The sequence below is a fragment of the Aerococcus viridans genome (assembly GCF_002083135.2).
Lineage (GTDB): Bacteria > Bacillota > Bacilli > Lactobacillales > Aerococcaceae > Aerococcus > Aerococcus viridans_C.
The window spans coordinates 346,028-403,698 of record NZ_NBTM02000001.1 but is presented as its reverse complement, the minus strand read 5'-3'; the positions used below and the strand labels follow the sequence as shown (position 1 = coordinate 403,698).

The 57,671-nt window shown below is 40.4% G+C and carries 56 protein-coding genes and 1 pseudogene (2 of these 57 running past the window's edge); 48 read left to right on the top strand and 9 right to left on the bottom strand.

Translation table 11 applies throughout. The annotated features are described in order from the left end of the window. The 6 genes from A6J77_RS01990 to A6J77_RS01965 all read left to right on the top strand — a co-directional run. A protein-coding gene (locus tag A6J77_RS01990; protein ID WP_149315328.1) for a DUF4153 domain-containing protein crosses the window boundary here: on the top strand, positions 1-1,215 show its 3' portion. Its footprint begins 543 nt before the window's first position; only the last 1,215 of its 1,758 coding nucleotides appear in the window; its start codon lies off the left edge, out of view; the stop codon is at positions 1,213-1,215. 279 nt (positions 1,216-1,494) lie between these two features. Then, positions 1,495-3,588, top strand: coding sequence for a transglycosylase domain-containing protein (locus A6J77_RS01985; protein ID WP_083067855.1), 2,094 nt, complete (start codon positions 1,495-1,497; stop codon positions 3,586-3,588). Between the two features lie 168 nt (positions 3,589-3,756). Beyond that, complete coding sequence (locus A6J77_RS01980) at positions 3,757-4,140, top strand: YlbF family regulator (RefSeq protein WP_026465470.1); 384 nt, start codon at positions 3,757-3,759, stop codon at positions 4,138-4,140. A gap of 247 nt (positions 4,141-4,387) precedes the next feature. Further along, positions 4,388-5,665, top strand: a complete 1,278-nt coding sequence (locus A6J77_RS01975) for a metallophosphoesterase family protein (protein WP_225968949.1) — start codon at positions 4,388-4,390, stop codon at positions 5,663-5,665. Between the two features lie 2 nt (positions 5,666-5,667). Further along, entirely contained in the window at positions 5,668-8,415 is a 2,748-nt protein-coding gene (locus tag A6J77_RS01970) for an ATP-binding protein (RefSeq protein ID WP_083067854.1), read from the top strand. A gap of 24 nt (positions 8,416-8,439) precedes the next feature. Continuing rightward, positions 8,440-9,483, top strand: coding sequence for a 3'-5' exoribonuclease YhaM family protein (locus A6J77_RS01965; protein WP_083067853.1), 1,044 nt, complete (start codon positions 8,440-8,442; stop codon positions 9,481-9,483). Between the two features lie 391 nt (positions 9,484-9,874). On the opposite strand, the gene A6J77_RS01960 is transcribed toward A6J77_RS01965, so the two are convergent. After that, positions 9,875-11,215 (bottom strand): ISL3 family transposase, encoded by a 1,341-nt coding sequence (locus A6J77_RS01960; RefSeq protein ID WP_083067782.1) that lies wholly within the window; start codon positions 11,213-11,215, stop codon positions 9,875-9,877. A gap of 301 nt (positions 11,216-11,516) precedes the next feature. Here A6J77_RS01960 and A6J77_RS09335 point away from each other — a divergent pair, with 301 nt between their 5' ends. The 4 genes from A6J77_RS09335 (at position 11,517) to A6J77_RS01945 (ending at position 14,088) form a co-directional block, all read left to right on the top strand. Further along, entirely contained in the window at positions 11,517-11,660 is a 144-nt protein-coding gene (locus tag A6J77_RS09335; RefSeq protein WP_193756626.1) for a hypothetical protein, read from the top strand. Between the two features lie 50 nt (positions 11,661-11,710). Then, positions 11,711-12,133 carry a hypothetical protein gene (locus A6J77_RS01955; RefSeq protein WP_227645100.1) on the top strand — a complete coding sequence of 141 codons (423 nt, stop codon included), beginning with the start codon at positions 11,711-11,713 and terminating at the stop codon, positions 12,131-12,133. Positions 12,134-12,155: 22 nt separating this feature from the next. Then, positions 12,156-13,733, top strand: coding sequence for a bifunctional metallophosphatase/5'-nucleotidase (locus A6J77_RS01950; RefSeq protein ID WP_083067851.1), 1,578 nt, complete (start codon positions 12,156-12,158; stop codon positions 13,731-13,733). A gap of 130 nt (positions 13,734-13,863) precedes the next feature. Next, positions 13,864-14,088, top strand: coding sequence for a hypothetical protein (locus A6J77_RS01945; protein WP_127885811.1), 225 nt, complete (start codon positions 13,864-13,866; stop codon positions 14,086-14,088). Between the two features lie 72 nt (positions 14,089-14,160). Here A6J77_RS01945 and A6J77_RS01940 read toward each other — a convergent pair whose 3' ends face one another. The 3 genes from A6J77_RS01940 to A6J77_RS01930 all read right to left on the bottom strand — a co-directional run bounded on the left by A6J77_RS01940 (position 14,161) and on the right by A6J77_RS01930 (position 16,200). Further along, complete coding sequence (locus tag A6J77_RS01940) at positions 14,161-15,285, bottom strand: peptidylprolyl isomerase (RefSeq protein WP_083067843.1); 1,125 nt, start codon at positions 15,283-15,285, stop codon at positions 14,161-14,163. 116 nt (positions 15,286-15,401) lie between these two features. Then, positions 15,402-15,764: a YtxH domain-containing protein gene (locus tag A6J77_RS01935; protein WP_083067842.1), complete on the bottom strand. Its 363-nt coding sequence runs from the start codon at positions 15,762-15,764 to the stop codon at positions 15,402-15,404. Between the two features lies 1 nt (position 15,765). Next, the gene (locus A6J77_RS01930; protein WP_083067841.1) at positions 15,766-16,200 is read right to left on the bottom strand and encodes an HIT family protein; all 435 of its coding nucleotides are present in this window, start codon (positions 16,198-16,200) and stop codon (positions 15,766-15,768) included. Positions 16,201-16,415: 215 nt separating this feature from the next. On the opposite strand from A6J77_RS01930, the gene A6J77_RS01925 reads away from it, so the two are divergent. The 4 genes from A6J77_RS01925 to trmB all read left to right on the top strand — a co-directional run bounded on the left by A6J77_RS01925 (position 16,416) and on the right by trmB (position 20,304). Next, on the top strand, positions 16,416-17,162 hold the full coding sequence (locus A6J77_RS01925; protein WP_083067840.1) for an ABC transporter ATP-binding protein: 747 nt from the start codon (positions 16,416-16,418) through the stop codon (positions 17,160-17,162). Continuing rightward, a complete protein-coding gene (locus A6J77_RS01920) occupies positions 17,149-18,408 on the top strand; it encodes an ABC transporter permease (protein WP_227645099.1) in 1,260 nt (419 codons plus the stop codon). The genes A6J77_RS01925 and A6J77_RS01920 overlap by 14 nt, the downstream gene beginning before the upstream one ends. A 126-nt stretch (positions 18,409-18,534) precedes the next feature. Further along, the gene (locus tag A6J77_RS01915) at positions 18,535-19,353 is read left to right on the top strand and encodes a phosphotransferase family protein (protein ID WP_083067838.1); all 819 of its coding nucleotides are present in this window, start codon (positions 18,535-18,537) and stop codon (positions 19,351-19,353) included. A gap of 309 nt (positions 19,354-19,662) precedes the next feature. Next, the gene (trmB, locus tag A6J77_RS01910) at positions 19,663-20,304 is read left to right on the top strand and encodes a tRNA (guanosine(46)-N7)-methyltransferase TrmB (RefSeq protein ID WP_083067837.1); all 642 of its coding nucleotides are present in this window, start codon (positions 19,663-19,665) and stop codon (positions 20,302-20,304) included. Positions 20,305-20,352: 48 nt separating this feature from the next. Here trmB and A6J77_RS01905 read toward each other — a convergent pair whose 3' ends face one another. Next, positions 20,353-20,703 carry a hypothetical protein gene (locus A6J77_RS01905; RefSeq protein ID WP_083067834.1) on the bottom strand — a complete coding sequence of 117 codons (351 nt, stop codon included), beginning with the start codon at positions 20,701-20,703 and terminating at the stop codon, positions 20,353-20,355. Between the two features lie 397 nt (positions 20,704-21,100). Between A6J77_RS01905 and ytpR the strand changes: the two genes are divergently transcribed. From ytpR to A6J77_RS01880, 5 genes are all read left to right on the top strand, one after another. Further along, the gene (ytpR, locus tag A6J77_RS01900; RefSeq protein WP_227645098.1) at positions 21,101-21,736 is read left to right on the top strand and encodes a YtpR family tRNA-binding protein; all 636 of its coding nucleotides are present in this window, start codon (positions 21,101-21,103) and stop codon (positions 21,734-21,736) included. Positions 21,737-21,914: 178 nt separating this feature from the next. Next, positions 21,915-22,664: a hypothetical protein gene (locus tag A6J77_RS01895; protein WP_227645097.1), complete on the top strand. Its 750-nt coding sequence runs from the start codon at positions 21,915-21,917 to the stop codon at positions 22,662-22,664. After that, complete coding sequence (murC, locus tag A6J77_RS01890) at positions 22,657-24,000, top strand: UDP-N-acetylmuramate--L-alanine ligase (protein ID WP_083067825.1); 1,344 nt, start codon at positions 22,657-22,659, stop codon at positions 23,998-24,000. Before A6J77_RS01895 ends, murC begins: the two co-directional genes overlap by 8 nt. Positions 24,001-24,081: 81 nt before the next feature. Then, the gene (locus tag A6J77_RS01885) at positions 24,082-25,059 is read left to right on the top strand and encodes a magnesium transporter CorA family protein (RefSeq protein WP_083067824.1); all 978 of its coding nucleotides are present in this window, start codon (positions 24,082-24,084) and stop codon (positions 25,057-25,059) included. A 97-nt stretch (positions 25,060-25,156) separates the two neighbouring features. After that, a complete protein-coding gene (locus tag A6J77_RS01880) occupies positions 25,157-26,059 on the top strand; it encodes a UTP--glucose-1-phosphate uridylyltransferase (protein WP_083067823.1) in 903 nt (300 codons plus the stop codon). 56 nt (positions 26,060-26,115) lie between these two features. On the opposite strand, the gene A6J77_RS01875 is transcribed toward A6J77_RS01880, so the two are convergent. Then, positions 26,116-27,426, bottom strand: coding sequence for an alkaline phosphatase (locus tag A6J77_RS01875; protein ID WP_083067822.1), 1,311 nt, complete (start codon positions 27,424-27,426; stop codon positions 26,116-26,118). Between the two features lie 132 nt (positions 27,427-27,558). Between A6J77_RS01875 and A6J77_RS01870 the strand changes: the two genes are divergently transcribed. The 5 genes from A6J77_RS01870 (at position 27,559) to A6J77_RS09330 (ending at position 32,245) form a co-directional block, all read left to right on the top strand. Beyond that, positions 27,559-28,566 (top strand): nucleoid-associated protein, encoded by a 1,008-nt coding sequence (locus tag A6J77_RS01870; RefSeq protein WP_227645096.1) that lies wholly within the window; start codon positions 27,559-27,561, stop codon positions 28,564-28,566. A gap of 49 nt (positions 28,567-28,615) precedes the next feature. Continuing rightward, a complete protein-coding gene (locus A6J77_RS01865; protein ID WP_048726803.1) occupies positions 28,616-28,798 on the top strand; it encodes a hypothetical protein in 183 nt (60 codons plus the stop codon). A 414-nt stretch (positions 28,799-29,212) separates the two neighbouring features. After that, the gene (locus A6J77_RS01860; RefSeq protein ID WP_083067817.1) at positions 29,213-31,015 is read left to right on the top strand and encodes a M3 family oligoendopeptidase; all 1,803 of its coding nucleotides are present in this window, start codon (positions 29,213-29,215) and stop codon (positions 31,013-31,015) included. A 115-nt stretch (positions 31,016-31,130) separates the two neighbouring features. Then, on the top strand, positions 31,131-31,727 hold the full coding sequence (locus A6J77_RS01855) for a uracil-DNA glycosylase family protein (protein WP_083067815.1): 597 nt from the start codon (positions 31,131-31,133) through the stop codon (positions 31,725-31,727). 365 nt (positions 31,728-32,092) lie between these two features. Then, the gene (locus tag A6J77_RS09330) at positions 32,093-32,245 is read left to right on the top strand and encodes a hypothetical protein (RefSeq protein ID WP_158320207.1); all 153 of its coding nucleotides are present in this window, start codon (positions 32,093-32,095) and stop codon (positions 32,243-32,245) included. A gap of 17 nt (positions 32,246-32,262) precedes the next feature. On the opposite strand, the gene tnpA is transcribed toward A6J77_RS09330, so the two are convergent. After that, entirely contained in the window at positions 32,263-32,685 is a 423-nt protein-coding gene (gene tnpA, locus A6J77_RS01845) for an IS200/IS605 family transposase (RefSeq protein ID WP_083067812.1), read from the bottom strand. A gap of 100 nt (positions 32,686-32,785) precedes the next feature. Here tnpA and A6J77_RS01840 point away from each other — a divergent pair, with 100 nt between their 5' ends. The 3 genes from A6J77_RS01840 (at position 32,786) to A6J77_RS01835 (ending at position 34,542) form a co-directional block, all read left to right on the top strand. Beyond that, complete coding sequence (locus tag A6J77_RS01840; protein ID WP_265331437.1) at positions 32,786-33,820, top strand: transposase; 1,035 nt, start codon at positions 32,786-32,788, stop codon at positions 33,818-33,820. Positions 33,821-33,840: 20 nt separating this feature from the next. Continuing rightward, the gene (locus A6J77_RS09545; protein WP_415749487.1) at positions 33,841-33,927 is read left to right on the top strand and encodes a hypothetical protein; all 87 of its coding nucleotides are present in this window, start codon (positions 33,841-33,843) and stop codon (positions 33,925-33,927) included. A gap of 111 nt (positions 33,928-34,038) precedes the next feature. Further along, positions 34,039-34,542 (top strand): MFS transporter, encoded by a 504-nt coding sequence (locus tag A6J77_RS01835; protein ID WP_227645095.1) that lies wholly within the window; start codon positions 34,039-34,041, stop codon positions 34,540-34,542. 94 nt (positions 34,543-34,636) lie between these two features. Here the strand turns inward: A6J77_RS01835 and A6J77_RS01830 are convergent, their stop codons facing one another. Then, positions 34,637-35,593, bottom strand: a complete 957-nt coding sequence (locus A6J77_RS01830; RefSeq protein ID WP_083067811.1) for a glutathione S-transferase family protein — start codon at positions 35,591-35,593, stop codon at positions 34,637-34,639. 462 nt (positions 35,594-36,055) lie between these two features. Between A6J77_RS01830 and A6J77_RS01825 the strand changes: the two genes are divergently transcribed. The 7 genes and pseudogenes from A6J77_RS01825 to A6J77_RS09265 all read left to right on the top strand — a co-directional run. Beyond that, positions 36,056-37,333 (top strand): bifunctional folylpolyglutamate synthase/dihydrofolate synthase, encoded by a 1,278-nt coding sequence (locus A6J77_RS01825; RefSeq protein ID WP_083067809.1) that lies wholly within the window; start codon positions 36,056-36,058, stop codon positions 37,331-37,333. 42 nt (positions 37,334-37,375) lie between these two features. Continuing rightward, positions 37,376-37,933, top strand: coding sequence for a GTP cyclohydrolase I FolE (gene folE, locus A6J77_RS01820; protein ID WP_227645179.1), 558 nt, complete (start codon positions 37,376-37,378; stop codon positions 37,931-37,933). Positions 37,934-37,966: 33 nt separating this feature from the next. Further along, positions 37,967-38,806, top strand: a complete 840-nt coding sequence (gene folP / locus A6J77_RS01815; RefSeq protein WP_102950007.1) for a dihydropteroate synthase — start codon at positions 37,967-37,969, stop codon at positions 38,804-38,806. Between the two features lie 12 nt (positions 38,807-38,818). After that, a complete protein-coding gene (folB, locus tag A6J77_RS01810) occupies positions 38,819-39,229 on the top strand; it encodes a dihydroneopterin aldolase (RefSeq protein ID WP_083067806.1) in 411 nt (136 codons plus the stop codon). Positions 39,230-39,231: 2 nt separating this feature from the next. Continuing rightward, positions 39,232-39,738: a 2-amino-4-hydroxy-6-hydroxymethyldihydropteridine diphosphokinase gene (folK, locus tag A6J77_RS01805; protein WP_083067805.1), complete on the top strand. Its 507-nt coding sequence runs from the start codon at positions 39,232-39,234 to the stop codon at positions 39,736-39,738. A 292-nt stretch (positions 39,739-40,030) separates the two neighbouring features. Beyond that, positions 40,031-40,564 carry a dihydrofolate reductase family protein gene (locus A6J77_RS01800; protein WP_083067802.1) on the top strand — a complete coding sequence of 178 codons (534 nt, stop codon included), beginning with the start codon at positions 40,031-40,033 and terminating at the stop codon, positions 40,562-40,564. A 43-nt stretch (positions 40,565-40,607) separates the two neighbouring features. Further along, positions 40,608-40,754, top strand: a pseudogene (locus A6J77_RS09265) (class II fructose-bisphosphate aldolase); the annotation flags it as partial. A 231-nt stretch (positions 40,755-40,985) separates the two neighbouring features. Here A6J77_RS09265 and A6J77_RS01795 read toward each other — a convergent pair. Continuing rightward, complete coding sequence (locus A6J77_RS01795) at positions 40,986-41,657, bottom strand: histidine phosphatase family protein (protein WP_083067801.1); 672 nt, start codon at positions 41,655-41,657, stop codon at positions 40,986-40,988. A 275-nt stretch (positions 41,658-41,932) separates the two neighbouring features. Between A6J77_RS01795 and A6J77_RS01790 the strand changes: the two genes are divergently transcribed. The 14 genes from A6J77_RS01790 to A6J77_RS01725 form a co-directional block, all read left to right on the top strand. Continuing rightward, positions 41,933-43,192, top strand: a complete 1,260-nt coding sequence (locus A6J77_RS01790; protein ID WP_083067800.1) for an ArgE/DapE family deacylase — start codon at positions 41,933-41,935, stop codon at positions 43,190-43,192. Between the two features lie 200 nt (positions 43,193-43,392). Further along, entirely contained in the window at positions 43,393-43,938 is a 546-nt protein-coding gene (locus A6J77_RS01785) for a dehydrogenase (protein WP_069285608.1), read from the top strand. Continuing rightward, positions 43,928-46,612 carry a DNA polymerase I gene (gene polA / locus A6J77_RS01780; RefSeq protein WP_153045822.1) on the top strand — a complete coding sequence of 895 codons (2,685 nt, stop codon included), beginning with the start codon at positions 43,928-43,930 and terminating at the stop codon, positions 46,610-46,612. The genes A6J77_RS01785 and polA overlap by 11 nt, the downstream gene beginning before the upstream one ends. Before the next feature lie 171 nt (positions 46,613-46,783). Then, positions 46,784-47,638, top strand: a complete 855-nt coding sequence (gene mutM / locus A6J77_RS01775) for a DNA-formamidopyrimidine glycosylase (RefSeq protein WP_083067798.1) — start codon at positions 46,784-46,786, stop codon at positions 47,636-47,638. A gap of 18 nt (positions 47,639-47,656) precedes the next feature. Beyond that, entirely contained in the window at positions 47,657-48,265 is a 609-nt protein-coding gene (gene coaE / locus A6J77_RS01770; RefSeq protein WP_083067797.1) for a dephospho-CoA kinase, read from the top strand. A 79-nt stretch (positions 48,266-48,344) separates the two neighbouring features. After that, on the top strand, positions 48,345-48,857 hold the full coding sequence (gene nrdR / locus A6J77_RS01765; RefSeq protein WP_083067796.1) for a transcriptional regulator NrdR: 513 nt from the start codon (positions 48,345-48,347) through the stop codon (positions 48,855-48,857). A gap of 22 nt (positions 48,858-48,879) precedes the next feature. Then, the gene (locus tag A6J77_RS01760) at positions 48,880-50,430 is read left to right on the top strand and encodes a DnaD domain protein (RefSeq protein WP_083067795.1); all 1,551 of its coding nucleotides are present in this window, start codon (positions 48,880-48,882) and stop codon (positions 50,428-50,430) included. 2 nt (positions 50,431-50,432) lie between these two features. Next, on the top strand, positions 50,433-51,377 hold the full coding sequence (gene dnaI, locus A6J77_RS01755) for a primosomal protein DnaI (RefSeq protein ID WP_083067794.1): 945 nt from the start codon (positions 50,433-50,435) through the stop codon (positions 51,375-51,377). A 111-nt stretch (positions 51,378-51,488) separates the two neighbouring features. Next, the gene (gene amaP / locus A6J77_RS01750; protein WP_083067793.1) at positions 51,489-52,061 is read left to right on the top strand and encodes an alkaline shock response membrane anchor protein AmaP; all 573 of its coding nucleotides are present in this window, start codon (positions 51,489-51,491) and stop codon (positions 52,059-52,061) included. Positions 52,062-52,105: 44 nt separating this feature from the next. Continuing rightward, a complete protein-coding gene (locus A6J77_RS01745) occupies positions 52,106-52,312 on the top strand; it encodes a DUF2273 domain-containing protein (RefSeq protein ID WP_227645094.1) in 207 nt (68 codons plus the stop codon). A 94-nt stretch (positions 52,313-52,406) separates the two neighbouring features. Then, complete coding sequence (locus A6J77_RS01740) at positions 52,407-52,859, top strand: Asp23/Gls24 family envelope stress response protein (protein WP_083067791.1); 453 nt, start codon at positions 52,407-52,409, stop codon at positions 52,857-52,859. Positions 52,860-53,287: 428 nt separating this feature from the next. After that, a complete protein-coding gene (gene thrS / locus A6J77_RS01735) occupies positions 53,288-55,216 on the top strand; it encodes a threonine--tRNA ligase (RefSeq protein ID WP_083067790.1) in 1,929 nt (642 codons plus the stop codon). Positions 55,217-56,295: 1,079 nt separating this feature from the next. After that, positions 56,296-57,501, top strand: coding sequence for an acyl-CoA dehydrogenase family protein (locus tag A6J77_RS01730; RefSeq protein WP_083067789.1), 1,206 nt, complete (start codon positions 56,296-56,298; stop codon positions 57,499-57,501). A gap of 131 nt (positions 57,502-57,632) precedes the next feature. Continuing rightward, positions 57,633-57,671, top strand: partial view of a LysR family transcriptional regulator gene (locus A6J77_RS01725; protein WP_083067788.1) — the 5' end (the start) only. 864 nt of this gene lie beyond the right edge of the window; only the first 39 of its 903 coding nucleotides appear in the window; the start codon lies at positions 57,633-57,635; its stop codon lies beyond the right edge, outside the window.

The window sequence follows — 57,671 nt, the reverse complement described above, 5'->3', positions numbered from 1 at the left end:
GATATCTTTTCGGTACTTATATACATTTTCTTCCCTTGGTACATCTTGTCTCAGCAGTCAGTATTCTCCCGACCTTTTGTCGAAGAAGAAGGTAAGATGTCATCTGATGTCAGCAAATTCTTAGATGTCCTTTTAACCAAAATATTTATCCCAATTGTAACGGTGTATACGGTGATTATTTTCATCTATTTCTTCTCGACATTGGGTAATTGGACGGATATTACGATTGAAATTGTGATGGTGTCCTACTTGGTGGTGGGCTGGATGGTTCTCTTCTTAGTAGCAGCGATTGAACGGGCTTATGTGGTCCGGTTTACTCAAATTTATGCGGTGGCAGTTCTGATTGCCTCGGTATTTCAAATTTACCGGTCAGTCATCTATTCTAATGTATATGGGGTGACCATGAGTCGGTATATGTTGATTCTCTTCTGCTCGATTTCAGCTGTTGGAGCGATTTTATACCTGATGAAAAATGAGTGGTTGCCGCTGGTGCTTGCGGCCGGTTTATTTGTGGCTATGATGCCACCAGTTGATGCGATTTCTGTGTCAGTGGCTAGCCAAGGGGAAATAGTCAATGATATTATTACTGACTATCCTGATTTGGTAACGGACGGCCAATTGCAATTAACGCCTGAAAATGTGGAACAGTTGGATGAAACGACGGCCCAGAAAATGAAGCAATCGCTGAGATATTTAGATAAGTACAATGAATTAGGGCGGGTGTCGTCGATACCAGAAGATTTTGATGTCTACCAGGACTTGCGGGCCTTTGACGGGGTTCATACGGACGATGATTATGACTATGACTATTCAGATAGTTATTATTTCTCAGCCCACTTAAACTTTGATGAAGGGTCTTCAACTGCTTTTACAAGTAGTGGTGGCGGTGAATTGGTCTTATTGAATGCTTACGATAGCCCGGTGACTTTCACTGCTTTAGGTAAAAATTTTAACCATGAAATGATGGACGTGACTAGGTTACAAGTGACCGATAAGGATAGCGGTGAAGCCTTAACCTTTGACCTATCTGGTCTTGAGGATTTAACGGAAGCGGAGAATATTTCTTTAACGATTGACCAAGCGACATTTAGCCAAGAATCTGATTCTTATACGGCTACCTTGGTGGTCCAAGACTTCTCTATCTATTCGTCAAGTGGTGTGGATAGTGACCGGACGGGGTCAGGCTATTTTATCTTGATACTGTCTGAAAAATAAATGTTAATTTGAATGAGGGCAAGTAGCTGGCAATTTTTGTAAAAGAAAATGCTGGTTACTTTTTTTGCTATCTTACTAAATTTATGTTAATAATCGCTTTATCCTATTGTGCTTTGTTTTGCAGCGTGCGAGAATAGGTTAAAATGTTCGACTGATCGCTTTTTAGGCAAGGCATTTTTTGCAATATCCAACCAGAGTCCGAGTGATTGTATGGGATTTCTGGTAAAATAGTAATGAAAAATGGAAAATACTGTAGACAAATAAGATAGGAAGAAAACAATGCGAAATAATTTTGAATCGAATGATCGAGATATGTATTCGGATGATTCAAATCCCACTTTGTGGCAAAAGTTCCGCAGTTTGTGGCAACGATATCGGATTACCCGATGGTTGATTTTGATCATCTTGGCTTTTGGATTTGTCTTGGAATCCTATTTACTGATAGGTGCCAAAACGACTGATGTGAGTGACTTGCCGGCAAAACTACAAGTGACAACGGAGTTTTACGACCAAGACGGCGAGTATGCTGGTGAAATTTCCAATGATGCCGGTACCTATGTTGAATTGGCAGATATATCGACCAATATTCAAGATGCGGTCATTTCAACAGAGGATAAACGATTTTATGACCACCAGGGATTTGATCCTATTGGGATTGCCCGTGCGGCTTTTGGTTATTTAACAAGTGGACAAATTGTCGGAGGTGGGTCAACCATTACCCAGCAATTAGTGAAGAATGCTTTTTTGGACAATGACCAGTCCCTAATGCGTAAGTTAAAAGAGTTGTTCTTGGCTTTTGAAATCGAGAAGAATTATACAAAAGATGAAATTTTAGAAATGTATTTAAATAATGCCTACTTCGGTAACGGTGCTTATGGGGTAGAGGATGCTAGCTTGAAATACTTTGGGGTGTCAGCATCCGAGGTGACTGTTGATAATGCAGCGGTCATTGCCGGTGCCTTGAAAGGACCAACCCTGTATAACCCAGTGGATGATTATGATGCGACGGTGGAACGCCGTAATACCATTTTACAATTAATGGCCGATAATGAATTCATCACACAAGAGGAAGTCGATGCCGCGATCAATACAGAATTGGTGCAAATGAACAATGACACCTCTAGCGATACCTATGCTTATCCTTATTACTTCGATGCGGTAATCAATGAGGCAATCGATAAATACGGCTTATCTGAAGAAGATATTATGAACGGTAATTACAAGATTTATACCAACTTAAATCAAACTTACCAAACGGAACTAGAGGCTTCATATGAGAATACATCGCTATTCCCAACGTCGCCATCTGGTGAATTGGCCCAATCAGCGTCCGTTGCGATGGACCCAGCAACTGGTGGGGTAATGGCCTCAGTCGGTGGTACCGGCGACTATTCATTTAGAGGCTTTAACCGGGCGACACAAATTTCAAGAAGCCCAGCTTCAACCATCAAACCATTATTGGTTTATGCCCTAGCCTTGGAAAAAGGCTACACTGCTCAATCTGTCATCCCTGATGAAGTACAGTCTTACGGGACCGATAACTATACGCCTGAAAACTGGAACTTTGAATCTGTGGGGGAAATTCTACTATGGGATGCCGTGGCTAAGTCGAAAAATACGTCAGCTGTTTGGTTGATGAATGAGCTCGGTGTGAATGCAGCTGTATCCAAATTAGATGACTTTGGGATTCCATATAGTGATGCCGATAAGAACTTGAGTTTAGCTTTAGGTTCATTCAGGGATGGCGGGGTATCGCCACTGCAAATGGCCTCTGCCTATTCTGCTTTCGCTAACGGTGGGGTGCGTTCTGAAGGTCAATACATTACCCGAATTGAAGACCAACAAGGGAATGTGGTTGTAGAGGAACAAGAACCGGTTCAAAACCAAGCAGTATCAGAAGAAGTAGCAGACGAGATGACTGCTATTCTAATGTCTGTTTATGATGAAGGGGGTACTGGTTCAACTATGGAACCTGAAGGATACAAGATTGCTGGTAAGACAGGTTCAGCTGAATCTGCAAACTTCTCTTCAGGGAACAAAGATGAATGGGATATTGCCTATACACCAGATGTGGTCATTGCCACATGGTTTGGATTTGATGATACCGATGAAGATACTTACTTATGGTATCAGTCAGAAGGATCATCTAAATTGGCCTTCTCAGACATCCTAGATGGCGTCTTGAATGCTAGCCCAGGAACTGAATTTACGGTGCAATCAGCTTATGATGAATATAATCAAATTCAATCTGAAGAAGCTGCAGCATCTGAAGAGTCATCGTCTGAGGTACCAACTTCTGATAGTGAATCAGAGGGCGGATCAGTCCTTGATTCTGTACAAGAATTCTTCCAAGGATTATTTGGCGGACAATAGGCCACCCCTTTTGGCTTTCAATGATTCTGAAAGCATGTTATATTGGAAAATGTAGTTGAAAAGAAGCGGCGCGACATTAAGTCGCCTGACGCTCGATTTGATAACTATTGTTAAATAGCAACTAAGGACGTGACCCAGTTGTCACATACCTAAGAACATTTTTGAGGAGTGAACATTTTGTCAAATATTTACGATACAATTAACCAATTAGAACGCGACATTCGTGAAGAAGCAGCTTATAAAGATTTAGTAGCAGCTGTTGAAGCATTAAAAAATGACCAAGAAGCATTCGATATCTACACTGAATTCCGTGCATTACAATCAAGCTTCCAATTCAAGGCTCAATTAGGGCAAGAAATTACTGAAGAAGATGAAAAAAATGCCAATGAATTACAAGAAAAATTAGCGAACAACGAAGTAATTTCTAGCTTGATGGATAAAGAACGTGCTTTAAACACTTTAGTTGAAGACATTAACAAAGGTGTTTCTGGTCCAATCAACGAAGTATACCAATCATTAGCAGAACAAGCAGAAGGACAAACAGAAGCGTAGTTCTAGTTGATTGGCAAAAATTAAATTAAAAGCGAAGCTAGTTTAACAGAGGCTTCAAGTTTAAAAGAGGGCGAGATGATCATCTCGCTCTTTTTTTATGGTTATTTTGCCAAGTTTTAGATTCTTTAAAATCCTTTAAGACGGCGTCATCTTTCACAAGTTTCTGGTCTGTATGTTAAAATAAGAATAAGGCAATTTAACAATTTCTAAGCAAGATGCCAATAAATTTATGAACGGAGTAATCAATATGGTGAGATTTATACACACAGCAGATTTGCATTTGGACCAGACCTTCAAAAATTTACCAATCAAAGACGATTACTTGCAATATGCTTTATCAGAAGCAACTTTAAATTCATTCGACAACTTAATTCAAACAGCGATTAATGAACAAGTAGACTTTTTCTTAATTGCCGGTGATATCTACCATGGGGCGCGTGCCACTTTGCGTGCGCAATTTGCCTTTTCCAACGGGATGCAACGGTTAGCTGACGCGGATATTCCAGTATACATGATTTACGGTAACCACGACTTCGATGCTGACGCTGATCACCGCTTGAAATTACCTAAGAATGTCTATATTTTCGGGGCTGAACCTGAAACGAAATACCTATCAACACCAGCTGGGGAAAGTGTGGCTATCACAGGTTTCTCTTATGATCAGCAATGGATTTCAGAAGACCGTTCAGAGGCCTATCCGAATCGTGACACCTTAGTCGACTACCACATCGGGTTGCTACACGGAGACAATTCATCTACTGATGGGCAAAAGCGGTATGCACCTTTTAACCCAAGTCAATTAGCTAGTCACGGCTATGACTACTGGGCGCTTGGTCACATTCATAAAGGACAAGTGATCTATGAAAATCCTGCTATGGTGTACCCAGGAAACATTCAAGGGGCTAGCTTCAAGGAAGACGGGGCTAAAGGCGCCTTAATCGTTAACTTAGCTAAGGGCGTCCCAGCTGAATTAGAATTTATTGAAACAGCTGAATGGCAATTTCAACATTCAACTCGTGATTTAGGTCCAGTTAACAGTCTGGATACCTTACGTAACAACATTGAAACGGCCTTGCATGAACATATCATGTTCGCAAAAGATGAGGCAGTCAATGTAATTTCTCGCATGACCTTCCTGACAGACGGAAATGAAGAGGCGCTTTACTGGTGGAATACCTATGCGGAAGAGTTATTGGAACAATTACAATGGTCTCTTCGCAATCAAAATGCCAGTCGTGAACAGAAAGTCTACTTGGTTTCACTTGATATTGAGGTGAAAGATCAGGCTGTATGGTCACCTTCACCAGTCTTCAACGAGAGCATGAAACAAGCCTTCGAAAATATTGTCGAAGACACTGACCAATACCAAAAAGTCATTGAAGACCTTGAGAAGAACGGACAATGGCAGCGACTAATTGGTTCTGCAATCGACCCAGACCAATTCAAGGCAGATATTTTGGCCAAGGCGAAAGAGAAAATCATTTTAGAGCAAGCAAGTTATAGCCAGGAACAAAGGAGATTTTAGCCATGCATATTCAACGCTTTGAGATTTTTGGGTATGGAAAATGGGTTGACCAATCCTTCCAGCTAACACCCAATTTAAATATTTTTTCTGGTTTGAATGGGTCTGGAAAAACCACCCTAATGTCATTCCTATTAAGTGTCATGTTTGGTTTCCCAAACACACGCCGTAAAAATGCTAGAAATTATGATACCAATGATAATATCAAATACGGAGGCCGTTTATACCTTACAAATACTAAATACGGGGATGTCATGATTGAACGAACCAAAACAAATGGCAAACAACAACTGACTTACACAATTAACAAAGGGGAGAAACAAGTCACAAACGATGTTTCTTTCTTGTGGAATGATTTAAGTAAGACAGATTACCTTGCCTACTTCGGTTTTTCAGAAGATGATTTAATGGACTTTGTGTGGGATGATGAAGAAGACTTTGCTAAAAGCTTGATGTCAATTGGGATGTCGGGACGCCAAGTCTTAACCGATATCACCCCTCATATGGCTAAACAGGCTGAAGAAATCTACAAGCCAAACGGTAAGAACCCAGTCTTAAACCAAAAGATCCAAGAGATTGAAACAGCTGAAGGCAGACTAACAAAGGCGCAAGATAAGGAAGCAGCTTACTTTGATTTACGCCAATCATATGAGCAAGAATCTAGTCGTTTAAGCCGTCTGCAAACCAGCTTAAAGGACGCAACAAGTGGTGAAATTCAACTGGAATTAGCCAACCAACAGTCTACATCAATGAACGAATATCTACAATTGCATGATGAACTGGAATCATTTGAATTTGTGGACTTTGAACCTGAATTGGCCAATAAATGGTTACAACATGAAAATCAAAGCCAACACATTACCCAACAATTGGCCGAATTAACGGACGAAAATGATGGGCTAGCAGCAGATGATCAAACTGCTGCAGGCAATTCTTCTGGTATGGACTGGATTTTGAACCATCCAAATGTCAGTGAACAAATGGTGGTTGAAGCCCGTGCCTTTAGAGACCGTATGCGTCAGAACGAAGAATTCAGTCAAGAATTGATTGAACGTCGTTATGAGAAGCAACGGTTAATGTCCTTACTTGGTGCTGAAGAAATGGCCGAGTTACCGGATGAATTATCCGCAGATGAAAGATCTTACTGGCAACAACGATACAAAGAATTAGAAAACAAACGCATTTTCTATAACCATAGCCAAAGTGATATGACAAACTTATCTGAAAAGGCTAGCTCTTTGGAAAATGAATACACTCAGTTATCTTATGAACGGGATGAACTTGAGGCTAATGGCCGACAAGATGACCGTTGGATCCGCTTATTTGGTAGTGTCCTTGCAGGAATGGGGATTGTCTTACTCGTTGCTTACTTTGTGACGTCAATGACCTTCCTATTTGGTGCTGGTGTGACAGCGACTATCGCAGGTATTATTATTTTGATTATTGGTATGATGGTACAAAATGCCAAGTTAAAACAATATGAAGATAAACTTGAAGCCTATGATTTAGATTTAGAAGACATTCAATCTGAATTAAACGAAGTCCACCGCAACAAAGAAATTCAAGAAGAACAATTAGCCCATTTATCTTATGAATCAACCGATATTGTGACTGAATTAGATAAATTATTAGCAGAAAAAGGTGGTTCTTCAAATATTTCTTCTCAAGTATGGTTAGAAGATACTTATGTAGATGAAATATTTAACCTAGACCACAAAATCCAACAGTTAGAAATGACCCTTGGTGTCTCTAACTTTGGTAAAGCCCACGAACAACAATGGGCTGAATATGCTAATTCACTAGAAGTTGGGGAAATCAGCGAAGATGCCTACTTCCAACAATTTGAAGATGACTATTTAGCTTTAAGACGTCAACAAGCGGACCAAGACTATGCTTCATATGAAGAACAAAGTCGTGCTAACCGTCGTCAACAATTACAAGCAGAACTATCTGCTATTAAGGCTGACCAAGAGCGAATCCTTGATCAATATAATTACCGGTCTGGTGACGAGTTACTAGCAGCCATTGACCAGCAAAAACAAATGAAACAAAAACAAAATCGTCATGATATCTTAGCTAACCACTTAGACTTAAACTTGGCCATCTACTTACAACAAGACCGTCCAGTCGACCAACAATTAACTGACTTACGTCAAAAGATTGCGGACATGGAAACAGAAATTGCGGACCTAACTCGGTCAACTGCTGACAAACGTAGCCAAATCCAGGAGATTGCTAGCGAGGGTATGGCACCAGATTTATTGCAAGCTTATCAAGCACAAGTGGATGAAGCTTATCAATTGTCTGTTGAATGGGCAGCCAACAAGTTGGCCATTGCGACCTTTGAAAAGGCTACTGTTGGGGAATCGTCAGATGTCAAAGAACGTGTTTTAACAAACGCATCGCGGTTCTTGGTTGATTTATCGGATAGCCGTTTTACCAATTTAGCCTTTAGTGAAGAGGGGATGACGGTTCGTCTAGCGGATGATTCTGAAGTGTCTGTAAACCAATTGTCTCGCGGGGAGAAAGCCTTATTATTCGTGGCTATGCGGTTCGCCTTTATGGATGCACAGCTTGGTAACATTGAATTACCGATCATTATTGATGAAGCCTTCTCACATTTAGACCGTAAATACCGGTCAAACATTTACCGCTTCTTACAAAAATTTGCGGCATCGCACCAAATTATTTTCTTCACGGTTGATGACACCTTGTTAGACCTTGTAGAAGCGCCAGCGCAACACGTACTCTAGACGTGTGCGATAGAAAGGATACACATGGACAACTTACAACTTTTTGATGTGGCTTTAGACCAAAATTTCGATATCTTTGTATTGATTAAAGTTGCCGAAGTACGGGAAGACCGTAACGGTAAAAAGTACATCTCATTCACATTCCAAGACCGCTCTGGCTCAATCGAGGGTAAATTCTGGGGGGCAACTGACCAAGATATTGAACAATATACTTCTGGCCAAGTTGTTGCCTTAGCGGGTAAACGAGAACTTTATAACGGTAAACCACAAGTTCGTATTAATGGTCTTCGCCTAGCCAATGATGGGGAACCGAATGATCCCTCTGACTATGTTGAACGTGGGCCAATGACCAGAACGGAAATGGTGAACGAAGTATTGGCTGCAGTGGAAGGTTTTGAAAATACCACCATTGACGCCATCGTTCGTTACCTATTACGTGAAGTGTCATGGGATTTCTTTACCTACCCAGCAGCGAAGAAGAACCACCACGCCTATGTCGGTGGTTTAGGCTTTCATACTATTTCAATGCTTCGCTTAGCCCAAGCCGTTGTCAGCCAATACGATAACATCAACAAAGACTTATTGTATGCTGGTGTGATTATTCATGATATTGGTAAAACAGTTGAATTCACTGATCCGATGTCTACTGAATATACTGTTGAGGGGAATCTTATTGGACATATCTCAATTGTCGAAGAGATGATAACTCTTGCCGTTGATAAATTAGGGTTCGACCAGTACAGCGAAGATGTTGTTTTGTTGAAACATATGGTATTAGCCCACCACGGTAAACAAGAATGGGGTAGCCCAGTGTCACCGCATTTATTAGAAGCTGAAATCCTACATCATTTAGACAACTTAGATGCTTCTATTCAAATGATGACAACTGCTTTGGACCATACAGAACCTGGCGAATTTTCAGCCCGAATTTTCGGTATGGACAACCGAGCCTTCTATAAACCTAAAGGGCAAGTTGCTAGCGAAGAAAATCAAAATCAAGAGACAGAAAACGAGGAAATTACCCTAGATTTCCAAGGGTCAAATGATGACCTACCATTTTTTGAATAAAGCATTATAACATGAGAACCAAGTATTTACCTGCAAGCAATCAGGTAAATAGGTTCTTTTACAAATAGTGTTGGTAAATAATTTTAAAGCACACGAATACGTTTTTTAGTTTTTAATAATAATTAAGAAATCAATAAAGTTAAATGCCATGCACGCTGTGATGTGTTTGGCTTTTTTCTTGCCTTTAGGCAAGGGAAGTGACCAATGGGATAACATTTCTAACAAATGGTGTTTTGTCCTTCAGTGTACGTTCCTTAAAAGCCGTGGCACCAGCGAGAGCCAAGGTCTCTCTGCTTTGAAATCGAGCCTTAGTCTCGATTTCATGCTTGTTCACGGCTAAGGACGTACACTTTCAGTCCTCTTTATTCAAAAATATACCACTATCCCTGGGTTAGCTTGCCATCCCATCAAATGTATAAGGTTTAGGATTGGATGGTTTGTAATTTAATTTGAATTGGACTAAAATTCTTGCACGTAAATGATGGAAGTTCGAATATCCAAAACCTGTTCGTTTAATTAATTTAATTTTATTATTAATACCTTCGGTAGGACCATTTGATACAGTATATTTTAAAGCGTTATGTATATAAGGCAAGAATTTGGCTAATGTTCTGATAGTTCTTCTCGTACGACTTGGCAAAGTTTGGTTCTTAGTCCCACGTAGGATTTCATTGAAAATATTGATATCATGAGTTGAAATGGCATATTTTAGTTCATTCATCAGGGTATAAGTAACTAAAAGTTCGTGTGAGATACTCAAAAGATAATCAACAATACGTTGTTCTGATATCGCTTCACCAAATTGACGAACATAATGTGTATCCGTGAAATTTAAATCTTCAGCGTTCTTTAACAACAATTTCCATTGTTTTTTGAGTTTATTGTAGTCCGATGGACGGCTTGTTTTGATAGCATTCATCACTTTAATACGAATAGAATTGATTGTTTCATTCAACAGCTTTACTATATGGAATCGATCAACGACAATCTTCGCATTAGGGAAACATGTGCGGATGACCTCTAGATAAGGTGTATATAAATCAATCGAAACTGTCTTCACGCTGCTTCGAGCAGTCCAGGTAAAAGAAGAAAAGTAATCGATGAGCGACGCTTGTTTTCTATCAACGACAATATCAATTAGCCTTCTATTATGCGTGTCCACAAGGACAGCACTCATCGCATTGGCTACACGATTAGTCGATTTAAACTCATCTACACCGAGGTGATTCGGGAGATAATTTCCCTTAGGTGATAGTCCCATACTTGCTTTCATTAAAGTTCTGGCCACTGTTGGAGAAGAGACATGATAACGTTTAGCGATTAACCGCATAGATTGCGTTTCAACCAATTCGGAGCTAATTTGACTTTTAATGGTTTTAGAAATACAGCAAAATTTTTCAACTAATGGTGTTTCAGCGATAAAAGTTTGTGCACAATGTTTACAATAAAAGCGTTGCTTCTGTAATTTAAGTAAAACAGGATTAGTAGCTGTGTTCGGTAATCGAATGATAGCTGGTTTAAAGCCATGTTTGATGATATCTCGATTACCAGTATTCTTTACACCACAGTGCATACAAGCCTTAGGCTTGTACGTAAGAACCCCATGTAAAACGAAATGATTTATTTCATGATACTTTTCAAGTGGCAACAGATGCATAGATTTTGGTATTGTAATATCAATATTATTGTCGTAAATACCGCAAAGTTGTTTTATAATAGATGTATGGGACATGATTTTCCCTTCTTTCTGTATTCGTAGTGGTTTACACGCATTAAGGATATCATGTCCTTTTTGCGTACACAAAAATAGTGTCAATGAGATTCAATATGAATTCTCACCAACACTATTTATTATAGAACCGGTAAATACTTGGTTTCTTTTTTTTGCATAAATTTCGTGTAAATTTCGAATTTACGCAAACAATAACCCAATTCTACAGCAATTAACATGGGCGTGATATTTTGTACTACTGCGAAAGAAAGGGATCTATTCGCGGTTTAAAAATTGTTAGGACTATAAAGAGGTGACTAGGATGCAAGTAAAATTCCTGCCAGCTGAGGTTGAAGTTTACTTGACCAAAGATTCGCTCACCTTATATGAAGCCTTGATTGAGGTAGTCGATGAAGTGGCGCCAGTAGCCAAATTACATGGGGTCGACAACTGGTCCTTGAACTAGCTTATGCCAAGGTCTAACATGCCTTTTACCCGGATGCGGATTTTCTGATATTGTCCGACGATATGTCAAATGATGCGGGTTCTAGTCTGGAAAATAAACTGGACTATATCAACCTAAAATCACTGAAAAAAGACCCAGAATTGTATCTTTTACAAAATGCTTTTGAAAATATTTTAATCTTGGCAGACTTAAAAACAGCGATTTACCTGCAAACAAATGGGGAACCAATAGGGGGATATATGCCAGCTTATAGCCAAATGATTGCTTATTTACAAAGTAGAGACATCCCCTTCGTGTCATTTGAGGTCAGTGGTCACGCTAGCCAGACGGATTTACTCTATATCGCCAATCGAATTCGGACCAAAAATATCATGCCTTGGCATACATTCAAACCAGATTACTATGGTAAACTAGTAGCAAATTTAGGGTTGCAAGATGTATATCCGAAATATAAGAAAAGCTATATAGTTTAAGGAGGGGATTCTCATCAAACAGGTGACAATTTTTCAAACGAGTGATATTCACGGGTATATCTATCCTACAAGTTACTTGACTAGAGAAGAAAACCAGCCATTTGGTCTGTTAAAGGTCAATGAAAACTACTTAAGGGAGAAAGGTCGCTTGGCCGATAAAAGTAGTTTGCTGATTTCTACAGGAGATATAATTCAAGGATCGCCACTAACCCATTACCTACAAAAGCACCGCCACTCAGCGGCAGCCATTGTAGAAAATATGAATCGGATGGGTTATGACATGGGGGTGCCGGGAAACCATGAATTCAATTACGGGCAAGAATACCTGTTGAATTCATATCAAAACGCACAATTTCCCATTCTATGCGCCAATATTTTAGACGACGCTGACCAACCATTTTTCGGTCAACCCTATAAAATATTTGAACGCAACGGGATTAAGATTGCCGTTTTGGGCCTAACCACTCAATACATCCCCCACTGGGAGCGTCCAGCCCATATTACTGGCTTGCAGTTTAGGTCAGCAGTTGAAACCGCCAAGGAATACGTGCCCATGTTAAGCAGTATGGCTGACGTAGTCGTTGTCGCTTACCACGGAGGCTTTGAGTGTGATCTAGACACCCTTGAAACAGTAGAACAAGGCGCTGGGGAAAATGAGGGCTACGCCTTAACCCATGAAGTGCCAGGGATTGATGTCTTATTAACTGGCCACCAACACAATGAAATTGCCCGCGTCGTGAATGGTGTGGCGGTTGTCATGCCAGGGGACAAAGGCCGTCATCTTGGTAAAGTTACATTAAACTTAAACCAATACGATGGCGATGACCACTGGACCTTAGTAGATGCAGTGCCTGAATTAATAAGCACGACCGTGGACACACCAATTCAAAAAGAAGCCGACGCAAGATTAGCGGACTTACAAGCAGAAATTGAAAACTGGTTGGACCAACCGGTAGGGACCATTCAAGGAGACATGAAGATTGAAAGTGTCGATATGGCTCGCATCCATGATCATCCATACGTCGAATTTGTCCACCGGGTACAGAACTATTACGGGCAAACAGAAATCTCGGCGGCAGCCTTATTTAATAATGATGCCAAGGGTTTTCCAAATGTAGTAACCGTCCGTGACATACTCAATAATTACCCATTCCCTAACACCCTAGCAGTGGTTAAAATCACCGGAGCAGAATTGAAAGCAGCTATCGAGCAATCAGCGGAATTTTTTATTTTGAATGAAGACCAAGAAATCATCATTTCTAAAGATTGGCTATATCCCAAACCAAAACCCTATAATTACGACATGTATGAAGGGGTTGATTACATCATTGATGTATCAAAACCAATTGGTCAACGGGTAACCAAATTAAACTACCACGGCCAACCATTAGATTTAGAAGCTGAATTCGAAGTGACCCTCAACCAGTATCGGGCTGTAGGCGGCGGTGACTATCAGATGTTTGATTCATCAAAAATTGTCCGTGAAGTCAACCTGGAGATGAACCAATTAATCTCTCACTACCTTGAAACACATCAAGAAATCCAAGCTACTTGTAACAACAATTTCCAGGTGGTGAACGGCAATAATTGTCCAGCATAGAAAGAACGGGATACCCCGATAAAGGGGTATTCCATTTTTTAATATGCCAGCTAAAAATATGCGAATTAAACCTAAATGTGATATGGCGGATTTAGATAGATTAAACGCTAAAGAAAGAAGGCATAACAAGATGGTTAAAGTTCTTTACGTAATGAGTCCAGACGTATTCGATGCAGTTTACACACCAGCAACCCGTACAGAAATTCAGTCCCTTATTGACATCAACGATGAAGTAATTGATTTAGGCAAAATGGTAACCGACGACCAAGTTGAATTCTTCAGGGCAGACAGTTGTCTACTTCAAAATAGTTTGCAAATATCACTACTTAAAGTTCAGCCGAAGGCTGATGAATAATATAGAAGAATTAGTCATCAAAAAAGCCCATCCGAAACCGGATGGACTTTCCATTTAGGTATGTCTGTTAGCTTATTCAGCTGAAGAGGATGCTTCGTTTGAAGCTGCTTCTGATGATTCAGAAGATTCAGTTGATGATTCCTCTGTGCTAGATTCTTCTGAAGTTGATTCTTCACTAGAAGACTCAGCAGATTCAGATGTTCCTGAGCTTGTTGCTGCAGATTCGCTAGCAGCTGATTCACTTGCTGCGGCAGCTGACTCAGCTTCAGCATCTAATGATTCTTGTTCTTCTTCAGTGATGATCACGTCATCTAGCGCAGTCTTCAAGTCATCGTCTTTAATGTCGATATTGTGAGCTGTCATGATGTCAGAAACGATACCAGCAACTAATGTAGAATCAGTTAATTTTTCAGCAGTAATAGATTCTTTCAGTTGTTCAGTTTCGTCTTCTAGACTACCTTTTTCAGGTTTTTCGTCCATCTTGATGATGTGGAAACCGTAGTCAGTTTCAACTGGTGTAGTTGTGTACTTGCCTTCAGCTAGTTCTTGTGCTGCAGCGTAGAATGTTTCATCCAAACCAGAATCAGCATTTACTTCACCTAATGAACCACCTTTTTCAGCAGATGCTGTATCTGTTGAATTTTCAGTTGCTAATTTAGCAAAGTCTGCACCATCATCTAATTGGGCAATCAAGTCATTAGCAGTTTCTTCATCATCCACTAAAATGTGTGAAACAGTGAATGAAGGTGTGTATTCATCGTAAGCTGTTTGAATTTCTTCGTCAGTCACTTCGATGTATTTAGATACAGATTCACTCATTAATTTGTAGTAGTAAACTTGGTGTTCGTAGTCTTCACGGTCTGAGAAACCAGAAGATGCTAATACAGTATTGAATTCGTCTTCTCCGCCATAAGTAGCGACTAGCGTTTCAACTTCAGTTGTTGCTTCTTCTTTTAATTCTTTAGCTCGGTCATCGCCGACTTCGTTTACGAATACTTCTTCCATAATTAATTCTTGCAATACGGTGTTACCGTATGTTGATTTTAATTCGGCTTGTAGTTCTTCGTTGGTTACTTCAACACCATCACCAGTTGCAACGGCGCTTGAACCATCACTTGAGCCAGTTGAGCATGCTGCTAGGGCAACAGTACTTAATAAGGCAATTGAAGTAAGTTTGAATTTCTTACTAATCATCATTTTCTCGATTCACTCCTGTCAAATCTTCATAATACAAGTCTTAATATAGCATACCAAAAATGCTATACACAATGATTCAGAAGATTAATCAAGAAATCTTCATATTTAAAACATCATTAAAAATCAGTGTTTTTCTCGTTAGCATGGATATCCGCTGCTGATAAGTCATTTTGTAGTTTTGCCACTTGTTTTTGAATTTCTGAAATTTGTGGGACTGCTGATTGGTTGAAATCATTAATTGCTAGTGTGATTTCGTCGCGGGCAACTTTTGCAGAAGATAAGCCTTGTTGAGCTAAATCTGTAACTGCATTTTGTGCTTGAGCGATTGAGCCAGTTAGATCATTGGCTGCAAAAGTGACATCGTCTAAATAGTTTTTCAAACGTTCTCTATTTTCAGTACCTGAGTGTGGTGTTTTTAATAGGGCGTAGCCTGCACCAGCAATGGCACCAAATAGAATACCAGTAATAAATTTTTTCATATTATCCCTCGATTCGTTGGTTGATTGTGTTGGTAATGTTCTTCAAGTCTTCATCAGAGTATGTGCCTTCTTGGGCTGGTTCCCATTTTAAACCAAAGCCGTCACTTTCCCCGTTGTATCTAGGGATTAAGTGGACGTGTGAATGGAAAACAGATTGGTAGGCCATCTCACCGTTGTTGTTTAAAATATTTAAACCGTGCATATCTGGGAAGGCATCTTTTAATGCGTTGGCAACTAATGGGATGCGCTTGAAGACTGCGCCGGCGTCGTTTGATGAGTAGCCGAAAATGTCTTGAATGTGTTTTTTAGGTACTAGTAAGGTATGGCCTTTTGTGACTTGGCTCATATCTAGGAAGGCTATCACCACTTCGTCTTCGTAGACTTTGTTCGTGGGGATTTCACCGTTTGCAATTTTACAGAAGATACAATTATCCATGAATAGTCCTCGCTTTCAATATTGGGTTAACTTTGGCCGTGTTAATTCATCGCATTTACTTGAAAATAATGTTAAATTAAAGGCTATAATTGTATTAATTTTAACATAAATGATAGGAAGGGAACAATTTCAGTGCTATGCTAGATTGGAAATGATTTCTTTACCATTAAACTTAAATGCTAGATTAAATCTAGATCAATAAAAGGATGAACAAAATGACATTAACAGTTAAAGGACTTACCGGGGGCTATTCTAGTCAACCTGTATTAAAAGATATTAATTTTGAAATTGCATCAGGTGAAATTGTTGGCCTGATTGGGTTAAATGGTGCGGGTAAATCGACTACCATTAAACATATTATCGGCCTGATGCGAGCGATGAAGGGGGAGATTGCCATTGACGGTCATCAATTAACTGATGACGCCAATGCATACCGTCAATCCTTCACTTATATTCCGGAAATGCCCGTACTATATGAAGCCTTAACGTTACGAGAACATATTGAATTAACGGGGATGGCTTACGGTTTAGGGAAGGAAGAGGCACTAGGAAATGCCCAACCTTTACTAGAAACTTTTCGTTTAGATAAACGGTTAGATTGGCTGCCAATTCATTTTTCAAAAGGGATGAAGCAAAAGGTGATGATTGTTTGTGCCTTCCTAGTGGAGACGTCGTTATATGTGGTGGATGAGCCGTTTCTTGGTTTAGATCCACTGGCTATCCATGATTTTATCGATACTTTGAAAGCCAAACGTGATGCGGGTGCGTCGGTATTGATGACTACTCATGTCTTGGCGACAGCTGAACAGTATTGTGACCGATTCTTATTCTTGGCGGACGGTGAGTTAGTGGCGGCAGGTACTTTAGATGAAATCCGAGCGCAATATCAAATGCCAGGAGCTACTTTAGATGACCTATATCTACGTCTAGCGAAGGGGGCAAATGACCATGCGTCTGCTTGATACTTACCAGAAACGTCGGCAAGAAGGGCAAGATTTATTTCTTAAGAATGCTAAATATATTTTTAATGACCATGCCGTAATCGTCCTCTTCTTCCTATTTGGCGCATTGGCTTACCAGTATGCCAATTGGCTGTCAGGTTTGTCGCAGGGGTTGGTCGGGGTTTGGGTCCACTTGATTTGGTCGGTTCTGATGACGGTTGGGGTATTTATTACCGGTGTGGCTTCACATATTGTGGCAGCAGACTTGGTCTTTCTCTTACCTATGGAGTCGAAATTCACAGACTGGTTTCGGTCAGCCTTGAACCACTCCTTACTACTGCCTAGTGCTGTGATTATCCTGATGATTGCTGCTTCTTATCCACTGCTGATGGCTATGGTGGGCTATTCGATATTTGAGTTGATTGTCTTGGCCGTAATTTTGATTTGCTTTAAAACCGCCCATTTAAATATTATTTTAGAAAGCTGGCGTTATACCAGCGACCGAGTAATTAAAATTCACAAGGCAATCTTGTATCTAGCGGTTTTTATCACGCTATTATTGGCTTCTTTTGTGACACCATATCTCTGTTTAGGTGTTGCGCTACTGTATTTAATCGCCATTCATTTTACCGGGATTCGTCCTTTTTCAGATGGGAAAAAGGGTTGGCACTGGGATAAGATTGTCGCAGTGGAACAAGACCGTCAGCAACAAATAAAACGCGGGCTGGCCTTGTTTGTGAATATGCCACAAGATGCCGTTTCAAGTAAACGACGCAAGTATTTGGACGGCTATATTAAAGGGATCAACCGCGGGGATAATCCTTACGCTTACTTATACAGTCGGACCTTTTGGCGGGCGAGTGATTATTTCCCACTTTGGGGCCGGATGACTTTAGTTGGGATCCTGTATTTGGTCTTTGTAACCAATAGTCACTGGTTGAACTTAGTGGTGATTTTATTGATTCAATACTTCAGCCATTTCCAAATTTTACCAATGGCTAAGAAAATGAACCAACATGTCTTATTACAGGTTTACCCAATGGATCAGAATTTACAGGTGGCTGGCTTTAAACAGATGATGGGTCAACCAATTTGTACGCAAATTGTATTATTTACCGTAACGAGTTTGATTACCCACGATTGGATTTTTGCCGGTGCAGTATTACTTTCTACTATTATACTAGGCTTATTCTTCCTTTACCTCTATTTACCGCGTTTTATCCGCAAGAAAGAAAAAAGGTTAGAATACACTAAGTTTGTTGACTAAGTCTTGTTTTCCAACTAAAATAACTAGTACTCAAGAAAAAAGGAGTAAGCATCTCAAGAGGGAGTCGCTGCTCACTTTTTTCGTTTATACAGTAAGTTGACACAACTTGGGCAAAAGAGAGGAGGAATGGTTTTGGAATACAAATTTGATCGCGAGTGGATTCTCGAACCCATTGGAGGGGATACTGGTCAAGCCTATGTTGGCTATAATGACGCTAACGATGAACGTGTATTTTTAAAACGTAATTCTTCACCCTTGTTAACCATCCTATCGATGGAAGGCTTTGCGCCCAAGTTGAAATGGACTAAGCGTGAGTCTAGCGGGGACATTATGACGGCCCAAGATTGGGTGTCTGGTAATGTCTTATCGCATTTTGAAGTGGCCCAATTGCCCGTGGTTAAATTGATGTACCGCTACCACCATTCGGATAATTTATATAATATGCTGGTTAAAATTGACGGCGAGGTTTACGAACCAGACCGCTTTTTACAGGATTATGAAAGTGATTTGGCAAAAGAATTGCGTCACCATCACTTGTTAGCCGATGTGACCGCTTGTCTATGGGGCACTCGTCATTTGGTTGAAGGGGTCCGCAAAACAGTGTGTCACGGGGATTTAAACCGCCGAAACTTTATCCGAGCTGAGGACAATCAGTTATATCTAGTGGACTGGGAAATGGTGAAAATCGCTGATCCTATTCTAGATATCAGCCAATTGTTAGTCCAATATGTTGATTTTAAAAATTGGGATGCCTGGTTTGATTTATATGGCTTGCGCATTACATACGATATTTATCAACGTATTGAATGGTATTCGATGTTGAATCTCTTGAATATGATCAAAAAAGACTTCAGAGAAAATCGGATGATTGCTATGAACCATAAAATCTTAAAATTAAAACATATTTATAACAACCGTTACTTACAACAGGTAGGGGAAATGTAAGGAAGGTGTGACAAAAGTCGTTAAGACTCTCCTATAAGCTGGACCAAAATCGGGTTCGAGCCTCCAGAAAGGACTGCTTTTCAGATTAGATTGGTAAAGTTTCCTTTCTTGGCGCCGGCTCTTACACCTTAAAAAGCCGAACAATTACTGCAAGTGATTGGTGTATTTTGGGAGTGTCGGAAGAGTTTGACTTTTGAAGCCTGATATTATGACCGGTGTTGGTTAAAAAAAGGGGGATGTGAACTTCATGTCACGTCTCTTTTTTCTTGGAACGAAATTATTTATAAAACAAATCATTAGGAGGACATTATGCGTGTAAGAAATAAACCGTGGGCAAAGGACGCCATGGCAGAACATAGAGAATATATCATTTTAGAACCGGAAACAATGCAGGGGAAATGGCAAGCTGAATTTAAAAACGACCATCCTGTTCATTTAGAAGTGGGAACTGGTAAGGGACAATTCATTATTGAGATGGCCCGCCGTAATCCAGACGTGAACTTTATTGGTCTTGAATTACAGGATTCAGTATTAGTGATGGCGATGGAGAAAGCTTTGGAAGGTGAATTGTTACCTAATTTACGCTTCATTTTAGGGAATGCTCTTGAACTATCCTCATATTTTGAAGAGGGTGAAGTGGCCAAGTTATTCTTAAACTTCTCTGATCCATGGCCAAAAGCGCGTCATGCGAAACGTCGTTTGACTTTCAAAACCTTCTTGGACCAATATAAACATGTCTTGCAGACAGATGGCCTCCTACAATTCAAAACGGATAACCAAGGGTTATTTGAATATTCACTGACTTCAATGTCACAGTATGGTATGGATTTCTTAGAAATTTCATTGAACTTGCATGAGTCAGATATTGAAGGCAATGTGCAAACAGAGTACGAAGAAAAATTCTCAGCCCGTGGCTTTAGAATTAACTATATGTTGGCTAAATTTAATTAGAAAAAATGAGGGACTGTGACTTCAATAGCCATAGTCCCTCAATTATTCTTACAGCTTATAAAAATCTAGGAAGTTCCCGGTACTTGGGTCTGCCATAAATTCGTATTGAACTAATTCGTTATCTTCTGTACGAGAGATTCCGCCGTAGAAGACTTCTTGTTTTTGTCCAAAACGTTCTGCTTCAATGGGTTGTAATTCAATCCAAGAACCTTCGATGGTACCTGGGTCGGTGAATAGGGCTTTGGCTTTTTGTAGGACGTCATTGCCGTCTACTTTTTTAGAATGGTCGGCTACTAATGCGCCCACAACGCCACCGATAACTAGTCCGCATCCAAATAGGAAACCTGCTAGTAGGACGTCGTCACGTTTTGTTGGTTGTTGATTGTATTGATTAGACATATAATCGCTCCTTTATTGTCTTAAGGTTGAATAAGTGAATCTATTTCGATATGTGATTATGAACATATTATAACAATCATGGCTAGCAAAATATAGTTTTACCTATTTCCGATTGTTTTGCCATTATTGTGGATTTGATTTTGTGAAGTGATTTCAAATGATGGCGGAACCATTTATGACATGGCGGGGAAGCTTGGATGTCGGGGAAGATGAGTAATTTTCACAGTCTATTATTATTTGCACTTTTATGACTATGAGTATATAATCGAGTAGAATATTATACGTTTTAATAGGACATTACCGGTCTAGTTGATGACTAGGCTTTTTTATTGGTTTATGTCGTAAGTTTTACTTAAATTTATTTTAAAAAAGAAACATGAAGGGGATTTTAACGAGTATGTGGATTAGTATATATAATCGAGATGGCGTCGGTGACGTTATCATGTTTTCCAAAGGGACATTAACGAGAGATCGTATTGCGACTTCAACAGTTGGAGATGTGACGCGTATTTTCAATAATGAAACGAAAGAAACAATGGGTTACAACATCCAAAATATTTCTAAGATGATTCAAATCGAAGGAAAGGGACGTGTTCATTTAAGTCAAACACAGTTAGACTTAATCAACCAATCCTTATATGAACAAGATTTTGATACTATTCCTTTCAATGATAATCCGCGTTTAGTTGTGGCTGAAGTTTTAGAAGTGAAGGATTTAGAAGGTTCTGACCACTTGCATATTACGCAAACCAAAATTGGTTCAGAAGAGGTTGTTCAAATCGTTTGTGGTGCGCCAAATGTCCGCGAAGGGATGTTTGTAGTGGCGGCTTTACCAGGTGCTGTAATGCCAAATGGTCAAGTGATTTGGGAAGGTGAACTGCGTGGTGTTTCAAGCTACGGTATGTTAACTTCTGCATATGAATTAGGTGTCGACCCTGAACATGTACGAAAAGGTATCCTTGAAATCAAAAATGACGTGCCAGTTGGGACATCATTTGATAAAATTAATAGTGAACATTTCGTTGAAGCTTAGCAGATATTATATGGTCTGATTAGGCAAAATGTACATGTAATGTGTTGGGGGTGAGTAGTTGAGTCGAGAGCATGACAAACTGAGACATTCTAAGGGTAGGTGGCAGCGATTTGAAGAGAGAACGTCAAATCAGCTTGAACAATTTGTCCCATTTTATCATAAGGAGAATGATTCTTTGTTGCACGAAAAAAATGACAATCCAATTACTTTCCCCAATTACATGAACTGGTATAACCAAGGGGAGGACCAATCTTCAGGACGGCAAATTCCGCCTAAAAAGACCCAGCAAAGAGAGGGTCAAGGAGACGACCATCAGAAGATGGAGTATTATCTAGCCGAAAAAGACCCTAGTCACCGCTACCAACCCTCATATGGGCATTTTAACTATGCCAATGCCAATAATGAAGACCGGGACACAAGACCAGTCGAAGATTCAGGGGTGCATGAGGTCTTTAAAGCGACCAATGTGGACGACAAGCGCCAGCAAAAACTGGACCGTTTACGTCAAGAGTTGCGGGAATATCAAGATTACCAATTCCGCAGACCTTTTCAACCGAATGATTTGCCAACAAATTGGACCAGTAACCGTCAAGATGCCAAGGCTGCTCGGTCATCCAAACGCAGCCATTTCCATTTTGAAGAGGCGGTTTCTGAACCTAAAGGATTCCCAGAAAAACGGCAAGCAACACCGGTTTCTGAAAACATGCCTGCAAGGGCCACTGTCCCTAAACGAGGGCATTTAAACCGTGGACTGCAGAGTATTATGGCAGATGAACCAGGAGTAAGTTTTAACCAGCCAGGAAAACAAGCTAAGTCGGGGCATTATTCCTATTTTCCAGGACAGGAAAAGCCATCATTGACCCCATATTTAAAAAATAAACAAGCGCAATCTAATCGAGGAAATGGAGATTTTAACGAGCATGAATAAAGAATTAACGTATCACTTCACAGGGATCAAAGGGTCAGGTATGAGTGCCTTAGCCCTAATCTTGCATAACATGGGCTACAAGGTTCAAGGTTCAGACCAAGAAACTTACTTCTTTACCCAACATGGTTTAGAGAAAGCAGGTATTGAATTACTACCTTTTAACGCTGACAACATCCAAGAAGGTATGTTTATCATTTGCGGGAACGCTTTTGGCGATGACCATCCTGAAGTTGTCCGTGCGAAAGAATTAGGTCTTGACGTGATGCGCTACCATTTCTTCCTTGGTGAATTAATCAAAGACTACACTAGTGTAGCGATTACTGGTTCTCACGGGAAAACTTCTACCACTGGTTTGATGGCACACGTGATGCGTGGTTTACATCCAACAAACTTCCTAATCGGTGATGGTACTGGTGCTGGTCAAGAAGACGCTGAATACTTTGTATTAGAAGCGGACGAATACCGTAAACATTTCTTAGCTTACCACCCAGACTACGCGATTTTTACTAATATCGATTTTGACCACCCTGACTACTATGAAAACATTGATCAAGTATTTGCAGCGAATACAACTTTCGCCCACCAAGTGAAGAAAAAAGTGATTGCATACGGTGGCGATGCTTACTTACGTCAATTTGCTGACCATTCTGACATAGATGTTTGGTACTACGGGTTTGAAGGTGGTGACAACCATATTGTGGCTTCAAATGTTGATCTAGCTACTGATGGGTCTCATTTTGATGTGCATGTAATGGGTGAATTCTATGGTCATTTTGACATTCCAACATTCGGTGAACATAATGTGATGAATGCCTTATCTGTCATTGGTTTCTGCTACCTCGAAAACTTCCCAGCAGACCGTGTTGCGGAAGAATTACGTACTTTTGGTGGGGTTAAACGTCGTTTCTCTGAGAAGAAAATTGGCGATATGACTTTAATTGATGACTATGCTCACCATCCATCAGAAATTAAAGCGACGATTAATGCTGCCCGGCAAAAATACCCGAACAAGAAGATTGTTTCTGTCTTCCAACCACATACCTTCAGCCGTACCATTGCATTAATGGACGAATTTGCGGGTGCTTTGGACTTGTCAGATGACGTGTTCTTATGCGAAATTTTTGCCTCTGCGCGTGAGAAGGACAATAAGCAAGTATCTGTTTCTGACCTAGCTAACAAGGTAACAAAATCTGTGCAAGTATTACCATTGGAAAATGTATCACCATTATTAGACTATGATGATGCAGTCATGATCTTTATGGGTGCTGGCGATATCATGAAATTCGCTTATGCTTATGAAGACCTATTGGCAGACAGCCAATCTACTATCCACTAGAATAAAAGAATTGAAAGGTCGGCTTTGTGCTGGCCTTTTTGCGAAGAGAAAGCGTTGTACCAGCGTTGGGAGGAGGATTAGATGGTTTACCAAAAAGTGATTCAATTTGACCAAGAGAACCAGTTTCAAGATGGCTTGGCCAATGAAGTCAAGCAACTAACCTGGTTGCATTATGAAAATCCGGATAAGGGGGAAGTCCGGCAGGTGCTTGAAGACTACCACTTGCCAGTCCATTTCGGGGAGTATGTCTATGACCAGTTTGAAACGTCTTGGATTGAGTATTACCGAAATGATGCCGGCGACCTATTTACCTATATCATTATCCAGTATCCCTATGGTCATGAGGTAATTAGCGAGAATACCTATCACACAGCCCCACTAGTGATTGTCATGGGGCAGGATTTGGTGATGACTTTTATGAACCATACCGACATGCCTTTTATGTTGGATATTCAGCGGTTAAATTTTCCTTCTGACTTTCCGATGACCTCTGCCTACGCCTTTGTCATGTACATGTTTTATGAGGTGGCTCAGGCCCATATCGATGCGGTCACCATTATGCATGGCTTGATTAAGCAAGCTGAGGAGGAAGCCCGTCATTCTACTAAAAATAACGTGTCTTATGCCTTAATTAACGTCAATAAGGGGCTGGTATACTTATCCACCGCGGTCCATAATAATGCCAAGACTTTGAGCCGGATTAACCAATACTTTAACCAATTGGAAAACGACACCCGCTACCACGAAAGGGTCCTTAATAGAGTACAAATCGAGATGAACCAGGCAGTAACCATGATTGAAAACGACATGGCGGTCATTGATAAACTGAACGATATGCTGTCGAATGTTATTTCAAATAACTTGAATGATGTTATGAAACGGCTAACGGTTATTACCATTATTATGACCGTGCCGACGATTACAGCAGGTCTTTGGGGGATGAACGTAGCTTTACCACTTGAAGATAATGTCCACGGTTTTTCTATTATTTTAGTCGGTTCGATTATCTTGTCGGTTATTATTTACTTTATTATAGACCGGATGAATTTGTTTAAATGATTGCTTGGATTGTAAATTTTTTGAAAAATGACCGTTTACCTTCCTAGTTGAAAGTAAATTATGCTAAGATAAAGATAGTATAATCAAGGAGGCTATTATGGCTAAACAACAGATTAAAAAAGCAGTAATTCCAGCTGGTGGTTTAGGAACGCGGTTCTTACCAGCAACTAAAGCGATGGCAAAAGAGATTATTCCAATCTTAGATAAACCATCCATCCAGTTTATTGTTGAAGAGGCAATTGAAAGTGGTATTGAAGAGATTTTAATTATTACCGGACGTAACAAACGTTCAGTAGAAGACCATTTTGATGCAAACTTTGATTTAGAAGACAACTTGAAACAAAAACACAAAGATAAGTTGTTGAAGATGGTTGAAGACACGTCATTATTGAATATTCAATTCAAACGTCAGCACTATCCAAAAGGATTAGGGGACGCTATTTTCCAAGCAAAATCATTCGTGGGTGACGAACCCTTCTTATTACTATTAGGAGACGACATCGTGGTGAATGCGCCAGGTGAAAAACCATTATCAAAACAAATGATGGATTGCTACCAAACTAATTTAGCGGATGATGCCTTATTAATTGCTGGGGCTAGTGTACCAGCCAAAGAAACTTCTTCTTACGGGATTATGACGACTTCTGGTAACGGTGAAGCTGGTATCTACAATATCGATAAATTTGAAGAAAAACCACAAAATGAAACCGAAGAAAAATTAGCGGCGATTGGTCGTTACATTTTACCACCAGAGATTTTCGATGCCATTGAAGCCATTCCAGAAAATTCTTTCTCAGGTGAAGTAGAACTAACAGATGCCATCAACCACTTAGCTAAAGGCGACAAGTTAAAAGCCTATGACTATCAAGGTGAATGGTATGAAGTTGGGGAACCATTAGGTTTACTAAAAGCCAGCATTCAATTCGCCTTACGTCACGAAGAAACAGCAGACGGTTTCCGTGAATACTTGAAAAACGACATTATCCCAACATTGAAATAACCGAACTTAAAAAGCAGTAGCGCGACTTCAATCGCGCTACTGCTTTTTTCAATATTTTAATAGTTATCGTCGTCTGGTGATAAGCCAGCGGCTAATATTTTTAGTAGTTGCCCGTTTTCCGCATTTTCATGCCAGCCTCTAAAGTAGTCAGACCCGGGTCCATAAGCATAGACATTGACGTCTTCACCCGTATGGTTACCTGTTGTCCAGCCCGTATTAGAACGGCGGTCTACAATGTCTCGAATGGCTTGGGTCAAGCGGCTGACCTTTTCTTCGTAAGTATAGACATAAGTATGGTAGATAGACCGTAACTGGTTTTTCTCAGTAGAAGATAATTCAAATTGGATGTTACGACGAATTACTTCAACCCAGTCATTAGTTTCTTGGGTCAGCTCAGCAATGTGTTGAGGAGTTGCTTTGACTTTTCGAATATAGTCAGGCAACCAAGAATCGATATTATTAGCCCCCATAGTCATCCCACCGGTTGCATGGTCAGACGTTGCAATGACAAGGGTATCTCCGTCTTGCTTGGCGAAATCAATAGCTACTTGAAAGGCGCCGGCGAAATCATCAATTTCACTCATGATCCCAACCACATCTTTATGGTGGGCAGCCCAGTCAATTTGACTCCCTTCAACCATTAGGAAGAAACCTTCATCACCAGTATCCAATCGGCGGATGGCAGAATGGACCATTTCACCAAGACTAGGGGTCACATTTGACCAACGATCAATAGCCATTGGAACCCCAAATTCGGAGAATAAACCAAGAACTTGTGGGTTGTGAGAATTGAAGAGTTCATGTTTGGTATGGACGATATCATAGCCGAGATTTTCAAATTCTTGGGCTAAATTTCGGTCTGGGCGGATAAAATGTTTACGGCCACCACCAAGCATGACGTCAATTTTTTGCTTACCTTCAATGGTATCGTCTAAGTATTGATCAGCAATATCAAAATAATCTAAGCGGCTTTCTACATGGGCCGCAAAACCTGCAGGCGTTGCGTGGCTGATTTCAGCGGTCACGACAATCCCTGTTTTTTTATTGTTCAATTTGGCAATCTCTAAAGCAGAGTCTACCCGGCTCAATTGTTTGTCTAGGCCAATGACACCATTCATAGTTTTGACACCAGTAGCCATGGCTGTTGAAGAGGCGGCAGAATCGGTAATCGTCGCCCAAGGATCAAAGGAATAAGTGGATTGTTGGCCAACCAAGTATTGGTTAAAGATGCTTGGCTTTCTAAAGTGACCAACGTCTTGATGAAGGTATTCTCGGTAGGCTGAGGCGAGTGAAACGCTCATCCCGTCGGACACCATGAAAATAATGTTCTTCGGTTGGTGGGGAAATTGCTCATTACTAGCTACCATAATCTATGCTGCTTCCTTTCAGTAATCACTTGTCATATTGATGCGTTTTTTCAAATCAATACCATCTTTTCTATCCTACAAGCCTATTATAAGTTAAAATAGAAAGGAATGCTAAAGAAAGAGGGATACGACATGTTACGGATTGATGCCGCAGTTTTACATATCTTTGATACCAACACCAACGAAGCGGTCTTATCACAGACACTTTTAGACCATAAAGAGCAATATATGATTGAATATATTGACAAAATGATGACTAAAATCATGTATACGGCACAGCAAAAAGTAGGCAAGCTACCTGATAGAAGTCCAGCTAAGGAAATTTTAGTGGGCATGAATCAATCGGAAAACTTCCTACATGGCACACAAAAACTGACCAACCGTTTTTTCAATTTCACAAAATTAAACCCGGATATCAAACCAGCAGATTTATTGTGGACAGGATTCTGGCTAGACGAAGCTTATTTTATCGGCATGTTCAAGTTAAACCACAACGAATCCTACACCCACTACGTAGAGTATGACCAGGACAACTTGAAAAATGACCTAATTATCAACCGCGCCATTCTGCCTAGCCCAACCCAAGCTATCGACGAAGGGTTCTTATACTGCATCGATACAGAAGAGTACTTCTTGATTGAGAAGAAACACCTGATCGAAGAATACGGGGAGCGGATTAACTATCTAAGTGAAATCTTCTTGGATATCCAAACCAACCCAAGTATGAAAGAATCAGTGAACATCATCAAAAAAGCCATCGCTAAAACCGCCAAGAAATTTGGAGAAGATGACTATCAAGACCTGGCCGAGGTAAAACAAATCCTGCATGACACTATTCATGAAACACAAGCGATTGATAACCAAGCGATTGCTGAAGTCATGTACGGGGACAATTTCTCCCGAAAACAAGCCTACTTTGAAGAAACCAAGGAACAAGGTTTGGCTGATGAAACACCTTATATGCCGGAACTTTTAGGGAACAACATGCAACGCCAAAAATTCAAGTTTGAAAACGGAATTGAATTATCTATTCCCTTAGACTTGTTTAATGACCCAGAAGTGGTTGAAATCAAAAACAACCCGGATGGCACACTGTCAGTCGAAATTAAAAATATCGAAAAAATTAAAAATATGTTCTAGACTACCACCATTGTCTAAATGACGGATAACATTAGAGAGGTTTACCTATATGTGGCAAAAATTCAAAGACTTAGGTTGGCGTGCCGCCTTAATCGTCTTCTTCGTGGTTTATATGATCACGATTTTAACAGTACCAAACCCAGAACAATTCCAAACACCATTCCGCTTTATTTTCGCGGCCATCATCATCGTTGGTTTTGTCATGGAATTAGAAAAGAAACGAAAAAAATAAGTAGGCATTACAAAAGGTCGCGAATTCATTTTCGCGACCTTTTTACCTAATCTAACATTAGTCTTAATATCGGGCTCTTCTTACGCATAGACATCCGTATGTTACTGCGTTCCGACGGCTGTTTGACAAAAGCCAAACCCTTCCGATGCTTCCCAAATTACGCTAATTACTTACAGTAATTGTTCGGTTTCTAAGGTGTAAGGCCGACGTCACACTATGATACGGCACTATTTGTCCAGCATCTCCGGTCTGGACGCCATACATCACATCCTGATTTTAAGGCAATGATAGGTAAGGTGTAGGCCGAAGGTATAAGTGTACTGTACATTCTGAATGATTTGAATCAAACTGCAATCAAGAGTAAAATAGGAAAGAATAACGATAGCGAAAACAAACAAGAGGAGAGGGTTTTAAATGAAATATAATGACACTTGGGATTTAGACGCCATGTATCAAGGCGGAGTGACAGGGAATGCCTTTCAAGAGGCACTAGAAACCCTAGTCCAAAAACGAGATGCCTTAATCAAAGACATGCAGGCATTTGATATCAATGCAACAGGCGCACCAGCAACTTTTGCGGATATTATTGATCAAGCTGACCAATACTTAAACCACTTCACTACTTTAATTACCTACGCCCAAATGGCATCTGACGCAGACATGCGTGACGAGGCCGCTTCGGCAGCAATTAATAAGGTGGCGACTTTAAACCAAGCTTATGAGATTGCCCGCAAAGGGTTAGACAAACAATTGGCGACCCTAAGCGATGCCGCATTTCAGGACTTTTTAGCGGAACCTCGCTTGGCTGAAATTGCGTTCACCCTTGAGGAAGACCGCCGCGATGCGAAACGCTTGTTAGATGATCAAGCGGAAGCTCTTTTATCTGAATTACAAATCGACGGTTTATCTGGTTGGTCAAATACCTATTCTACGACGGCTTCAGTGATGACGATTTCAGTCGATTTAGACGACGGCCATCACGATTATTCAGTGGGACAGGCCATGAACAACATGTACGCTGACCCAAATCCTGAAAACCGGGCGAAAATTTTCGCTGCTTGGGAAGAGACCTTTGCTCAATACGGTCCAGTCTTCGCTGATGTCTTAAACCACTTAGCTGGCTACCGGTTAACCACTCAAAAAGCTCATGGATACAATAATTTCATGGAAGAACCGCTAGAATATAACCGTATCAAAGCGGAAACTGTGGAAGCTATGTGGGAAGCTGTTGCAGCCAATAAAGATACCTTTGTCCAATTTTTAAACCGGAAAAAGGCTTTACTCGGTCTAGACGAGTTGAACTGGCAAGATGTTGATGCGCCACTAGATTTCGAGGACACCAAACCAACGACCTTCACTTATGATGAGGCGGCAGACTTTGTGGTGGAAAACTTCAGAACCTTTGGGGACAAGCTAGCGGACTTCGCCCAATCAGCTATAGACAAGCGGTGGATTGAAGCAGAAGACCGTCCCGGTAAGCGTCCAGGTGGTTACTGTACTGAAACCATCAACGAAGATGAAACCCGTATCTTTATGACCTTTACAGGCTCAAGAAACGATACATCAACCTTGGCCCACGAATTGGGTCACGCCTTCCACTCTGATGTGTTAACCAGTGAAGCGCCGTCTAACCAAGCTTATGCTATGAATGTGGCTGAAACAGCGTCGACTTTCGCTGAAACAATTGTAGCTAACGCCAATTTAAAACAGGCTAAAAGTAAGTCTGAGCGCCTACAATTATTGAACGCGAAAATGGAAAATGCTATCGCGATGTTCATGAATATCCGGTCTCGTTTCTTGTTTGAAACAGCCTTTTATACTGAGCGCCAAGACGGTTTTGTATCAGAAAGTCGTTTGAATGAATTGATGACCCAAGCCCAAAAAGAAGCTTTTGGTGGGGCCATTAATGACCTACACCCACATTTCTGGGCCAGTAAGCTGCACTTCTTCATCGATGACGTGCCATTCTATAACTTCCCATACACATTTGGCTACATGTTTAGTTTAGGCATCTATGCCGAATACTTGAAAGCACCGGAAGGATTTGAAGAGCGTTACATCGCCTTATTGAAAGATACAGGACGGATGACCACTGAAGAATTGGCCATGAAACATTTAGGCGCTGACCTAACTAAGCCAGATTTCTGGCAAGCTGCCATCGATTTAGCGGCAGCAGACGTGAAAGAATTCTTGGCTGAATCGGAAGATTTAGTTTAATGGAATATATAAACAAGTTGCTAAAGCAGGTAGGGATATATTTCCTTTACCTGCTTTTTACAATATGCACAAACTTTGCGTGCTATAATTGACCTAATAAGGAGTAGTGATTTTTATGACTAAATCAACCATTTTTGACGAAATCAAACAAGAGATTATTGCCGATCCTTATAACAAGGACTTTACCGACCGTGGGATTAAACCTGTTTTCTATGCTTCAAAAAATGCCAGGATTGCCATTATCGGCCAAGCACCTGGTAAGAAAGTAGAGGAGACGCAGCTTTTCTGGAATGACCAGTCGGGAGACCGGCTAAGAGATTGGATGGGGATGTCTAGGGATCTATTCTATAAAACTGATTTAATTGCCCAGTTACCTATGGATTTCTATTATCCAGGTAAGGCCAAAACCGGGGACAAACCACCAAGAAAGGGATTCGCAGACAAGTTTCACCCGCAAATTCTAAAGGAAATGCCCAATCTAGAAACCATTATCTTGGTTGGTAATTATTCACAGAAACACTACTTAGGGAAAGATCGGCAGAAAAACCTGACCGAAACGGTTAGACATTACAAGGACTATTTACCAGAATATTTTCCCCTGGTCCATCCGTCCCCTTTAAACCAGCGGTGGATGAAGAAGAATCCTTGGTTTGAAACAGATGTACTACCTGATTTTAAAGAGATGATACAGACGTATATCAAGGAGGACTAGGTAATTGACCAGGTACTAGCAATCGATGACTATATTGCAGATCATGCAGATGATGTCCAAGCCATTTTAATGAAGTTATGACATAAGCTAGCGTCGGCATTGCCAGCTTGTCAGGAGAAAATTTCCTATGGCATGCAAACCCTTTTTTGACAAGAAGATGGTTACCCACTACGGGAGCAACAAGTGTTATCTTGGGATTTATCCCTTCCCGAAAACGATTCTTACTTTTGAGGACAAGGGGGCAGTTCTTGGGTCAGGCAAGGGACCTTACAATTTCCCTATGATTCAGAAATTCCTTATGACTTAATTGTTGAATTAGCGGTTTACAACTACCATCAACAAAAATAAAAATACGGAGGCAAGTCATGGCAGAGATAGGTAAAAAATTTTGGGGTTACACCAAAGAAGAATGGTCGTGGGTTATACAGGATACAGGGAATTCAGCTTATTCCTTAGTTATCACAGCAACATTATTTCCCTTGTTTTATTTAAAGTCGCCCCTTGAGAAAACCGTGTAATTCATTACATGGATGAATCAAGTTCTAGGGCGACCGTCATTGTATTCCGTTAATTGATTTTCTATATACTTTTTGACCGTTTCTTTAGACATACTGCCTACTGTTGCCATGAAATAACTAGGTGTCCATAAATGGCCACCCCATAACATTGCTTTTGTTTCTGGATATGCTTTGAACCATAGACGGGCAGATTTCCCTTTAAGTGTTTTGACGATACTACTTGCGGCATGTTTAGGGTTGAACGAAATCAACATATGGATATAGTCAGGCATTACTTGGAGCGATTGGATGACAGTATCGTGTTCATCACAAATATGCGTCAATATATCTTGCATGGCATTTTGTTTTTCAATGGTTGTAAATATTTCTTTACGATACTTTGTTACCCAAACCAAATGGAAATTAAAATCATAGACATTTGTCCTTGTTTTCACAATCATATGTAAACACCTCTTTAACTACATTATAGCAATTGTTATCGCTATAAACAACAGTCATACGTATGGTATAATATATCTATAAACGCAAGGGGGTGAAAACATGTATCAAGGAATTGAGTGTAAAATCTATCCTAACGAAAAACAGCGTCAGTTAATTCATATGACCTTTGGTCATACCCGATTCATCTGGAACGAAATGTTGGCCATGTTGAATGCGCGGTACGAAAACAATCCTGACCTTCAAATGCTATCTTATAATGCGTTATCCTCTCTTATTCCACAAATGAAGAAGGAATATCCCTGGTTGCGTGAAGTTGATAGCGTAGCTGTTCAATGTAGTGTTAAACGCTTATCCGAAACTTTTGTTCGTTTTTTTAAAGGTTATTCAAAATACCCAAAATTCAAATCAAAGAAGAACACCAGACAGTCGTATTTAAGTACCATACGTGGCAACAACATTCGTTTTAATGATAATCAGCGGTATATCAAATTACCCAAATTAGGTTGGATAAAATGTAAGTCAAGTGTGTTTCATATTGAGAATGAACGCATAAAATCTGTCACCGTAAAATATACACCTAGTGGCGACTACTATATCTCCCTTTTGGTCACAAGCGATAATCAAGCAATGCCCAAAACAGGAAATGTTGTCGGTGTCGATTTAGGTGTAAGTGATTTAGCTATTACATCTGATGGTCAAAAATATCAAAGTCAGCGACTACATTTGTCTTATAAGAAGCAATTACATTATTGGGAAAAGCGAATGGCCCGTAGACGTTTACAAGCCAAAAAGAACGGTGTAGCTTTAGTGGATGCGAAAAACTACCAGCAAGCCAAACGCCAAGTGGCCCGTATTCATCAACGTATCAAAAACATCCGTAAGGATTACATTCATAAAATCACAACCGATATGGTTAAAAGTTATGACGTTATCGTTCTAGAGGATTTAAAGACGACTAATATGATGAAAAATCATCAATTAGCCCGTTCAATCGCTGGCCAATCCTGGCGGATGTTTAGAACAATCTTAGAGGCAAAGTGCGAAATGTACGATAAGACATTTGTAGCTATTAATCCGTACAAGACGTCCCAAAAATGTTCCAATTGCGGGTATGATAGCGGTAAAAAGCGTTAAATATACGTCATTGGACTTGTATGAAGTGTAATATGCATCACGATAGAGATATCAACGCAGCTAAAAATATATTAAATATTGGCCTGGAACAGGCCTTAGTTAAATAGCTTAGACCGCTGTTTTGCTTTGAAATAAGTGGAACAAGTCATGAGTGTTCCTAGAAACACGCCATTTTAATGGCGTTGTAGTTCATAAGGCAATCGCAGAAGGGGCGGGGGTTGCGGACGATTATTTCAATGGCAACGGCTGTAGCAACTGACTTAGGGATTGAAGCGACAGTCCTTGTAGTGGTCTTATTGATCGTTCAAATTGTGGCCTTTCCATTCACAGTATTATACGGGCAGTTGGCCAAACGATTCGGGGACAAGAAAATCATCTATGTAGGGATTGTGACTTATATCATTATCTGTATCTATGCCTTGAGTATGGAAACAGCGACTGATTTCTTTATACTAGCTTGTATGGTTGGGACGGCTCAAGGTGGCTTACAAGCCTTGTCACGTTCGATGTTTGGAAAATTAGTACCAGAAGGCAAAACGAATGAATTCTTCGGCATCTATAATGTTTTCGGAAAGTTCTCCTCTATTATCGGGACAACCTTACTTGGGATTATTACCCAAATAACGGGTAACTCTTTGAATGGGGTCTTTGGTTTAATTATCCTCTTTATTATCGGGGGTGCCTTATTACTAGGCGTTAAAGAAGACGGGGTAAAAGGGTAGGAAACCTGCTTATAAAAAAAGGAAAAACTGGTGTCACGTTTAATAGTGACCACCAGTTTTTTTGTATTGGCTTATTTAATTGTCTGCAGTCAACTTAGATGTCTAAGGAGATTGCCGGGCCCGCTGGAATAATGCCGTTCGGGTTGATTGTCGGATGGCTACCATAGTAGTGGTGTTGGATGTGATAGAAATCAACTGTGTCAGAAATACCTGCCATGTTGTAGATTTCACGCGTGTAACGCCATACATTTTCAAAGTCAGTTAAGTGTTTGATATTGCACTTGAAGTGACCGTAGTAGACATGCTCGAAACGGATTAATGTTGGGAACAAGCGGATGTCAGATGTTGTTAATTTGTCGCCTAATAAGAATTTTTTGTCAGCTAGGATGCCGTCTAATTTTTCTAGGGCGTCAAATACATGATCAACTTCTTCTTCATAAACAGCTTGGTCTGTCGCAAAACCAGCTTTGTAAACACCGTTGTTGATGTTTGGATAGACAAAGTCATCCATTTCTTTGATCTGGTCGCGCAATTCTTCAGGGTAGTAATCACCTTCAGTGGCACCAATTTCGTCAAATGCTGAGTTTAACATCAACATAATTTCAGATGATTCGTTGTTGACGATGGTATCTTTTTCCTTGTCGTATAAAACAGGTACTGTTACACGGCCTGTATAGTTAGGGTCAGCATGTGTATATACTTGGTGTAAGAAGTCTGCATCTAGAATAGGGTCAGGAATGACACCTTGGTCTGGTGCAAATGTCCAGCCATTTTCCAACATGATTGGGTTCACGATAGAAATAGAAATCATGTCTTCTAAGCCTTTTAATTTACGCAGCATTAAGGTACGGCCAGCCCACGGACACGCTAATGATACGTATAAGTGGTAGCGACCTGGCTCTGCCTTAAAGCCACCTTCACCTGAAGGGCCTGGTGCACCGTCAGTGGTAATCCAGTTTCTGAATTGTGAATCTTTGCGGACGAAACGACCACCTGTTGATTCTGTGTCATACCATTGGTCCTTCCAAACACCGTCTACTAATAATCCCATGCATTGATCTCCTTTTAGAAATAATAATTCGATTTCAAATTAATATAAGTCTTATTATAATATAGTTGACTATATTTCTCAAGTGATAGGGGTTGAGGGGACAAACTATAAAGCTTTCAAAATTTCATGAAAGCAATTGTATGGATACTTAAGCAAGCGATATTTGGCGCAAACTATATCTCGCTAACTGGACTAGCATTAAAGTATTCGTTGAACAATAGTCATCTCTTCAAACACGAACTATGGATTTTTGAGTAATCCCTGATGACTAACAATTAAAAGTTAGCTATACTTAATGGGACTAGGTATGGTTATGGCAGGTTGGTGCATGTGTTTTAAGGGAATACCGAATGTTGTTGGTGTTAAATGGTGCATCCACCTGCTAAATCCTACCTATAGACGTTCTAGAAGGCGGTTTAAACGTCTTCTACTCATAATAGATCACGAAAAGAGGCTTATCCATTGCGTTACGAATCACTTCAAGCAAAGTTGCCCCTAGCACCCGCTGGTGAAATGGTGTTAGGATTAGCGTCGATGAAACAGTTAATGGCGCACTTTAACCATCCAGAAAATCAACTCCCAACCATTCATATCGCTGGGACAAACGGCAAAGGGTCAACCGCCAAAATGGTGGCCACTATCCTCCAAGCAGCTGGCTACAAGGTTGGCTTATTCACTTCACCGTCCTTAGTCGACTTCAACGAACGCATTCAAATCAATGGCCAACAAATCACTGACGACCAACTCATGGCACAAGTTGACCGGATGACGGCAGCATTAGGACCGGATGAATATTACACCGAGTTTGAAGTCTTTACCGGACTTGCTTGGTTGACCTTTGAGGCAAATCTTGTAGATTTTGTCGTCTTAGAAGTTGGCTTGGGCGGTAGACTGGATGCTACTAATATCATCAACCAACCACTAGTCACGGCTATCACGAAAATTGCCCTGGACCACCAGAAAATCCTCGGCGACACACTAACAGAAATCGCAGGTGAGAAGGCCGGCATCTTGAAATCAGGCGTGCCCTTGGTATTATATCCGCAAGTTGATGAGGCGAAAAGGGCCATCACTCAACAAGCTAAACGCCTTCAAGTGCCTATACATGAAGTCATACCAGGGGATATAGAACCGCTAGCTACCGACGCCCACGGACTACAGTCATTCGACTATAAGGGACATAAGTACACGCTCAACCTACAAGCCCCTTATCAGGTCAATAATGCAGCCCTAGCCATTGAAATTATCCAAGTCTTGAAAGCACAAGGGATTGTCATTTCTGACCAGGCCATTGAAAAAGGACTCGCGACTGTTACTTGGCCAGCCCGCTTTGAAATGGTAGCGTCTGAGCCTACAATCATCATCGACGGGTCTCATAATATGGACGGGATTTTATCCTTAAAAGAGGCGATTTTAACCCATTACCCAGCTTCAAAAGTGGGCAAAAGGGTCGCTATTATGGGCATGTTAGCGGACAAGGACGTGGCACATGTGGTTGAGGTCATTGCGCCCATTTTTCAAAAAATTATTACCGTAACCCCGCATTCAAACCGGGCTTTAGCTGGTGACCAATTGGCTGCTATGATCAAAGCAACTGGGACAGCGGTTGAGGTTGCGGATTCAGACCAAGCAGCTTTAGAAATTGCGGAAGCGGATTTAAAGGAAGACGACCTCTTATGTATATTTGGGTCTTTCTACTTTGTGGGCTATTTAAGGGACATCATCAAAAATCGGCTATAAGCATGATAAAGAGTTTTCAATATTAAATAAGAAAAGGTGAAAATAATGGATATGGAAAGAATTGAAAAGGCAGTACGGGAGATATTGCTTGCAGTCGGCGAAAACCCGGACCGTGAAGGCCTTGTTGAAACGCCAGAACGGGTAGCCAAAATGTATGCGGAAGTATTTGACGGGCTAAATAGAGATCCGAGAATCCACACAGAAAAAACCTTTTCTGAATCAGCATCAGAATTTGTATTGGTAAAGGACATTCCCTTCCACTCAACATGTGAACACCATCTATTACCAGTGATTGGGCAAGCGCATGTAGCCTATATTCCTAAAGACGGACAGGTTATCGGCCTATCTAAATTGGCACGGATTGTCGAAGATTTTGCCTTGAGACCGCAATTACAAGAACGGTTAACCAACCAAGTAGCGGACGTATTAGCGGAAGAATTAGGGGCAGAAGGCGTATTTGTTGTGTTAGAAGCGGAACACATGTGCATGACTTTACGAGGCATCAAGAAGCCAGGTGCTAAGACGGTGACTTACGCCACCCGTGGCGCTTATACTGACCGCAGCCGCCGTCAAGAAGTTTTAGATATGATGAATTTATAGTTGCTGGCATGACAATAGAAAGTTTGTGACGAGATGTATATTAAACGATTAAATAAAACCTTTAATTTTCCTAGCGACCACACTTGGATCATGGGTATTTTAAATGTGACCCCCGACTCATTTTCAGATGGGGGGGCCTATGTTGCCACTGACGACATGATCGCCCAAGTAGAAAGAATGGTCGCTGAAGGGGTAGATATTATTGATGTGGGTGGCGAATCTACCCGTCCTGGCCACGTGCCAGTGACTCTTGAAGAAGAAATTAACCGAGTTGTTCCAGCAGTTCAAGCTATTCGCCAAGTTTCTGATGTCTTGATTTCAGTGGATACTTGGAAGGCTGAGGTGGCTCGCCAAGCCCTTACAGCAGGTGCAGATATCATTAACGACCAGTGGGCTGCGACCCGTGAACCAGCCATTGCTAAGATTTGCGCTGACTTTGATGCACCCTTAATTTTGATGCACAACCGGGAAGAATACCAGGATTATAGCGATATCATGAAAGAGATGAAAGCTGACCTACAAACCTCTATTGAGATTGCCCGCGCTCAAGGGATGCGTGACGACCAGCTGATTCTTGACCCTGGTATTGGTTTCGCTAAAACGGCGGACGACAACTTATTGGCAATCCAAGGTTTACAAGAATTGGCTAGCTTTAATATGCCTGTCCTTTTGGCTACTTCAAGAAAAGGATTCTTGGGTAAATTAGTAGATATGCCGGCTAATGAACGCGACGTAGCGACCGCAGCCACAACGGTTTCAGGGATCTTATCGGGAGCTGACATGGTACGGGTCCACAATGTGAAAGTCAATAAGGAAGCTGCAGCGGTGGCAGATGCGATTAAACGCGGACAAATTGACCCAGTGAGTATTTAAGGAGGGGTTCTGATGGCTAAAAGGGATAAAATTTATTTGAATAACTTGCAATTTTACGCCAACCACGGCTTATTGGCTGAAGAAACAACGCTTGGACAAAGGTTCAATGTGGATGCAGTTCTAGCGGTGGACTTGGCGCCAGCTGGCCAGTCAGATGATATGTATGATTCAGTTTCCTACGCCGATGTCTATACGGTGATTGAAGATGTTGTCGTACATGAAGCACCCGCTAAATTATTGGAACGGTTAGCCCACAAGTTAGCCATGCGGATTTTAGGTGACTTTCCACTCGTTGAAGAAGTGACCATCAAAGTGGTGAAACCTGATCCACCCATTCGCGGAATTTATGAAAGTGTAGCCATTGAAATCCAACGAGACCGGGCCTGGCTGAATCAGATAAACCAGATGAACGAGGTGAAATAAAGATGCAATCAGACGTATTAATCGCTTTAGGATCTAACATTGAACAACGACTAGGCCACTTGAAAAATGCAGTGGCAGCCTTTAAGGAAAATGAAGCGACTAAAGTAGTGGCAACTTCACCAATCTATGAAACAGTACCCAAAGGCTATTTAGACCAAGAAGACTTTTTGAATATGGTTGTGCATATCCAAACGGACTTATCAGCAGCTGATTTACTGGCTTTCTGTCAAAGCATTGAACAAGACCAAAAGCGGGTCCGGACTATTAAAAACGGGCCACGTACCATCGACGTGGATATCTTGTTGATAGATGAAAAAGTCATCGATACGACAGACTTACAAGTACCACATCCCCGTATGCATGAACGGGCTTTCGTCTTGTGCCCAGCGGCCGATATTGTTGGATCTTGGCAGGTACCGATTTTAGGACAAGCAGTTGGTAATTTACGCGACCAACTACCACAAGCTGAAAAAGATGATGTCCGTGTTGCTGGATTATCTTTAGAATAATAGAAGGCCTATGGACTTTTTAACAAACTTTTGGAAAAGGTTAGCCATTTAAAAGCCACCGAACCGTTTGAGGTCTTCAGAACTCAAAGTCCTCAAACGGTTCCTAAGCACCTTCATCGCTTGGCTCCGTAATTCGCATTTTATTCTTTTTGGTGGCTAATGGCTACCTTGTTTCCGTCAGTTTTTTGTTAAAAAGTTGTCTGGCTAATTAAGAATCGTTTGAAATAATACTAAAGTTATAGTGATTACATTATTTTTTCTACTGTGGATAAAATGTAAGAAGGGGGATATAATGGGTAAGATTGCCTTAAGTATTGTCCAAAGTGTGGATGGTTATATTGCAGACTTGGATGATCAATTTGATTTTATTGAAGGAGTAGCTGGTCCGAATTTAACGGATGTATCAACCAGTGATTCACCGTATTCGCTGGAAGCCTTTTTTGAGGCTTATGACATTATTGTCATGGGACACCAGTCTTATAAAATTGGCTTTGTCGCAGATTTTCCATCAAAAACCATATACGTCGTGACTAATGAAAAACGGTCAAACGAAGGCAATATCCATTTTGTCAAACCAGGGCAAATTGTGAAATTAATGCTGGCGAAGAAGAAGCAAGACCACAATATTTACTTGTATGGTGGTGGCATTATGCTGAAACCCTTCATGGCGACCAATGCGATTGATGAATATATCATCGGGACCGTGCCAATAATTCTGGGTAAAGGGAAGCCTTTATTCTATGAATTGGACGAATCTATTCCATTGCAACTGGACCAAGTGGATGTCATGGGTGGATTGACAATTCACATTTACCACAGACGTTAGAACAAAATACGAATTATGATAATAAGCCTGTAAATTAAAATTCCATATCTTGGAAGAAGTGAGTCAATTGGTAGATACCCTATTAGATTTACACGGTGGATCATCAAGCTCTGATAGTGAAATTTCCCAAGCGGTTGAAATTGGTATTCAAAAAGCAACTATTATTCAGCCTTGTCAAATAAAGTCTTAACACAAATAATGAAAGATTTAGAGGATAAGAGTCGTCAAGAAAGCATCTACTTGCAAGACTTCATTGACCTAGAGTTAGACTATTTTGCTGAAGAAATGCAAGCCGTCATTGAAAAGTTTAGACCATAAAGATAAAAAATAAGCTAGCTTACCTAGACCATTTCTTGTTAGATACACGAAACAGGAGGTAAAGCTAGCTTTTTTATTTGGTTATTTTTCAAAGAATGTCTGACTAAACTTGGTTAAATTCTTCTAGTTCGTAGGCACCTTTGGTATAAACGACATGGGCATAATGGCCGTATTTTAAGTCTTCTTTTAAGTCGAATTCTGGTAGGACTTCATGTAGGAAGAAGCGAATTGGCATGTCATGGCTGACGATTAAGACGTGGATGTCTTTCTTTTGGGTTTCCATGCGGACTTCTAGGGCGTCGTCATGAATATCCAACATAGCTTCTTCGATCCGGTTCCAGAAGGTGATAAAGTCTTCTGAATTGCCTTCTTCGTCTCGGTCCACAAGATTTTCAATAATTAGTGGCACGTATTGGGTTGAAGGGATTTGGTTAATCCGCATCTCGTCCACTAATTGACTAATGGATTTTGGCCATACTTTCTCCATATCTTGATCTTCTAAACCACCAAAGTTGTACTCTCTAAAGCCTTCAACTGGGAATAGTTGGATATCATTTTCTTGTTTCATTAAGATCCGCTCACCTGTTTCAATACACCGGTCTAAATCACTGGAATAGGCTAGGTCAAAGGGCACATCTGCTAGGGTTTCGGCTACTTGGTCGACTACGTGCATGCCGTCGCGTGTAACTGGTGAATCTGCCCATCCTTGGACACGTTGGTCTGCATTGGCCGTCGTTTCGCCATGACGGACAAAGTAATAATGGATAGCTGCCATAATATTCACTCCTCTCGTATTTTGGTATTTGATGTTAACTTCATTCTAGCATAAGAAATGATTTATGAAAACGATTTCCAGGATAAATCATATATTTGATGGCGTCGCGTGAAATGTTGGTTAATTCTACTTAGAAAAGTATTCGCATATATAATTCGGTAAAAGAGAACACCCCTGATTGAAATCTCTTAGGCAATTTATTATTTGTGTCCAAAAATTCGTGCTAAAATGAAAAGTAGAGATGAATGCCATAGAAACTGGCAGAAAAATGAGGAGTGTTCTTTTTGACAAAAGTAGCTAAAGTATTTACTGATGAAGAGAAAATTAAAATTTTAAGTGATATTGTGGCTATCGAGACGGTTGACCGCAATGAGGAAGATGTGGCTAATTATCTTGCAGCCCTACTAGGCGAGTATGGAATCGATTCTAAGGTGATTCCAACAGGGATTCCTGGTCGTGCCAACTTGGTAGCTGAAATCGGATCTGGTTCGCCAGTATTAGCGATTTCTGGTCATATGGATGTCGTATCTGCAGGGAACGCGGAGGCTTGGACGTCTGATCCTTACACATTGACTGAGCGTGACGGGAAACTATTCGGCCGTGGATCTACAGATATGAAAGGCGGATTGGCTGCCTTAGTGATCGCTATGATCGAAATTAAAGAACAAGGATTATTAGAACGCGGAACTTTACGCCTGTTAGCGACTTACAACGAGGAAAATGGGGCTGTCGGTTCAATACAACTAGAAGAAGCAGGTCATGTATCTGACGTTGACGCGATTGTGATTGGTGAACCAACAACAGGGATGATTCACCCATCTCACAAGGGTTCCATGAACTTTGTAGTGTCATCACGTGGTAAATCTGTTCATTCATCTAGACCACGTGGTGGCATCAACGCCATTGACCCATTGATGGACTTTGCTTTAGCCTTCAAACAGGCATTCAAAGAAGCGACAAAAGATATTAGCTTTGGTCAATTAGACTTCTCACCAGTATTGAATTTATACGGGGCAGTTGAAGGTGACGACGCTGGTAACCAAGAATTAGACCAATTATTGAAACAGCCAACCTTTAACGTGACTGTATTCCGTGGTGGTGACCAAGTGAATACCATTCCTGACCACGCAGAAGTTGTCTTCAACATCCGTACGGTACCTGAATTCGACAACGAAGCGGTTAAAGGCGTATTTTCTGAAGTTTACCAAGAATTCTTAGATAAAGGGGCAGACTTCAACTTACAATTAACCCTAGACTTAAAACCACTAAATGGCGGGGTTAATTCAGACTTAGTCCAATTAACCAAATCATTAGGCGCTACATACCTAAACCAAGACTTGGAAGTTGTGCCAATGACAGGTGGTACGGATGGGGCAAACTTTGTTGCTAACAAACCAGCAGGCTACCCAATCATCATCTTTGGCCCAGGATCAACAACATCACATCAAATTGATGAATACGTGGACAAGGACGAGTATCTAACATTCGTCAACTTATACATTGACTTGTTAGCCACTTATTTAGAAAACAAATAAAACTGGTTTAAAAAAGCTATGACATTCTGGTCATAGCTTTTTTATGCAGCCGGTACAATGGTATCTACTACCATACTATTGTATTTGTCGCATATATCCATTTTCTTTGATAAAATATGAAAGAGACTGTTGCATTTTTTCGCAACAAATAATCGTTGGAAATGACAAGATCATAAAATAAGCGTAGGGGTGTATTAAATATGGTAGAACATAATTTAGAAGAGACTCAAGAACAAGCTGCAATGGGTAAAACCCTTCAAGCAATCAAAGTTGGCGACACTTTCCGTGTAACTGAATCGATTAGAGAGCGAGATGTCTTGTTATACATGGGGGTTACCTCAGACTCGAACCCGGCATACCTACAACAAACGTCACATAAAGCAGGCCTTACTCCAGGCGAGGTTGTTGTACCACCAATCGCCTTAATGGGGATTATTACGCGTACAGTATCGATGAATTTCCCTGGACCCGGGTCACGTTTAGTTGAAATGAACATCAATATTATTCACTCTATTCCACACAATTCAATCATTACTTTTGAATTTGAAGTTATTCGCGTAGAAGAACTAAAACAATTTGTGACAATTCACTGTATTGGAAAATTTACCAATGCGACTGACGACGACCGTGTATTAGATGCTATGTTGACAGTTTTACCACCACAAGAGCACCTACAAAATGACGCTGAGACGATTGATGCAGGTGTATTCCAACGAATTTCAGGAGGCGACTCAATTGAGTACTAATAAAGAAAAGAAGAAGCTCGTCCTATTTGACGGGTCATCTCTGGCTTTTCGTTCTTTCTTTGCCATCCATAATATCGATTCATTCGTAAACAAGAATGGTATGCATACCAATGCCTTGTTTGCTTTTCATGAAATGATGAATAATATCTTGGAAAAAGAACAACCGACGCATGCCTTGGTGGCGTGGGACGCAGGTAAAACGACTTTTAGAAACGAATTCTTTGATGAATATAAAGGTGGGCGTCAATCAACACCATCTGAGTTTAGAGAGCAAATGCCATTTTTCAATGTGCTCCTAGATGCCTTTGGGGTTGCGCATTATGAGTTGACTAACTATGAGGCAGACGACATTATCGGGACTTTTGCGACTAAAGTAGACCCTGAAGAATTTGATGTTGTCGTGATTTCTGGGGACAAGGATTTGACGCAATTGGCACGTGACAATGTCCGAGTAGATATCACCAAAAAAGGGGTATCTGAATTAGCATCTTATACGCCAGCTTCGATTATGGAAGATATGGGGATTACGCCTGAACAAATCATTGATATGAAGGGGTTAATGGGTGATTCTTCAGATAACTACCCTGGTGTATCAGGGATTGGTGAAAAGACAGCCCTAAAATTATTACATGAATATGGGTCAATGGAAGCGATGTATGAGCAAATTGACGATATGAAGAAATCGAAGCGGAAAGAAAATCTGATCAACGAAAAAGACAATGCGATTCTGTCTAAAAAGTTGGCGCGGATTGAACTGGACGCACCTGTGAAAATTGAATTAGCTGAGTTACCTTATAAAGGCAAACAGCTTGAACCGCTGATGTCATTTTATAAGGATATGAACTTTAATGGCTTTATGTCTCGTTTATTGGAAAATTCAGACCAGGCGGACTTGTTGACAGAAGATTGGGAAGAGGTTACCTATACGCATGTGGCGTCTGCTGAGGATTTAACAGTGGACCATTTCCCAGGTGTGGCTGCAGCGGATGGGTATGCGATTTACCTTGAAAACTTGAGTAAAAACTACCATGATTCAGAGGTTGTGGCTGTTGCATGGACGAACGGTAGTGAAATCTTTACTGGAGATGCTAGCTTACTGCAGGCTGATTTATTTAAATCATGGTTGTCGGATGAGCAAGTCACAAAAGTAGTCTTTGATGCCAAACGAACAAAGGTCATGCTGGACTATGTAGGCATCGACTTTGTAGGGGTTGTGGATGACGTCTTAATTGGGTCGTATTTATTACATGCCCGCGACAATTCTAACGACTTGGCTGAAGTGGCACGCGAATTTGATATGGATGACTTGTCTTATGATGAGTCTATTTATGGCAAAGGGGCTAAACGAGGCGTACCTGAAGAAGCTGAAACCATGTACGAACATATTGCCCGTAAAGTGCATATTATCGCACGTTTACAAGAAACCATTCGCCCGCAATTAGAAGCCAACCAAATGGATGACTTGTACCAAAAAATGGAGTTACCATTGGCTTTAGTATTAGCAAACCTTGAAATTTTAGGGATTTCAGTGGATAAACAACAATTAATCACTATGCAGGCTGAATTCCAAGAGATTATTGACGGCCTTGAAGCCAATATCTGGAAAGAAGCAGGCCACGAATTCAATGTGAATTCACCTAAGCAATTAGGGGTTATCCTATTTGAAGAAATGGGCTTACCTGTGATTAAGAAAACGAAGACTGGTTATTCAACAGCCCAGGATGTTTTGGAAAAATTGGCTGGCCAAGCACCAATTATCGACTTGATTTTAAACTACCGTCAATTGAATAAATTGCAATCGACTTATGTTGAAGGGTTACAAGAGTTTATCCACGGGGATGGTAAAATTCACTCTCGTTTCCAACAAACCTTAACATCAACAGGTCGTTTATCATCAGCTGATCCAAACTTACAAAATATTCCAATTCGTTCTGAAGAAGGTCGGAGCATTCGTAAAGCCTTTGTACCAAGTCACGAAGACTGGGTTATTTTTTCAAGTGACTACTCACAAATTGAATTACGGGTGCTAGCCCATATTTCTGGTGACAAGCATATGCAGGAAGCCTTCAACAACCATGAAGATATCCATACTTCAACAGCTATGAAAGTCTACAATGTGGCTAAAGAAGAAGTGACGTCTAACATGAGGCGAAATGCCAAGGCGGTAAACTTCGGGATTGTCTATGGGATTTCTGACTATGGTTTGAGCCAAAACTTGAATATCTCTCGTCCAGAAGCTAAGAATTTTATTGATACTTACTTGGAAAACTATCCAGGCGTTCAAGCTTACATGAAGGATGTTGTAGAGAAAGCCAAAGAAGATGGTTATGTAGAAACCCTATTCAACCGTCGTCGCTACTTACCTGATTTAAACGCGAAGAACTTTAACGTTCGTTCATTTGCTGAACGTAATGCCATGAATACGCCAATTCAAGGGACGGCGGCGGATATCATTAAGATAGCCATGGTGAAGATGGATGAAGCGTTAAAAGAACATAAGTTACAAGCCAATCTATTATTACAAATCCATGATGAGTTGGTCTTTGAAGTGCCAAAAGATGAAATTGATACACTAGAAAAATTAGTGACTGAAATCATGGGGTCAGCAGCCCAACTAGATGTGCCATTAGAAATTGAATCTAATTACGGTGCAACTTGGTATGAAGCAAAATAATGAATCAAAAGAGGTGCAGTTAAAACAGACTGGCACCTCTTTTCTAGCCTATGGAATAAAAGGGAAAAGGATGGCAGATATCTTACAAGCTTTACCTCCTACTTGTCTTTTCAATAGGCAGGTTTTGCATTAGAATGGTATGAAGAAGAGAAATTAGAAAGTGGTGTAGTGATGCCAGAAATGCCCGAAGTGGAAACGGTTCGACGCGGTCTAGAAGAAATTGTTATTGGTAAGACAGTATCGTCTGTGACAGTGACTTGGCCAAGAATTATTCAAGCAGAAGGTGGTGTGGATGCCTTTGAGAGACGGATGCCAGGCCAGCAATTAGAGAAAGTAGGTCGAGTAGGAAAATTTTTACTTTTCTATTGGACTGATGTAACATGGATTGCCCATTTACGGATGGAAGGCAAATACCTATATGAGCCAACGGAAAGCCCGGTAGACCAATATACCCATGTTATTTGTCATCTGACTGACGGTCATGACCTTCGTTACAGAGATGTTCGGAAGTTTGGCCGGATTCATATGGTTGAAAAGGCGGATACTGAAGCGGAAATTGCCAAGTTGAAATTAGGTCCTGAACCAAAAAATTTAACTGTTGATTATCTGCAAAAGCGTTTTGATAAGACAACAAGACCCATCAAGGCAGTTCTTTTAGACCAAGGGGTTATTGCGGGAATTGGTAATATTTATGCGGATGAAATCTTATTTGCAGCGAAAATCCACCCTGAACAAAGCGCTAGATCATTATACGACGAGGAAATCCAAGCCATTATCACTGAGAGTCGTAGGATTATGGCGTCAGCTATTGAAGTTGGTGGGACAACGATTCGAACCTATACCAATACCTTTGGTGAGAATGGTCATTATGCCGATTATTTAAAGGTCTACGGGAAAAAGGGCCAACCCTGTACACGATGCGGCACTGAGATTGAGAAAATTAGCGTGGCTAAAAGAGGGACACATTTCTGTCCACATTGCCAGCGCATTCACTTTTCAGTTAAAAACACTACATCATCTATTTAAAAGTAAAATGGAGGCACTATGAGTCATATTTTAGGACTAACCGGCAGTATTGCCACAGGTAAATCAACTGCAAGTAAATTTTTTAAGAAAGCTGGGTTTCCAGTCATCGATGCAGATTACGGGGCGCGAGTGGTTGTTGAACCAGGACAACCAGGTTTAGAAGCGGTTAAAGCGCATTTTGGAGAGGATATTGTCTTTCCTAATGGGGTGTTAGACCGTAAGAAACTAGGCCAAATTATCTTCTCAGATGATAAGAAACGAGAAAAGTTGAACGAATTGTTACGCCAACCTATTCGCGACTGGTTAAACAGTCAAAAAGACAAGTATGAAGCGGAAGGACATGAACTGATTGTCATGGATATTCCTTTATTATTTGAAGGAAATTTCGTGGATGCATGTGACCAGGTAATGGTTATTTATGTGTCTGAAACCATTCAATTAGACCGGTTAATACAGCGGGATAACTTAACTTCAGTTGATGCTTTTCAACGAATGACTAGTCAAATGTCCATTGAACGAAAAGCCATGATGGCGGATGTGGTGATTGATAATTCGGGGTCTATTGCAGAGACTGAACAACAATTGGATGCATGGGTCGGCATCTCTGGTTTTCAACCGCTAAAATAGTGGTTTAATAGCCTTTGTGCTATAATAAACCAAGCAATTATTCAAGTATATTAAAATTGAAAGCAGAGGTGTCAAATATATGCAATGTCCAAATTGTGCTTCAACCAATTTAAAAGTAGTTGATAGTCGACCAGCGGAGAATAATACCTCTATTCGTCGACGTCGAGAGTGCTTAGACTGTGGCGCCCGTTTTACCACTTTCGAGCGCATCGAACGAACACCCTTATTAGTCGTTAAACGTGACGGAACTAGAGAAGAATTTTCTCATGAGAAGGTTTTGCGTGGCCTGATCCGTTCTGCTGAAAAGCGTCCTGTATCAGCTGACCAACTTGAACAGTTAGCCAATGATGTTGAATCTGAGTTGCGGTCTCGTAGTCAAAATGAGGTACCAGCTTCTGAAATTGGGGAATTGTTGATGGCAGCTTTACCAGATATTGATGAAGTGGCTTATATCCGTTATGCCAGCGTATACCGACAATTTGAGGATCCAACTGTTTTCCTAAGAGAAATCGAACGGTTAAGAGGGCGGAATGACCAAGGTGAAGGCGATGCGAATCCTGAAGACTCAATCGAAGATCGTGTAGAAGACTAAATATTTCATAGAAGGGAGGGTAATGCCAGTGACATACCCATGGCAAAATTTAGATCCAAAAGGGCTTGTTCAAATTACCCAACCCCACTGGATTTCAGATATTGACCAGCAAGTCCTACTTCATCTATACCAACCCATTATTGGCGGCACTGCTTACGCCTTTTACCAGACTTTATATGCCAATATTCAACTGTCTGACTTTGCCTCAATCCCTTTGCACCACTTCGATTTGATGGAACAAATGGTGGCTGGGAAGGAGCAATACGTGAAGGCCAGACGGCAGCTTGAAGCAATTGGCTTATTACAAATTTTTGAAAAAAGTAGTCATACAAACCAAGATGATGTGACGACGATTTATCAATTGCAAGCGCCTTTGGATTCTAAGCACATTTTCTCTGACCCAATTATGTCTAGTCTTTTAATGGACCGGTTGGGTCAAGACCGCTATCAATTGATGCTAGATAAGTTTTCAATCAAGGTACCAGTAGACTTGAAATCAGGAGATTGGACGGAAGTGACCGCTACTTTCCAAGATGTCTACCGATTACCAAGTCAATACTATCCCATTTCGGATGAAATTGAGGATAAGTTGGTAGCTAAAAATAGTCAAACCATGGCAACTACAATTACTAGTTCAACCTTGAATATGAACACTTTAAAAGAGTTGCTGCAATCGTCATTCATCTCTGAAAAAGCCATTACAGATGAAGTGAAAGAGATGTTTGTATCCTTACATCAACTCTATGGTTTTGATGAGGTGGACTTGAAAGAATTGGCTTTATCAGCGACTGATCTAAGGACCAATAAGATTGACGTACGCAAGTTGCAGCGCCTAGCTTTAGACCGGTCGAGCAATCAAACAGGTACAAGCAATGTTCAGCCAGCAAAGCAATCTACACAGGGGACTAGTAGCGGTTTAACAGACCGGATTACAGTTTCAGAGGCCAAAGACCGCCAGCAAGCAGATCAAGCTGATCAACATTGGTTAGGCAAAGGGCTTTCGCAAGAAGAGTTGTCATTGTCCAAATTGGCTAGGTCTTATCCACCAATTGCCTTTGCGAAATCAATCAAGGAACAAAAGGGTGGCTATCTGACTAAGTCTGAGGGGAACGCCATTACCGAGTTAATCCAATTAGAAGTGATTCAGCCGGCGACCTTAAATGTAATGGTGCAATTCTGTTTGATTGAGTTGGAACAGAACCGGCTGACGCGCTCATACCTAGAGAGTGTTGCTGATGACTGGCGTCAAAACAAGGTGGTTGAGCCTGAAGAAGCCATGTTATACTTGAAGCAACGTAAGCAGAAGAGTGCTGAAAATTATGAAAAACGGCAAAAGAACCGTATGGCTAAAGGGCGTTATCAGACGCAGAAGCAGTCGGTTAAGCCAAAATGGTTAGACCCTGATTCAAGACAAGATAAATATCAAAAACCAGTGGCGGCGCCAAAGACAAGTGACCAAGACAAGCCTAAGCAAGATATGGCAGTCAAGCAAGAAAACAAGGCATCCTTAAGTGCCCAAGAAGCAGAAATTCAACAGTTACTGCAATCATTAAATCCAAAAGAAGGTGAGTAAGTATGGCTGATAACAACCAAATGAAAAATGTGGGGGACTCCTTAAAACAGCAGTTCAACCGCAACCCCATGTTCAAAGAGCGCCAAGCGAAAATTGAAGGCATTGTTCAAAGCGATCCAGATGTCCAGGCTTTTCTTGGCAAACATCAATTAAGCTTTGAAGATGAAATTGTGAAGAAATCATTTTCAAAATTATATGAGTTTGCGCGCGAGAATGGTAATGATGCTTTGGGCCAAAAGAAATTCGTCCAATATGCGCCAAATTTGATCATGAACGTGAACTTTATTGATGTGGATTACCATCCAACTGAAGCCTTTATCCAGCAACAAGAGGCCGAAGAATTGAACAAGCGAGTGACAATGGTCTCAATGCCTAAAAGTCTGCGGTCAGCTTCTTTTGAAAAGATGACGAAAGATGACTATCAAGACCGATTTGAAGCGATTCAAAAGAGTCTGCAATTTATTTCAGCCTATACCAGTAAACCAAATGCCTATCATAAGGGTTTGTATCTACACGGGCAATTTGGGGTTGGGAAAACCCACATTCTGGCTGCTTTAGTCAATACTTTGGCTGAGCATGGGGTCAAATCTACCTTGGTACATTACCCAGAATTGTTAGTAGATTTGAAATCACGTATTCGGACTAACACTGTTGACCAAAGAGTCAATGAAATCAAGCAAGCACAAGTGCTAGTGTTAGATGATATTGGTGCTGAATCCAATAGTGAATGGGTGCGCGATGATGTGCTGGGTGTTATTTTGCAATACCGGATGCAAGAGCAGTTATCGACATTCTTTACCTCTAATTTCTCAATGGCTGAGTTGGAAGAATTTCTGACGACGACTAGAGAAGGGGTAGATGTGGCTAAATCTGCTCGTATCATGGAAAGAATTAAGTATTTAAGTGAAGAAATTACAGTTGGAGGTAGAGACCGTCGTAACGGTTAATACCTTCTTTTTTTTATCGTCATTTTCACAGCAAAATATTTGTACACTTAACTTTAAAATGATAAGCTATACTTATATCATATATAGAAGCTAGATGAAGGAGGTGAGTGAATGAGTGGATTGAGAAAGTTCCTTCAAATCCTATTTTCACTCTTAGTTTTATTAGCGATAGTGGTAACAGCTGCAGTCATTTATCCAATACCATACGTAAGTGACTTTGCTGACCAACATATTGTTTCTAATCAAATGTTAGTGAATACGGTCATTGTGCTATTGGCACTTGCATTTATTTATTTTGCAGTTGCTTTAATTTGGGCCTTGGTCGCACCAGCAAAATCACGCACCTTAAAAGTGACTAACGACTTTGGTGAGGTGAAAGTAAACCGTGATACAGTTGTACAGGCGGTACACCAAGAGTTGTTAGACGTGAAACAAGCATCTAACAAAAATGTTACGGTGAAATTTGGTCGTAAGCCAGAAAACACAAAAGTAGCGGTTGATTACGCTGTAGATAAAAACCAAGCGGTTCAAGCAACTTCTGATCGCATCGCAGAAAAAGCTAAACTTGGAGCAGAACGCGTTTTAGGGACAAATGTTCAAAATGTAAAAGTATCTGCCGCACCGTATGATGCGAGTCAAGTAAGCCAACAGGGGCGCGGTCAAAACCAGGCGCGTGTTAGATAATCTTGATCGAATAGGACCGAATGTTGATAGGAGGCACAGAGCATATGAAACAACCACCACGTAGCTGGTATCCATATAGAAATCGTATTATTGGCGGATTGATTGCATTCATTTTTGGTTTACTGTGGATGTGGTTAGGTTTTGGACCTGCCTTATTCATCCTAGTATTTTCAGTAATTGGATACATTGTAGGGGCATATTTTGATGGGCAAATTGACTTAGAAAGTTGGTTCTCATTTTTCAATTTTTAGCATCATATTGTTTGAGTTAAGTAGATGGATTTGCTATGATATTGACAACTTATTGGTTATATAATTTAAAAATAAAAGAAATGGGGTATTTTACATGTCAGAAAACGTAAAACACACAAATGATTTAACTTTTGAAAACCGTGTATTGGAAAAAATTGCTTTCTATACAGTTCAAAACATTGATGGGATTTTAGAGTTAAAAGGTAACTTTACTTCAGGAATTATGAACTTCTTCTCTAGCAGTGAAGACGAAACTAAAGGTGTTAGCGCCGAAGTTGGTAAAAAAGAAGTAGCTTTAGACCTTGAAGTGATTGCTGAATATGGCAAAGATATTCCTGCCGCTTTTGACAAAGTGACTAAAGCAGTGAAAGAAAACGTTCAACAAATGACTGGTTTAACAGTTGTTGAAGTGAACATGAACGTAAACGACGTGTTAACACGCGCTGAGTATGAACGTGACCAAAACGAACAAAAACGTGCAGCTGAACAACAACGTCGTCAAGTAAACCAAAGTGGCCAATACACTGACGGTTCACGCGTACAATAATTTTCACCAGAAAGAGGCGGGTTTACACTCGTCTCTTTTTCCTTGAAATCACCTATGTGAAACGGTTTCTTATGAATTTTGTTTGACAATTATAGGCTCGATGCTTATACTTATTTTGAAATCAGATAACTATATCGATGATAAGAGACAAGCTTTAGGATTGGACATTAGAGACAAGTTGGTTGGTGAAAAACTTGCAAGATCATATAGCGAACCACTCTTTAGATTGCACCGAAACAGATGGTATTATGCACATGTGATAAGGTGTACGGGTTGCCCCCATTATCAGCAATTGAGGATAAGATATGCTCTGCATATATTATCGAACTTGGGTGGAACCACGCATATTGTTTATTAGCGTCCCATTCTAGTCTTTTAGGCTAGGATGGGGCTTTTTTTATTTTTCAAAAGGAAAAAGGAGGAAAAACATGATTGACTTAGTATTCCCAGATGGGGCTAAAAAATCATTCGAAGCAGGCGTGACTGGTCGTGACGTTGCTGCATCAATTAGTAACTCATTAGCAAAACGCGCATTAGCGGCTAAAATTGACGGTGAATTGGTGGACTTAAATGCTCCGATTAATGAAGGTGGCGCGATTGAAATCGTTGACCCTAAACATGAAGATGCATTAGGTATCTTACGTCATTCTACTGCCCATTTAATGGCGCAAGCGATGAAACGTTTGTATCCAGGCATTAAATTTGGTGTCGGTCCAGCCATTGAAACAGGTTACTATTATGATACGGACCAAGAAAAACAAATTACTGAAGAAGATCTACCAGTAATTGAAGCTGAAATGGCTAAAATTGTAAAAGAGAATTATCCAATTGAACGTCGTGAAGTGACACGTGCTGAAGCGAATGAAATCTTTGCGGATGATGAATATAAATTAGAAATCATCGCAGATTTACCAGAAGATGAAACGTTAACAGTATACTCACAAGGGGAATTCACTGACCTTTGTCGTGGAATCCATGTACCATCAACTGGTTACATTAAAGAATTCAAACTATTATCTGTTGCCGGTGCATACTGGAGAGGTAACTCAGATAACAAAATGATGCAACGTGTTTACGGTACAGCATTCTTTGAGAAACGTGACTTGAAAGAGTTCATCAAACAGCGTGAGGAAGCTAAAGAACGTGACCACCGTAAATTAGGTAAAGAATTAGATATCTTCATGGTAAATCCTGAAGTTGGTTCTGGTTTACCGTTCTGGTTACCAAAAGGTGCAACTGTTCGTCGTATTATCGAACGTTACATCGTTGATAAAGAAGAATCACTAGGTTATGAGCATGTGTATACACCAATTATGGCAGATGTTGAATTTTATAAAACTTCTGGACACTGGGACCACTACCATGAAGATATGTATCCACCAATGGATATGGGTGACGGTGAACAATTAGTTTTACGTCCAATGAACTGCCCACATCACATGATGGTTTATAAAAATGATATTCACTCTTATCGTGAATTCCCAATTCGGATTGCGGAATTAGGTATGATGCACCGTTATGAAAAGTCAGGCGCTTTATCTGGTTTACAACGTGTACGTGAAATGACTTTAAATGATGCGCATATCTTTGTACGTCCAGACCAAATTAAAGAAGAATTTACGCGAGTACTGCAATTAATCAAACAAGTCTATGATGACTTTAATATTACAGACTACCGCTTCCGTTTATCTTACCGTGATCCAGAAAATACGGATAAATACTTTGATGATGACGAAATGTGGGAAAAAGCACAAGCAATGCTAAAAGAAACAATGGATGACTTAGGTTTAGAATATTTTGAAGCCATTGGTGAAGCAGCGTTCTACGGTCCTAAATTAGATGTTCAAATGAAAACTGCTTTAGGTAACGAAGAAACAATGTCTACTGTTCAATTAGACTTCTTATTACCAGAACGCTTTGACCTAACTTACGTTGGTCAAGACGGTCAAGATACACACCGTCCAGTGGTTATCCACCGTGGTGTCGTTTCAACTATGGAACGTTTCGTAGCTTACCTAATCGAAGAATACAAAGGTGCCTTCCCAACTTGGTTAGCACCAGTTCAAGCGAAATTAATCCCAGTTAACGATGACGCACATGGTGACCATGTTGAAGAAATCCGTCGTCGAATGAAAGCTGCTGGTATGCGTGTTGAAGTGGATAATCGTAACGAAAAAATGGGTTACAAGATTCGTGAAGCGCAAACCCTTAAAATTCCATACCAATTAGTATTTGGGGACAATGAAATCGCTGAAAACACAGTAACAGTGCGTCGTTATGGTTCAAAAGAAACACTATCAATGCCTTTTGATGAATTCTTAGCGCAATTAGAACAAGACATCAAAGAATATAAATAAAGGGTGCGAGCCCCGACGCTAAGAAAGGAACCGTTGAAAGATGAAGACAGTAGATGACACAGTCAGCTACAACTTCATCTGAAACGCAGTCCTTTCTGGAGGGACGAACCCGACTAAAGGGTGTAAGCGAGACCGCTAAGCTCAACAACTATCCTGAAGTGGAATTGAGATGGTCGAGCGCACCCGACTAAACAGGGTTAGAGAGTCGACGCCCTACTGATATAAAGGTAAAAAAAGGGGTTGGGACAAATCGTTCCAACCTCTTTTGCTGTATTGTGAACGAAAAAATTACCAAATAACTCGAAATTTGGGATAAAAAAGCAGAGGCTGGTACAAAAAATTAAAATCATAGTTTTTTCGTCCTTACAGTGTACGTTCCTTGTGAGCCGGGGGACCATTGAAAGCCAAGGTCTCGATTTCATCCTCCTTCACGGCTATGGAACTTCACTTTCAGTCCTTTAACACCTGTTCCCATGATATATTTCAATCAAAATTTATAAGAATTTCTTCAAAGTAAAAGGCGTACACAACACTTATTAAGAATTGTGTACGCCTTTTTTAGAGGCCTTTTGTCCCAGCATCTATTCGATAAATAAACGACCAGTCTTATACAATGACGATTCGTTCGATACAGACGATAAAAATTTATCCTGAATGTGGTTATATTCAGTAAAAAAATAGCATATCTTATAGAACCACAATTTATTCGGGATAAAAACGTCAAAAATGCTTGATTGACACGCGCATTCTGTAATTGCGGTTTTCTCAACAAATGTAGGATAATTATCCTTCGGTAATTGTACTAGCCTTGTATGCGTATGTTCAGATATGCAAAAGTCTCACAGGAAGCATAATTTGGATGCATTCAGTTAGGAAGAAAAGTTCCATCCAATGCTTTTGACTGTATAAAATACTGAAAGTATAGGGTTTTGCACCATGTATAACTTAAACTTATATTTCAATTCAAATTCCTTATTTTAAAAATGGATAAGGATGGGTTATTATATGTGTGTGGAAGCGTTTGCAACAAGTATTTAATTAAAATAAAACAAAATTGAATTTAAATGGAGGACAAAACTATGTCAACAAAAGCAGAAATTATCCGTGAATTATACCCAGAAGATGTATTCCATTATGCAGAAAAATTAACTGATGGTGAATTGGAAGTATTACAACATGTACGTCAAATCATTGAGAATGATATCCGTCCAGTTGTAACTGATCACTGGGAACGCGGTAAATTCCCGTTTGAAGCATTCTACAAATTAAAAGAAGCTGGCATTATGAACAGCCCTAAATTATTTGAAGGTCGCGATGACAAATGGAAAGCTAGCGAAATGTATAATGCCTTCCTATACTATGAATTATCTCGTTTTGATGCTTCAATTGCTACATTCTACACAGTACATGGTGGTTTAGGTTACAACACAATCTTAATCGGTGGTTCTGAAGAACAAAAACAAGAATTCGCAACTAAAATACGTAACTTCGAATGGCAAACATGTTTTGCATTAACTGAACCAGATCACGGTTCTGATATTGCTGGTGGTTTAGGAACTACTGCAGAACGTAAAGGTGATAAATGGATCTTAAACGGTGAAAAACGTTGGATCGGTGGTGCAGATACTGCTGATATCGTCCCTGTATTTGCGCGTGACGTTGAAGACGGCAAAATCAAATGTTTCATCGTTCGTAAAGGTGCTCCTGGCTATAAAGCAGTGCCAATTCCTAACAAAATTTCCTTACGTATGGTTCAAAATGGCCACATCACTTTAGACAATGTTGAAGTGCCAGAAGCTGACCGTCTACCAAACATTAATGGTTTCCGCTCTGTAAATGAAATTTTCATCCATACTCGTGCAGACGTTGCACATATTGCTAACGGCGTAACAGCAGGTGCTTTTGTTGCTGCTTTACGTAACACTACTGAACGTGAACAATTTGACCGTAAATTAGCTGGTTTCCAATTAGTTCAAGAAAAATTAGCACGTATGCAATCTAACGCTATAGCAGCTTTAGGCTACTCAGTACGTATTGCTGAATTAATGGAAAATGGCGAGTACGAAATGTTCAACTCTTCATTAGCAAAAATGCACAACTCTTTAAGAATGCGTGAAACAGTTGCCTTAGCACGTGAAGTAACTGGTGGTAATGGTATTACCCTAGAAACTGACGTAGCTCGCTTCTTCGCAGATGCAGAAGCTATCTACACTTATGAAGGTACACATGAAATTAACGCTTTACTTGTAGGACGTGAGATTACAGGTATCGGCGCATTTATTTAATCGCAATCCACCTCAATAATTGCTATGAACAAATTCGGAAATCAACTTCAGGAAACACTTGGGGTTGATTTCTTTTTTTAGTTTTATAAACTTTGCTATAATCGAAACTAATAGAGAGGGGTGCCGTGAAATTGAACATCTTACAATTATATTATTTTGTCAACATTGTG

Bases quoted from the DNA above. Each gene is read 5' to 3' on its own strand.
- A6J77_RS01985 (WP_083067855.1), top strand. From the start codon at position 1,495: ATGCGAAATAATTTTGAATCGAATGATCGAGATATGTATTCGGATGAT.
- A6J77_RS01975 (WP_225968949.1), top strand. From the start codon at position 4,388: ATGGTGAGATTTATACACACAGCAGATTTGCATTTGGACCAGACCTTC.
- A6J77_RS01970 (WP_083067854.1), top strand. From the start codon at position 5,668: ATGCATATTCAACGCTTTGAGATTTTTGGGTATGGAAAATGGGTTGAC.
- A6J77_RS01965 (WP_083067853.1), top strand. From the start codon at position 8,440: ATGGACAACTTACAACTTTTTGATGTGGCTTTAGACCAAAATTTCGAT.
- A6J77_RS01960 (WP_083067782.1), bottom strand. From the start codon at position 11,215: ATGTCCCATACATCTATTATAAAACAACTTTGCGGTATTTACGACAAT.
- A6J77_RS09335 (WP_193756626.1), top strand. From the start codon at position 11,517: ATGCAAGTAAAATTCCTGCCAGCTGAGGTTGAAGTTTACTTGACCAAA.
- A6J77_RS01945 (WP_127885811.1), top strand. From the start codon at position 13,864: ATGGTTAAAGTTCTTTACGTAATGAGTCCAGACGTATTCGATGCAGTT.
- A6J77_RS01940 (WP_083067843.1), bottom strand. From the start codon at position 15,285: ATGATGATTAGTAAGAAATTCAAACTTACTTCAATTGCCTTATTAAGT.
- A6J77_RS01935 (WP_083067842.1), bottom strand. From the start codon at position 15,764: ATGAAAAAATTTATTACTGGTATTCTATTTGGTGCCATTGCTGGTGCA.
- A6J77_RS01930 (WP_083067841.1), bottom strand. From the start codon at position 16,200: ATGGATAATTGTATCTTCTGTAAAATTGCAAACGGTGAAATCCCCACG.
- A6J77_RS01925 (WP_083067840.1), top strand. From the start codon at position 16,416: ATGACATTAACAGTTAAAGGACTTACCGGGGGCTATTCTAGTCAACCT.
- A6J77_RS01920 (WP_227645099.1), top strand. From the start codon at position 17,149: ATGCGTCTGCTTGATACTTACCAGAAACGTCGGCAAGAAGGGCAAGAT.
- A6J77_RS01915 (WP_083067838.1), top strand. From the start codon at position 18,535: ATGGTTTTGGAATACAAATTTGATCGCGAGTGGATTCTCGAACCCATT.
- trmB (WP_083067837.1), top strand. From the start codon at position 19,663: ATGCGTGTAAGAAATAAACCGTGGGCAAAGGACGCCATGGCAGAACAT.
- A6J77_RS01905 (WP_083067834.1), bottom strand. From the start codon at position 20,703: ATGTCTAATCAATACAATCAACAACCAACAAAACGTGACGACGTCCTA.
- ytpR (WP_227645098.1), top strand. From the start codon at position 21,101: ATGTGGATTAGTATATATAATCGAGATGGCGTCGGTGACGTTATCATG.
- murC (WP_083067825.1), top strand. From the start codon at position 22,657: ATGAATAAAGAATTAACGTATCACTTCACAGGGATCAAAGGGTCAGGT.
- A6J77_RS01885 (WP_083067824.1), top strand. From the start codon at position 24,082: ATGGTTTACCAAAAAGTGATTCAATTTGACCAAGAGAACCAGTTTCAA.
- A6J77_RS01880 (WP_083067823.1), top strand. From the start codon at position 25,157: ATGGCTAAACAACAGATTAAAAAAGCAGTAATTCCAGCTGGTGGTTTA.
- A6J77_RS01875 (WP_083067822.1), bottom strand. From the start codon at position 27,426: ATGGTAGCTAGTAATGAGCAATTTCCCCACCAACCGAAGAACATTATT.
- A6J77_RS01870 (WP_227645096.1), top strand. From the start codon at position 27,559: ATGTTACGGATTGATGCCGCAGTTTTACATATCTTTGATACCAACACC.
- A6J77_RS01865 (WP_048726803.1), top strand. From the start codon at position 28,616: ATGTGGCAAAAATTCAAAGACTTAGGTTGGCGTGCCGCCTTAATCGTC.
- A6J77_RS01860 (WP_083067817.1), top strand. From the start codon at position 29,213: ATGAAATATAATGACACTTGGGATTTAGACGCCATGTATCAAGGCGGA.
- A6J77_RS01855 (WP_083067815.1), top strand. From the start codon at position 31,131: ATGACTAAATCAACCATTTTTGACGAAATCAAACAAGAGATTATTGCC.
- A6J77_RS09330 (WP_158320207.1), top strand. From the start codon at position 32,093: ATGGCAGAGATAGGTAAAAAATTTTGGGGTTACACCAAAGAAGAATGG.
- tnpA (WP_083067812.1), bottom strand. From the start codon at position 32,685: ATGATTGTGAAAACAAGGACAAATGTCTATGATTTTAATTTCCATTTG.
- A6J77_RS01840 (WP_265331437.1), top strand. From the start codon at position 32,786: ATGTATCAAGGAATTGAGTGTAAAATCTATCCTAACGAAAAACAGCGT.
- A6J77_RS09545 (WP_415749487.1), top strand. From the start codon at position 33,841: ATGAAGTGTAATATGCATCACGATAGAGATATCAACGCAGCTAAAAAT.
- A6J77_RS01830 (WP_083067811.1), bottom strand. From the start codon at position 35,593: ATGGGATTATTAGTAGACGGTGTTTGGAAGGACCAATGGTATGACACA.
- folP (WP_102950007.1), top strand. From the start codon at position 37,967: ATGTATATTAAACGATTAAATAAAACCTTTAATTTTCCTAGCGACCAC.
- folB (WP_083067806.1), top strand. From the start codon at position 38,819: ATGGCTAAAAGGGATAAAATTTATTTGAATAACTTGCAATTTTACGCC.
- folK (WP_083067805.1), top strand. From the start codon at position 39,232: ATGCAATCAGACGTATTAATCGCTTTAGGATCTAACATTGAACAACGA.
- A6J77_RS01800 (WP_083067802.1), top strand. From the start codon at position 40,031: ATGGGTAAGATTGCCTTAAGTATTGTCCAAAGTGTGGATGGTTATATT.
- A6J77_RS01795 (WP_083067801.1), bottom strand. From the start codon at position 41,657: ATGGCAGCTATCCATTATTACTTTGTCCGTCATGGCGAAACGACGGCC.
- A6J77_RS01785 (WP_069285608.1), top strand. From the start codon at position 43,393: ATGGTAGAACATAATTTAGAAGAGACTCAAGAACAAGCTGCAATGGGT.
- mutM (WP_083067798.1), top strand. From the start codon at position 46,784: ATGCCAGAAATGCCCGAAGTGGAAACGGTTCGACGCGGTCTAGAAGAA.
- coaE (WP_083067797.1), top strand. From the start codon at position 47,657: ATGAGTCATATTTTAGGACTAACCGGCAGTATTGCCACAGGTAAATCA.
- nrdR (WP_083067796.1), top strand. From the start codon at position 48,345: ATGCAATGTCCAAATTGTGCTTCAACCAATTTAAAAGTAGTTGATAGT.
- A6J77_RS01760 (WP_083067795.1), top strand. From the start codon at position 48,880: ATGCCAGTGACATACCCATGGCAAAATTTAGATCCAAAAGGGCTTGTT.
- dnaI (WP_083067794.1), top strand. From the start codon at position 50,433: ATGGCTGATAACAACCAAATGAAAAATGTGGGGGACTCCTTAAAACAG.
- amaP (WP_083067793.1), top strand. From the start codon at position 51,489: ATGAGTGGATTGAGAAAGTTCCTTCAAATCCTATTTTCACTCTTAGTT.
- A6J77_RS01745 (WP_227645094.1), top strand. From the start codon at position 52,106: ATGAAACAACCACCACGTAGCTGGTATCCATATAGAAATCGTATTATT.
- A6J77_RS01740 (WP_083067791.1), top strand. From the start codon at position 52,407: ATGTCAGAAAACGTAAAACACACAAATGATTTAACTTTTGAAAACCGT.
- thrS (WP_083067790.1), top strand. From the start codon at position 53,288: ATGATTGACTTAGTATTCCCAGATGGGGCTAAAAAATCATTCGAAGCA.
- A6J77_RS01730 (WP_083067789.1), top strand. From the start codon at position 56,296: ATGTCAACAAAAGCAGAAATTATCCGTGAATTATACCCAGAAGATGTA.